We start from the raw sequence: 56770 nt of genomic DNA, 5'->3' as shown, positions 1-56770 counted from the left end.
GGGCGACACCCTGCACCACCGGACCGTGCCGGGCCTCGGGGTACTGGTGGCCTCGGAGCCCTCCGACGACCATCCGGGCTGGACCACCGTGCCGGACCGGTCGCTGCTGCTGGCCGGGCCGGACGGGGTGACCGTCAAGCCGCTCTGACGCTCTTGGCGCTCTTGGCGCTCTCAGCGCCTGGACGGCCCGAACGCCCTGAGCGCCTCGAGCGCCGCAACCCCGGCTACCGATACCTTCACTTCCTGAACAGAGGATCCGCCTGTCATGAGCACCTTTGATCTCACCCGACTGCTGCCCGCCGACCACTTCAGCACCGCACTGCGGCACGACGTCCGGTCCGGCCTCACCGCCGATCCCAAGACGCTGCCGCCCAAGTGGTTCTACGACGCGCGGGGCAGCGAGCTGTTCGAGGAGATCACCCGGCTCCCCGAGTACTACCCGACCCGCGCCGAGCGGGCCATCCTCACCGCCCGGGCCGGCGAGATCGCCGCCACCACCCGGGCCCGCACCCTGGTCGAGCTCGGCTCGGGCTCCTCCGAGAAGACCCGGCTGCTCCTGGACGCGCTGCGCGACCTGGGCACGCTGGAGACGTACGTGCCGGTGGACGTCAGCGAGAGCGCGCTGACCTCGGCCGGGGAGGCCCTCGCCGACGAGTACCCGGGCCTCGCGGTGCACGGCGTGCTGGCCGACTTCACCGCCCGGCTCGACCTGCCGCCGGCCGCCGGCCCCCGGCTGGTCGCCTTCCTCGGCGGCACCCTCGGCAACCTGCTGCCGCCCGAGCGGGCCGCCTTCCTGAGCGGACTGCGGGCCGCCCTCGACCCCGGCGACTTCCTGCTGCTCGGCACCGACCTGGTCAAGGACCCGGCGGTGCTGGTCGCCGCCTACGACGACGCGGCCGGGGTAACCGCGGAGTTCAACCGGAACGTGCTCAACGTGCTGAACCGCGAGCTGTCCGCCGACTTCGAACCGGCCTCGTTCGCGCACGTGGCGCTCTGGGACCCGGAGCGGGAGTGGATCGAGATGCGGCTGCGCTCGCTCGTCGACCAGACCGTGAAGATCCCGGCACTGGACCTGCCGGTGAGCTTCGCGCGGGGCGAGGAGCTGCGCACCGAGGTGTCGGCGAAGTTCCGCCGGGAGCGGGTGGCCGAGGAACTGGCCGCGGCCGGACTGCGGCTGTCGGCCTGGTGGACGGACGACCAGGAGCGGTTCGGCCTCTCGCTGGCCCACCCGGTCTGAGCCCACCCGGTCCGAGTCCCCCCGGTCCGAGTCCCCCCGGTCTGAGCCGACTCGCCAGGGGCTCTTATTTGATTGTTCACCTTACTAATCATAGAAGGCGCTTGGGGGCATCCCACGTACAACACTTGAACATTGAGGGGTTACGATCTCGGCTACCAAGCTCAGCGTTGAGTACCAGGAGTCAAGATCGTGAGCGTCACCCAGCAGTCCGCCGGGCCCTCGGGAACCCCGGAGGCGGAGACCGGGCCGGCACCGTCCGGCCGGCTCGGCTTCGTCGTCTTCATCACCGCCGCCGCGGCCCTCGGCGGCTTCCTGTTCGGCTACGACAGCTCCGTGATCAACGGCGCGGTCTCCGGCATCCAGGAGAAGTTCGGCGTCGGCGACGGCGTGACCGGCCTGATCGTCTCCTCCGCGCTGCTGGGCTCCGCCGTCGGCGCCGCCCTGGCCGGCCGGTTCGCCGACCGCTACGGCCGGATCACCGTGATGAAGGCCGGTGCGCTGCTCTTCGCGGTCAGCGCGATCGGCTCGATGCTGCCGTTCTCCGCCTGGGACCTCGCCTGCTGGCGGGTCCTCGGCGGAGCGGCCATCGGCATCGCCTCGGTCATCGCGCCGACCTACATCGCCGAGGTGGCGCCGACCAAGTACCGGGGCCGGCTCGCCTCCTTCCAGCAGGCCGCGATCGTGCTCGGCATCGCGATCTCGCAGCTGGTCAACTGGCTGCTGGCGGACGCCGCCGGGGGCGACACCCGCGGCCAGCTGCTCGGCCTGGAGGCCTGGCAGTGGATGCTCGGGATCTGTGTCGTGCCGGCCGCCGTCTACTTCGCGCTGGCCTCGACCATCCCCGAGTCGCCGCGCTTCCTGATCGCCGCCGACCGCCTCGACGAGGCCCGCGCCGTGCTCGCCGACATCGAGGGCCGGGACTCCGACACCGAGGCCCGGATCGCCGAGATCCGCGGCCTGATCGACTCCGACCACCGGCCGCGCTTCAGCGATCTGCTCGGCGGCCGGTTCGGCCTGCTGCCGATCGTCTGGGTCGGCATCGGCCTGTCGGTCTTCCAGCAGCTGGTCGGCATCAACGTGATCTTCTACTACTCGTCGATCCTCTGGCAGTCCGTCGGCATCGACCAGTCCGACTCACTGCTGATCAGCTTCATCGGCTCGGTCATCAACATCCTCGGCACCGTGATCGCGATCCTGCTGGTCGACCGGATCGGCCGCAAGCCGCTCGCCCTGATCGGCTCGGCCGGCATGGCCGTCGCCCTGGGCGCCTGCGCATGGGCGTTCTCCTCCGCCACCGGCAGCGGGAACGACGTCACCCTGCCCGACCTCCAGGGCACCGTGGCCCTGATCGCCGCCAACGCCTTCGTGCTGTTCTTCGCCCTCTCCTGGGGCGTGGTGGTCTGGGTGATGCTCGGCGAGATGTTCCCCAACCGGATCCGCGCCGCCGCGCTCTCGGTGGCCGCCTCCGCGCAGTGGATCGCCAACTGGGCGATCACCGTCTCGTTCCCGGCGCTCTCGCGCTGGAGCCTCTCCGCGACCTACCTGGCGTACGCGGTGTTCGCGGCGCTGTCGATCGTCTTCGTGGCGAAGTTCATGAAGGAGACCAAGGGCGTCCGGCTGGAGGACATGGGCTGAGCCCATGTCCTGAGGAGCCCTTCGGCCCCCGCACCCTAGCGCTTGGACGCAGGGGGCGGGGGCTGAATCGTTCACTCTCTGCGGCGGCCCGGGCACCTCCGGTTTCCTGTCCCGCAGGAGGGATGTCCTTGATCTTCGACCGGCTACGCACCCGCAGCAGTCGCGGTCCGCACCGCACCACCGCCGCACCCGTCGGCGCCTGCCCCTACTCGCACGGCCACGTCCACGGCCACCTGGTGCCGGAGGAACCCCCGGGCACCGCCGCCCCGGAACCGGCCGACGACGAGTACTTCACCGACCCCCGGCAGGCGGCCGGCTTCGTCCGGCAGTTCCACCGCGAGCAACCCGCCGCCGGCGACGCCGCCGCCCGGGTCCGCGCCGTGCTCGACGAGATCGACCGCACCGGCACCTATGAGCACACCCCCGCCGAACTCGCCCACGGCGCCCGGCTCGCCTGGCGCAACGCCGCCCGCTGCATCGGTCGGCTGTACTGGCGCAGCCTGGTGGTGCGCGACCTGCGCCACCTCTCCTCCGCCGACGACATCGCCGCCGAGTGCTTCGACCACCTGCGCACCGCCGCCAACGGCGGGCGGATCCGTCCCGTGGTCTCGGTGTTCGCCCCCGACCGGCCGGGCCGTCCGGCCGCCCGGATCGTCAACCAGCAGCTGATCCGCTACGCCGGGCACCCCGGCCCGGACGGCGGCTGGACCGGCGACCCGGCCGGCGCGCAGCTCACCGCCCGGGCCCGCGACCTCGGCTGGAAGTGCGGCGAGGAGCCCTTCGAGGTGCTGCCGCTGCTCGTCCAGGAGCGGCCCGGCGAGCGGCCCGAATGGTACGAACTGCCGGAGGACACCACCCTGGAGGTCCGGCTCTCGCACCCCGAGCACCCGTGGTTCGCCGAGCTGGGCCTGCGCTGGTACGCGGTGCCGGCGATCAGCGACATGACGCTCGAGATCGGCGGCGTCCGCTACCCGACCGCGCCGTTCAACGGCTGGTACATGGGCACCGAGATCGGCGCCCGCAACCTGGCCGACGCCGACCGCTACGCGATGCTGGCCACCGTCGCCGAACGGCTCGGCCTGGACACCTCCCACGAGCGCACGCTCTGGCGGGACCGCGCGCTGGTGGAGCTGAACGTCGCGGTGCTGCACTCCTTCCAGGAGGCCGGGGTGACCATGGCCGACCACCACACCGAGTCCGAGCGCTTCCTCAGGCACATCGCGCAGGAGAAGCGGCTCGGCCGGCCGACGCCCGCCGACTGGAGCTGGATCGTGCCACCGGTCTCCGGCGGGCTGACGCCCGTCTACCACCGGTACTACGACCCGGTGGACCCCGAGCTGCGACCGGCGTTCGTGGCCCGCGAGCCCTGGTGACCGGCGGAGGCCAGTCGTTCGAAGCGCAGCACCAGCCCGTCGAGCAGCGCCTCCAGCCCGGTCTCGAAGGCGCCCTCGTCCACGGCCGCCCGGTGCTCGGCCAGCCGGTGCGCCTCGCCGAGGTGGGGGTAGTCGGCCGCGTCGTACAGCCCGGCGTCCTCCGGGAAGCCGGCCGCGAAGGAGGCCAGGGCGGAGCCGGTGACGAAGTAGCGCATCAGCGCGCCGATCCTGGTCGCCTGCCCGCGCGGCCAGCCCGCCTCGACCAGGCAGCCGAAGACGGCGTCGGCCAGCCGCAGCGCGTTCGGCCGGCGCCCGGGGCCCTGGGCCAGCACCGGGACGATGTTGGGGTGGGCGGCGAGCGCGGCCCGGTAGGAGCGGGCCCAGTCCCGCAGCGCCTCCGGCCAGGGCGCGCCGGCGCCGAACATCGACAGGTCGACTTCCCCGATCACCCCGTCCACGACGGCGTCCAGCAGTTCGTCCTTGGTGGCGAAGTGGTTGTAGAGGGAGGGCCCGCTCACCGAGAGTTCGCCGGCCAGGCGGCGGGTGGAGAGCGCGGCCAGGCCCTCCTGGTCGACCAGCCGCAGCGCGGCGGCGACGATGCGCTCGCGGTTGAGCAGGGGGGTGCGCGGGCGGGGCATCGGCGCGGCTCCTCCGGTGGGTGTTCGCGGTCGGGTGGGTGTGTCGGGTCCGGCGGGTTCGTCCGGTCGGGTGGGCTCGGTGCGGGGTGGGCCCGATTCTGACAGGTCCCCCTTCCCAGGAGGCCCCGCCCGGGGCTACAGTCCCGGTAAAACTTGCAGCGCTAGTTTAACCGGATGGGTCGCTCGCCATGGATCTGGAGCTCTCCGAGGAACAGGCCGCCGTCCGCGAGCTCGCGGCCTCCTTCGCGGACCGCGAGATCGCCCCGCACGCCGCCGCCTGGGACCGCGCCGAGTCGGTGGACCGCGCGATCATCGGCCGGCTGGGCGAGCTCGGCTTCCTCGGGCTGACCATCCCCGAGGAGTACGGCGGCAGCGGCGGCGACCACCTCGCCTACTGCCTCGTCCTGGAGGAACTCGGCCGGGGCGACTCCGCCGTGCGCGGCATCGTCTCCGTCTCGCTCGGCCTGGTCGCCAAGTCCGTCAACGCCTTCGGCACCGAGGAGCAGAAGCGGCACTGGCTGCCCCGGCTCACCTCCGGCGAGGCGCTCGGCTGCTTCGCCCTCACCGAGCCCGGCACCGGGTCCGACGCCGCCAACCTCACCACCCGGGCCGTCCGCGACAGCGACCGGGACGGCGCCGGCCACTGGCTGCTCAGCGGCACCAAGACCTTCATCACCAACGGCACCTGGGCCGACGTCGCCCTCGTCTTCGCCCGCACCGGCGAGCCCGGCCACCGCGGCATCACCGCCTTCCTCGTCCCCACCGACCTGCCCGGCTTCACCCGCACCGAGATCCACGGCAAGCTCGGCCTGCGCGGCCAGGCCACCGCCGAACTCGCCTTCGACGCCGTCCGGGTGCCCGACAGCGCCCGGCTCGGCGAGATCGGCAAGGGCTTCACCGTCGCCATGGCCGCCCTCGCCAAGGGCCGGATGTCCGTCGCCGCCGGCTGCGTCGGCATCGCCCGGGCCTGCCTCGACGCCGCCGTCCGGTACGCGGGCGAGCGCGAGCAGTTCGGCGCGCCGATCGCCTCGCGCCAGTTGGTGCAGCAGCTGCTCGCCGCGATCGCCGTGGACGTCGAGGCCGCCCGGCTGCTCACCTGGAAGGTCGCCGACCACATCGAACGCGGCCTGCCGTTCGCCACCGAGTCCTCCGTCGCCAAGCTGTTCGCCAGTGAGGCGGCGGTGCGGGCCGCCAACAACGCGCTCCAGGTGTTCGGCGGCTACGGCTTCATCGACGAGTACCCCGTCGGCAAGTACCTGCGCGACGCACGGGTGATGACCCTCTACGAGGGCACCAGCCAGATCCACCAGCTGCTCATCGGGCGCGCGCTCACCGGCGTCAACGCCTTCTGACCTCCGTCCGCCCCGACCGGGGCGCCCCACCCTCACCCCTCCCAGAAGGAGATCCGCCGTCGTGCGTCCCGTCTACTTCGCCTCGGCCCGCCGCACACCCATCGGCCGGCTGCGCGGAGCGCTCGCCGCGGTCCGCCCGGACGACCTCTCGGCCACCGTGCTGCGCGCCCTGCTCACCGACCTGCCCACCCTCGACCCGGCCCGGATCGACGACGTCTACTGGGGCGCCGCCAACCAGGCCGGCGAGGACAACCGCAACGCGGCCCGGATGGCCGTCCTGCTCGCCGGACTGCCCGACAGCGTGCCCGGCGCCACCGTCAACCGGCTCTGCGCCTCCGGCCTGGAGGCGGTCACCATGGCCGCCCGGGCGATCGGCTCCGGCGAGGCGGACGTGGTGCTGGCCGGCGGCTGCGAGTCGATGACCCGTGCCCCCTTCGTCCTGCCGCGCCCCGACGAGGCGCTGCCGCACCGGATCGAGACCTTCGACACCCGGCTCGGCTGGCGGCTCACCAACCCCCGGATGGCCGAACTCCACGGCGTGCTCTCCATGGGCGAGACCGCCGAGGAGGTGGCCGGCCGGTACGGCATCACCCGGGAGCGGCAGGACGCCTTCGCGCTGCGCAGCCACCAGCGGGCCGCCGCCGCGCGCAAGGACGGCCACTTCGACGCCGAGCTGGTCCCGGTCGAGCGGACCGACGGCGTGACCGTCGACCAGGACGAGTCGATCCGCGAGGACACCAGCCTGGAGAAGCTCGCCCGGCTCAAGCCCGCCTTCCGCCCCGGCGGCACGGTGACGGCGGGCAACGCCTCGCCGATGAACGACGGCGCGGCCGGGCTCGTCCTGGTCAGCGAGGAGGCGCTCGGCGAGTTCGGGTTGGAGCCGCTCGGCCGGTACGTGGCCGGAGCCTCGGCGGGCGTGCACCCGGACGTGATGGGCATCGGTCCCGTCCCGGCCACCCGCAAGGTGCTCGCCCGGGCCGGCTGGACCTTGGCGGACGTCGCCGAGGCCGAGCTGAACGAGGCGTTCGCGGCGCAGGTGCTGGCCTCGGTCGACCAGTTGGGGATCGACCCCGAGCTGGTCAACCCGACCGGTGGCGCGATCGCGCTCGGCCACCCGCTCGGCGGCTCCGGCGCCCGGATCCTCACCACCCTGCTGCACCGGATGCGGCGTACCGGCGGCCGGCGCGGCCTCGCCACCATGTGCGTGGGCGTCGGCCAGGGCACGGCGGTGCTGGTCGAGTCCGCCTGACGGCCCGACTCCCCTCCCCCTTCTTTCCACTCTTGAGGAGCAGCAGCATGACGCGTTTCGCAGGCAAGGTCGCCGTCGTCACCGGCGGCGCGCAGGGCATCGGCGCCGCGACGGCGCGCCTGCTGGCCGAGGAGGGCGCGACGGTCGCCGTCGTCGACCTCTCGGCCGAACGGGCGGCCGGCACCGCCGAGGCGATCACCGCCAAGGGCGGCACCGCGCGGGCGTACGGCTGCGACGTGGCCGACTACGACGCCGTGGAGGCGGTGTTCGCCCGGATCGCCGAGGACCTCGGCGGTGTGCACATCCTGGTCAACAACGCGGGCATCACCCGGGACAACCTGTTCTTCAAGATGCCCAAGGCCGACTGGGACGCCGTCCTGACGGTCAACCTGACCAGTGCCTACAACTGCAGCCACGTGGCACAGAAGTACATGGTCGCGCAGAAGTGGGGCAAGATCGTCTCGCTCAGCTCGCGCTCCGCCCTGGGCAACCGGGGCCAGGCCAACTACGCCGCCGCCAAGGCCGGCATCCAGGGCCTGACCGCGACGCTCGCGATCGAGCTGGGCCCGTTCAACATCAATGTGAACGCCGTCGCCCCCGGCTACATCGCCACCCCGATGACCGCCGCGACGGCCGAGCGGGTCGGCGCCACCGCCGAGGACCACCAGGCCGAGGTGTCCGCCCGCACGCCGCTGCGGCGGGTCGGGCAGCCCGAGGAGGTCGCCTCGGTGGTCGCCTTCCTGGCGAGCGAGGAGGCTTCCTACGTCAGCGGCCAGACGCTCTACGTCAACGGCGGGGCGCGCTGACACGAAAAGCTGTCTGACGGATCATCAGAAGACCGTTCCGGGTGCTGGCTTACCTTCACCTGGGACGGTCTTGACCTTTTCCCGTGGCTGGAGACGACCATGCCGACAGTATGAAATGACTATGGCATGATCATGCGGCAGTCGATGGGATGGCCGAACCGACCCGACCGACCCCGGCCGGGCCCAGCGTCCCAAGGAGTCCCATGGGCAGCCCCCGCACCCTCCGCGCCCTGGCCCTGCTCGCCGTCGGGGCCACCGCCCTCACGACCGGCACCGTCTCCACCGGCTCCGTCGGCTCCACCGGCTCCGTCGCTTCCGTCGCCGCGGGCACCGCCACCGCGGGCGCGCCGACCGCCGCCGGCGTCCACGTCCGGCCCGCCTCCGCCGGCCACGTCAACGCCCTCGGCCGGACCGCGCCGCTGTCCACCTCGGACTGCGTCAGCCAGCTCGGCATCCACTGCTACTCGCCGCTCCAGTACCGCGAGGCCTACAACCTGAACTCCCTCTACCAGGAGGGCGTCACCGGCAAGGGCCGCACCATCGTCATCGTCGACTCCTTCGGCTCGCCGACCATCCAGCACGACCTGGAGGTCTTCGACAAGCAGTGGGGCATCCCGGACACCCAGGTCGAGATCATGAAGTGGGGCGACGTCCCGCCCTTCGACCCGGCCAACCCCGACCACACCGGCTGGGCCGGCGAAGCCACCCTGGACGTCGAGTACGCGCACGCCGTGGCCCCGGACGCCCACATCATCCTGGTCGAGACCGGCGTCGCCGAGACCGAGGGCACCACCGGCCTGCCCGAGATGATGGACGCCGAACGCGCGCTCATCCGCTCCGGCCGGGCCGACGTCATCTCGCAGAGCTTCGGCGCCACCGAGAACACCTTCCCCGGCTTCGACACGGGCGACTTCAAGTCGCTCACCGACCTGCGCTACGCCTTCAAGGAGGCCGCCGCGCACGACGTCACAGTGCTCGCCTCCTCGGGTGACAACGGCGCCACCGACGCCAAGGAGAACGGCTCCGACCTCTACCCGTACAAGGTCAACTCCTGGCCGTCCTCGGACCCGCTGGTCACCTCCATCGGCGGCACCCAGATGACCCTGGACGACACCGGCAAGCGCACCGCGCCGGACCAGGTCTGGCACGACGCCTACGGCGCGGGCGGCGGCGGCGTCTCCGGCGTGTTCGACCGGCCCCTCTACCAGGCCGGCGTCGCCAAGGTCACCGGCAGCCACCGCGGCACCCCGGACATCAGCATGAGCGCGGCCGTCGACGGCGGCGCGTGGACCTACGAGTCGTACGACCCGACCCGCGTCGGCTGGCACCTCACCGGCGGCACCAGCGAGGCCGCGCCGATCTTCTCCGGCGTCGTCGCCCTCGCCGACCAGCTCGCCGGCCACCGCCTCGGCCGGCTCAACTGGCGCCTCTACGGCCTCAACCTGCTCCCGAACCAGTGGAGCGGCATCACCGACGTGACCACCGGCGACAACTCCTGGGACACCGTCACCGGCTACCGGGCCACCAAGGGCTACGACCTCGCCAGCGGCCTCGGCACCATCGACGCCGGCCGCTTCGTCCACGCCCTCGCGGGGCGGTAGTAACGCAGAGGTGCGGCCGTCCGCCGGTCGGCGGACGGCCGCACCGTCGTGTCAGACCGACTGCGCGAACTCGACGAAGGAGCGCCAGGCGGTCGGGGAGAAGGCCAGGCGGGGACCGGACTTGTCCTTGGAGTCACGCACCAGGACCGCGTCCGCCATCTCGGCGACCTCGACGCAGTCGCCGCCCTCGTTGCCGCTGTAGCTGCTCTTGAACCACACCTCGACGCAGTCGCCGCCCTCGCCGCCGCTGTGGCTGCTCTTGAACCACACCGGTTCGCTGCTCATCGGACCGACTGTGCGAACTCGACGAAGGAGCGCCAAGCAGTCGGCGAAAAGGCCAGCTGCGGACCGGACTTGTCCTTCGAATCACGCACCAGGACCGACTTCGTGGTCTCGGCCACCTCGACGCAGTCGCCGCCCTCGTTGCTGCTGTAGCTGCTCTTGAACCACATCAGATCGCCGCTCATCGCTCTCCCAGCATCTTCTCGATCAAGGACAGGGAATCCTGCGGAGAGTGCGCCTGCGCCCTGAGGGTGCCGTATCGCGCATTCAGGAGACGGACCTCCTCCGCATCCGTGATGAGCCTACCGCTCGTCTGGATCTCGATATAGCCGGTCTGCGGACGTCCCTTGGGGGTGATCAGCTTGAACGAACCTGCAACGCTCGCGTTCTCGGCGCGGTCCATCGGCATGATCTGAAGCGTCATGCCTCGGGTATTGCCGATCTCCAGGAACCGTTCGAGCTGCCCACGGTGCACCTCCGGTCCGCCGAGTCGCCGGTGCAGTACGGCCTCGTCGATCACCCAGCTGAAGACCGCGCGGGGCCACCGGGCAAGGATCTCCTGTCGCGCCATCCGAGCTGCCACCCGGATCTCGACCGTTTCCTCCGCCAATACCGGCTGTCGCATCCGGAACAGCGCCCGGGCGTAGTCCTCCGTCTGAAGCAGTCCCGGAGCGAGGTAGGCACTCCAGTCGTGGAGTTCGATGGCCTCCGCCTCCAAGGCGGCATAGTTCCGGAACCACTCCGGGTGCCGCATCCGCGACTTCGCCTTCGCCTTCTCGATGTCGTCCGCGGCGGCGATCAGCAGCCCCCTGGCGTCCAACACCCGCTCCGACGACTCCAGCAGCTCCCGCTGCGGCGTCCGCTTCCCCTGCTCCACCGCGCCAATCAGGCTCTCGGTGTAGCCGACCTCCTTCGCGAACTGCTTCTGCGTCAACCCCGCCTGCTCACGCAGGAGCTTGATCTGCTGGCCGATCGCATGCAGGAAGTCCGACACCTCCGACAGGTCCTCGTCCAACTCCGGCCTCGCGTCGCCGCTCTCGCCGCCGCCCCGAACCTCGGCCATCTCGGCCTCCCCTGGTCTCCGGTCACACTCGCGTCACACTGTCCGCATCCGCACGGGCACGCACCGTGCGCGTCAGATGCATCGCCAGCGTAGGCCCGAGAAGGTCCGTCCACTCCCGAACTCCGCACTCCCCCTCGACCTTCCGCGCCCACCAACCACCACCCGGCCCGAGGGGCGCACCACCTCCCGCTCCTCGACAGACCGCCCAACTCCCCTGACACGAAAGAACATCGACACCACCACGAAGCAGCACCACCAGCAGGCGCACACCGGTGCGAAGCCCCGAGCCGCACCACTCCCCCACCCCCGCACGCCGGGCGCGCACCTCCCTGCTCCGCATCGGCCGGTGCAGTCGAAGTTCTCCTCGATCGGGGTCGGGAGAATATTCGAGAATCAGCGCCCACACCTAGCCGACCTCACGCCATCCTGAATCCGCCCGCCCGCCCGACCGTGATGGGAGCAGCTGTGAGCCGACGACTGCGGTACATCGGAAGCAATTCGGGGAACAACGGATGCCCGACGCTCTACGAGGACGTCGAGACCGGGGAGGTGCTGGTGCAGGGCGACGCCGTCACCGATCCCGACGAGGTGGATCAGCTCCGCAAGGTCAAGCCCGGCGAAGGGTTCGTGGTCGTTCCCCGCGTGCTGCTCGCCGACTTCGCACCGCGAGACGTGCACCGAGAGCCGGAGCTGATCGACTTCGAAGCGTTCGACGGCATGTTCGAGGACTTCGAGCACACGGCCTTCCGGCTGGAGACCCGTCGCAGGTACCGGTCCGACGAACACACCGAGACCTACCGCCGGTTCGCTGCCGGGAAGGCGCCCGGATGGGACCTGGAGGACCCGTGGTGCCTCTCGCGCCGCGAGCAGGCGGCTCGCGGCAAGCGGTTCGAGCGAGTGCGGATCATGGACAACCCGCCCACTCCGGGACAGCGGTACCTGCTCGACAACGCCGAGCGGAACTGTGCCGTGGGCGAGGACATTCGCTACCTCTGGCGCGCCGACGCCGCTCGTCTCGGCCTTCCCGACGAAGACACCTGGCTGTTCGACTCGCGGGTGATCGCCCTGTTGCACTTCGACTCCGACGACGATCTGACCGGCGTGGAGCTGATCACCGACCCGGTCCAAGTGGCTCGTGCCTGCCAGGTACGCGACGCTGCCTGGCACTTCGCCACCACGTACCGGGCGTTCCTCACCGAGGTACCGTCCGACGTGTGAGCACCGACTTCCAACAAGCGCGAATCGCCCTCGGTCTGCGGCTCCGCGAGCTGCGCACCGAGGGAGGTCTCACCGGTCGGCAACTGGCCGAGCGCCTGGGGTGGGCGCAGTCCAAGGTCAGCAAGCTGGAGACCGGCCGACAGACCGCCACCCACGACGACCTCAAGGCGTGGGCAACGGGCGTCGGCCGGCCTGGCGCGGCGTCCGAATTGACCGCCAGGTTGAGGGCGTTCGAATCGCAGTCCCGGTCGTGGCGTCGGCAACTCGCCGCCGGCCACCGGCCGGTGCAGGACGCGCTGACCGTCGAGTACGAGCGGTCGACGGTCATGCGTGCCTGGGAAGGCTCGATGATCGTCGGCATGCTCCAGACGGCCGACTACGCCCGGCACGTCTTCAACGCCTACGTCGACCTCCACCGGTCGCCGCGTGATGTCGAGGAGGCCGTGCGGGCCCGTGTCCGACGACAGGAGGGCCTCTACCGGTCGGGCAAGCAGTACCGCATCGTCATGTGGGAGGCCGCGCTGCGCGCCCGGCTCTGCCCACCGGCCGTCATGGCCGCCCAGCTCGACCGGCTCAGCGGCGTGATCGGCCTCGACACCGTCACCCTGGGCATCGTGCCGTTCGAGGCCCAGCTCATGCTGCCGCCCGCCAACGGCTTCTGGATCTACGACGAACGGCTTGTCATCGTCGAGGACTGGCACGCCGAACTGTGGCTGGAGCAGGCGGAGAACGTGGGCCTGTACACGCGAGTCTGGGAAACGATGGCCGAGGCGGCCGTCTTCGGCTCGGATGCCCACAGGGTTCTTGCGCGGTGCCGCAGGGCGCTGGGAGCCGTCTGAGGAATCCTCGCCGATACGGCCCGCGAGCCCTGGAATATTCGAGAATCACAGGCCCTTCGGTGGTTCCCGCACGCATAGCGTCCTGGCCGAGAGCCGTACCTCGGAGCCAGGGGAGCACACATGCTGTCGACCAGCACGGAGAAGATCACAGGCCGGTCCCTCATCGACCCGGCCCTGTTCGAGCGGATGATCACCCGAATCGCCAGGGGGGAGGGGATGGATCTCGCGCTCGCCGCGCGCATCGTGGACCAGGCTCTCGCCTTCCTCGGAGCGTGCGCGGTCAACCCGGGTGCCGGCCTCGCCCCGTCGCGGCTGGTGGACGTCGGATGGCACACGTTCATCCTCCACACCACCGAATACGCCGAGTTCTGCCAGTCGGTGTCCGGCCAGTTCCTCCACCACGTGCCGACCGGCGGCCCGGGCGAGTCCACCAAGGGCATCGGCATCGCCGCCACGGTCGCCGTCATCGAAGCGAGCGGGTACGCCGTGGACGCCGAACTGTGGAGCATGTCCGCCGACTGCTCCGAAGGCAGCGGAGGAGACGGAAGCGACACCAGCGGCAGCGGCAACTGCGCGCAGTGCCACCGCGGTTGCCACAACAGCTAGGAACCGATCAGATCGCCCGCCCGGCCCCGCGATCGGGGGCCGGACGGGCCCGACCCGAGGCACCCCGATGACAGAGACTTGGAAGAAACTACCGCGTCCCGTGCGCATCAGCATCGAGGCCCGGACCGGCGCGGTGACCGCCGCTCTCCCCCCGACTGCGGGAACGGTCTCCGACTTCGCCGCCACGCTGGAGACGGCCGGCGGGCCGGTGTTCTGCAAGGCCGTGCGCGAGGACAACCCGGGGGCATGGATGCACCGCCTGGAGTCCGTCGTGAACGCCGTACTCCCGCCGGACATCGCTCCCCGCATGCTCTGGAGGGTCGAGGCCGACGGGTGGCTCGCCCTGGGCTTCGAGCACGTTCCCGGCAGGCACGCGGACCTGTCTCCGGGGTCCGCCGACCTGCCATTGGTCGCCGCGACGCTGGAGACGCTCGCCGGGACGCTCACCCCGGCGCCGCCGCTGCGTGCCTTCAGCCTCGCCGATCGATGGTCGGGACAGGACTTCTGGCACAACCTCGGCAGCCGTCACCGGGACCGGCTCGACCCGTGGACCGTGGCACGGCTGGACACGCTGATCCTGGCCGAACACGAAGCGCCCGATCTGATCGACGGCAAGACCCTGGTCCACACCGACCTGACCGGCCCCAACCTCCTGGTGAACGGCGCAGCGGTGCACGTCGTCGACTGGGCTTTCCCCGCTCCCGGCGCCGCATGGGCCGACACGGCATACATGATCGTCCGGCTGATCGAGGCCGGACACACGCCTGAGCAGGCGGAGCGCTGGGCCAACGGCGTGCCCTTGTGGCGCACCGCGCCCGCTCGGTCCGTCACGGCCTTCGGCGCGATCCTCACCGGCCTGTGGACCCTCCGCGCCGCCGAGACCCCCGGCCCCCGGTGGGACGCGCTCAGCGCCCACGGACTCGCCTGGCTCCGCCACCGGCTCGGGTAGCCCTCCACCACTGGCCCGCCTCACCCCGCCGGATCGCTCGGATTCCTCGGGCCAGGCGCCAGAGGACTCGGACTCGGTGGGCAGCGCGTCCGCCCGACCGGTGCGGTGGCGTCACCGCACCACCGCACCGGAGTGGGACGTCGGGTGGTCCGACTTCCCACTCCGACGGCTCGTGAGTCGGTCGTCGTTGCCGCCAGGACGGCCAGGAGCCGGTCCGGAGAGACGGCCGGCACGCCCAGGTCCCGGACGCCGGCTCGGACGCGGGCCTCCACCTTGCTCGCCGGGGCGGCCCCGGCGGCGCCCCGGCGAGTGCGGCCGGCGAGCGCCAGGCGTGGGGCCGTCGACAGGCGCCGTAGCAACCGGGGGCGTACCCGCCACCGGTGGGGCTCCGTGAGGGCGAGAGTCCACGCCTCGACGCGGCCTTCCGGCTCCTCCGGGTGGTCGGCCCAGTTCGCCACCACAGGCGTCCGTATCGCTCTCCCTCTTGCACGTCAGCCCGGCAGCCAGTGCAGCTCGTGCGCCAGAGCTTTGGCGACAGCGAGGACGCGGCGGTGCAGCGGCGACTGCTCGCATGGGAGGACCAGGTGGATCGTCAGGCCGGGCGCGCCCCGCAGTGGTCGCCAGGTGAGACCGGCCGGTTGTGCCGTGGCCGCGGCTTCTCCGGCCGGGGCGAGGGTGACCCCGTCGCGCAGGTCGCGCTGGGACATGTCGAAGGAGACCGCGGGCGTGTGGAACCGGGGGTGCGGTCGGGTGTCCCGGAACAGTGCGGACAGTTGATCGTGAACCACGGGGTTGGCCGCACGGTCCGGGAGGCGCAGCGGATACGCGGCCGCGTCGGCGATCTCGATCTCCGGGTGTTCGGCCAGCGGATGGTGCTGCGCCAGCTGGACCCCGACGCGCAAACGCCGCAGCGGGAACCGGCGCACGCCGCGGCCCGGTTGTTCACCGCGGGTGATCCCGGCATCGATGCGGCCGTCGGCGACCGCGGGGGAGATCTCCGGCGTCGCCATCGGGACCGCGCCGACCTGGAGTCCGCTGTGGTCGCGAATCAGCCTGTCCACCAGGGCCGGTGTCGTCCCGGCCCCGGTGCTGAGGCTGTATCCGAGGCGCAGCGTGCCCAGTTCGCCGGCCGCCGCGCTCCGGGCGGTGTCCCAGGCCCGGTCCAGCGCCGCCAGCGCGGACGGCGCGGACTCCGCCAGCGCCGCACCGGCCGTGGTCAGCACGACGGTGCGCGTGTTGCGGACCAGCAGGGCCGTACCGAGTTCCGACTCCAACCGGCGCATCCGGGCGCTGAGTGCGGGCTGTGCGACACCGATCCGTGCGGCCGCACGGGTGAAGTTCAACTCCTGGGCCAGCACCAGGAAGTAGCGCAGGCTCACCGTGTCCGGCGGCACGTGCCCCTCCCTGCCGATTGATAACGATCCGTTCTGAGTCTATTGCGTACCGGTCTTTCCCTCGGCCGCATATCAGGCCCTAGCCTGCGGATACGACGAGTCGGACGTGTCCGGCCGAACACAGGAGGCTTTTATGGCCAAGGGCTACTGGGTCAGTGTCTACCCCGCCATTTCCGACCCCGAGGGGCTGACCGCCTACGACGCGCTGGCCCGTCCGGCCGTCCGGGCCGGGGGTGGGCGCGTCCTGTCCCGTGGCAGCCGAGTGGTCGCCCACGAGGCCGGAATCACGCAGCGCGCCGTTCTGGTCGAGTTCGACAGCTTCGACCAGGCCGTCGCGGCATACGAGAGCGAGGCGTACCAGAAGGCGCTGGGGGCCCTCCCCGACGGCTACGAGCGCGACTTCCGCATCATCGAAGGCACCGACTGACCGACGGGGCGGCCGACGCATCATTGGGAAGTCGGCCGGTCCGACTTCCCACTCCAAGAGCCCATGAGTCGGTCGGCCTCGCTGGGAGGACCGCCAGGCGGCGGCCGTCCGGGAAGACGGCCAGTACGTCGGCCCGCGCTCGACGAGAACGTGCACCGCCGCCCCCTTGCGAGCTGGGACGAACCACCCTGGTTGGATACGGCCATGGACAGCCACCAGGAATCAGGTCTCTCGAAGAGCGTCTGGAGCGATGCCGACTTCGAGGAGATGGGCTGGCACGACGCCACTGTCCACGGTCTGTACGTGCAGCAGACGAATGACATCCTGCCGAGGCTCCTGCTCGACCTCGACTACATCGTGCGCTGGGTCCACCCGGTCAAGCCGGCGAAGAGCTTCTCCTTCTGGACCGCCCCTGCGACGCTCGTCTTCGAGGAGGTCTGGGACCTTGAGGGCGGCCTCGGGTTCAAGGGCATGCACCCGGAGCTGGAGATCTCCGATGTGCACCGGCTGGTGCCGGACGACGGCAAGCAGGACTGGCCGCAATGGCACATCGAAGGCCACGCGTTCGACCTGAAGTTCCGCGCGTCGGGCTTCCGCCAGTACTTCCGCCAGGCCCCTCGGCTCACCCCGGGCCCGGTCCTGCCCGCCGCCGAGCGCGGCGGTTGCTGCTTCACCGAGGTCGGCTTCGGCTGAGCAGGTTCGTACCACGCGCTCATGGGGTGTGAGCCGAGGGAGGCACGGGCCGGTACCTCGGGAATACCCGGGCCTGCACGCACCGATCGTCGCTCATCTCGGCTCGTACGAAGCAGGGGCCGGGCAATGCGGTATCCCCTTTCAGACGGCCGCTCCCGCGCCGGGATCATCACCGATCCCGGACCTGCCGCCTCCAGCGCCACGTCAGGCAACGTTTGCCCGGTAGCAAGAGGTTGCACTGACGACCAGCTGCCTCGGGAATCGTCGCGGCCCCCGACGCTCGCGCGCTGCGAGTGTCCCGAAGTAACCGCCGGGATCTCCTCCTCGGCGACGTGCCGGAGTGGGAAGTCGGGCGGTCCGACTTCCCACTCCGATGCCGCGTCAGTCGGTGGTCGTCGCTGCCAGGACGGCCAGGCGGCGGTCCGGGGAGACGGCCAGCACGCCCAGGTCCCAGACCACCCGGTGGAACCACGGGGTGTCCGCACTGAACCGGTACCACGCGCAGGCCCGGACGTAGTCCTCCCCCGCACTCGCCGGGGCATCCGGCGGCGCCCCGGCGAGTGCGGCCAGCGAGCGCCAGGCGTGGAGCCGTCCGTAGGCGCCGTGGCAGCCCGAGTCGTACGCGCCGCCGGTGGAGGCGGCGGCGAACAGCAGCTGCCAGACCTCGGCCGCTTCGACGGGGACCACCCCGAACGCGGTCTCCTCCCCGGGCTTCGGCAGGTCGCCCAGGTCCGTCAGGCAGTCCAGGCCCAACGTGACGAGTACGCCGGAGAGGGCGTCGGGATCCAGGGGCTCCGCGAGGGCGAAGGTCCGCGCCTCGGCACGGCCCTCCGGCTCCTCCGGGTGGTCGGCCCAGTTCGCCACCGCCGACGCCATGGCGCGGGCGGTGGCGGCGGACGTCGTCTCCACCGCCTCCGCCACCTGCGCGGCAGCCGGCCTGGGTGCCGGGTAGCGCTCCTCCGGATCCGGGTAGGGGAACCCGCAGCTGCTGCCTTCGACCGAGTAGGCCGGAAGGTCCGGCTCCCGTTCCGGCTCCGCCAGAACCAGCGGCAGCGCGGCCAACGGGTGGTCGCGCCAGTGCGGGGAGGTCGCCCACGAGGCGATGCCCGGGTCCTCCGCCACCGGGACTCCCCTGAGCACCAGTTCGTGGAGCAGGCAGGCCCGCAACTCCTCCGAGACAGCAACCCCCTCCTCGTACACCGCGCCGAGGTCGGCGGGCCGTTGGCAGGAGGCCAGCAGCGAGGCCACGTAGCGGTCGTACTCCGGATCCTCCGGCCTGCCCGCGGCGAGCAGCCGCAGCAGCTCGTCGACGTGCCCGGGGCCGCGGGTCGCCGCCAGCAGGCGCACCAGGCTGTCGAAGAGGTCGTCGAAGGCCGTCGGCTCGGCCGGGACGGCCGACGTCGAGCGGTGCCGGCGGGCCGTCCCGATGCCGAGGTCCGCGACGAAGGCCGCCCCACCGCGCTTGAGACGACGGCGGGCCAGCCGTTCCAGCATCCGGGCGTTCCGGCCGGTCATCGGCATCGTCAGGAGCTTCGGCAGGTCGTCGTCCACGGCGGTCGAGCCTAGACGGCCGCCGATCCGTGGTCGCCGGGTTTCCCTCGGTCCCTCGCCGGTCGGAGCGGCCTGGTCGACGCCCCTCCACGAACGTCCGCCGAACAGCACAACCGGGACCAGCCAGAATGGAGGGATGGACGGACTGGGCGGGGCGCTGGAGCGGGCAGCGGCGGACGGCGATGTGGTGGACGGCTGGCTCCGGGGGCTGGCGGGCAATCCGGTGCTGCCGGTGGAGGCGCTGGCCCGGCTGCTGGAGTTCGACGAGCTGCCGATGCCGGGCTCCTGGCTCCGGTACCGGACCTTGGATGCCGCAGCGACGGAGCTGCTGGTGGCTTCGCCGCAGCTCCAGCACCGATTGGACGTGGCGGAGAACCCGACGGCGGACGTCGACGTTCTGGCCCGGCTCGCGCGGGATCCGGAACCCCGGGTCCGGTTCGTGTACGCGGTGATGCTCTTCGAGCACAAGCGCCGGATCCCCGCCGGGGTGCTGGAGATCCTGGCGGAGGACCCGGAACCGAAGATCCGGCGGATCGCCGGCGGCACTGGAGAGCCGCCGGTCGCGGCGCAGGAGCCGGCACCGGCACCGGTGCTGACGGCGGAGCAGCGGGTGGCGCACCCGGACCGGGCGGTCCGGCTGGAGGCCGCCGCCGATCCCGAGGTGCCGACCGCACTGGCCCTGCGACTGGCGGCGGATCCCGAGAACGACGTCCGGCTCGCGGTGTCGATGCGGGAGGAGCTGACAGAGGCTCAGCGCACCGTGATCCCGTGCACGGTGTGGCGGCAGTTCTGGTCGCCGCCGTCCTGGATCGCACGGCGGGCGACCGATCCGGATGCGGCCCGCCGGATCGCGAGGTCGGCGCACGTCGGGCTGCGGCGGGTGCTCGCGGCGCAGCCGCACCTGGCGCCCGACGTGGTGGCCCTGCTGGCGGCGGACGAGGACGAGTGGGTGCGGCGCACGCTGGCCGAGCGGTGCGAGGACGCGCCGCACGAGCTGTTGGTGGAGCTGTACGCGACGGTGCAGGACCGGTACTGGTCGGGGTTCCGCCACCACCGCAACTTCGCCCGGCCCGGGTTGGCCCGGTTCGCCGACGATCCCGATCCGCGTCTGCGGCACGCCGCGCTGGACGACCCGGAGGCCGGGCCGGAGCTGGTGCTGCGGCTCGCCGACGACCCCGAGGTGGGCGGCTGGGCGGTCGCCGACCCCAGGCTGCCCGCCGAAGAACTGCTCCGGCGGCTCACCCTGCCGGCCCGGGCCGCGGCTGCCGCAAGCAATCCGGCACTGCCGGTGGCGGTCATGCACCGCCTGCTGGACCTCGCCCGGGAGCGCTGACCTGCCGGGCGGCCGCCCTGTACCCGACTGCGGAGAGCTACTTCTCGCTCGGTTCGCCATGCGTCGACGGCGCGCCGTTGGCCGCGAGGAGGGCGCGGGAGCGGCGCAGGAGTGCCTCCCGTACGTCGTCCGGGGACAGGACGCGCAGGGGTACGGCCAGGCCGAGCAGGTATCCGGCGAGCCCGTCCGCGTCGGGGCCGCCGATGTCGACGACGGTGGCGTCGGGGCCGTCCGGGCGGTGGGTGCCGACCGTCGGTGGGACCAGCCGCAGTGCTTGCTCCAGGGGCAACGGGAGACGGACGGTCGTATAGAGCGGGTAGGTGCCGGTCGCGATGGATCGGGAGACGAGCAGTACCGGGTCGGGCGGGTCGAGGAGTTCCACCGCTTGCCCGGTCGGCTGTATGCGAGCCACCCGGTCCGCCCGGAACGTCCGCCACTCGCCGCGCGTCACGTCCCGGGCGACGAAGTACCAGCGGCGTCCTGTGTGCACGAGGCGGTAGGGGTCGACGTCCCGGGTGGTGGCTTTCCCTTCCCGGTCGCGGTACGACAGTTGGACGCGCTCGCCCCGGCGGCACGCGGTCGCCAGCTCCAGCAGCATGCCGGGCGAGATCTGCGGCTCGTCGGGCCCGGGGGTCTGCACAAATGCGGCGTCCATCTCACCGAGTCGGCCGGCGATCCGCGGTGGCAGGACCTGGCGCAGTTTCAGGAGTGCCGACAGTGCGGCCTGGTCGCCGCCGAGAACGCCGCTGAGTGCTGCCGCGCGCAGCCCGACGGCCACGGCGAGGGCCTCTTCGTCGTCGAGGACCAGCGGCGGCACCCGGCTTCCGGCCCCGAGGCGGTAACCGCCCCAGGGCCCGGGGTCGGACTCGACTCCGTAGCCGAGTTCCCGGAGGCTGGCGATGTCCCGGCGCACCGTGCGCTCGGTGACCGCCATCCGGTCGGCCAACTCACCGCAGGTCCACGAGGGTCGCGCGGAGAGCAGTGACACCAGTCGCAGCAGGCGGGCCGAAGTGCTGATCACATCGGGAAGTATCCCGCACGACCAGGACCGAACCTGTCCTGGTCCCGTCATAACGTCTGCCGTATGAGCACTGGAAAGACATCCGCACCTGCGGCCCGCTTCGCGGCCGTCACCTTCGACTGCCAGGACCCCGCCGAACTGGCCCGCTTCTACGGCGACGCCCTTGGACTGCCCGTCGTCCACTCCACCGACGACTTCGTCCTGCTCGGCCAGGAGGGCTCGGCCGGACTGGGGTTCAACCGCCTGACCGACTACCGACGTCCCACCTGGCCGGACCCGGCCCAGGAGAAGCAGGCCCACATCGAACTGGGGGTCGACGACCTGGACACCGCCCAGGCTCGGCTGCTCGCCCTGGGGGCGGTCGAGCCCGCCGTCCAGCCGAACCCCGACCGGTGGCGGGTCCTGCTGGACCCCGCGGGGCATCCGTTCTGCATCACCACCCTGGTCTGAGGGCGGTCGGCAGACTGACGACCGGACAGCGCGCACTGTGCTCCGGCAGGACGCGCGTCCCCGGTCAGGCCGGGTCGGGGCGGGGGCCGGCGAGGGTGGCGAGGTGGCGTTCGGCGGCGCGGAGCTTGCGGCCGTCGGGACCGGGGAGGTGGGCGCGCAGTTCGATGATCTCCGGGGCGATCCGCAGGGCCTCCGCGCGGTCCGGGATCGCCCGCCAGCAGGCCTCCGCGTTGGTCGCCGCGCGCTGGGTCTCCGGATGCTCGGGGCCCTCGCTGCGGAGCAGGGTCAGGGCGACCTCGCGGTAGATGCCGGCGGCCTCGGCCGTCCGGCCGGCGAGCCGGGACACGTGGGCACGGACCTGCCGGACCTGGAGGACCGGGGCCGAGACCGGGCCGTGCTCGGCGATCGCCTCCAGCTCCAGGGCGAAGGCCAGGTCGGTGGCGGCCGCATGGTCACCCGCGTCGGCGCTGCGGACGATCCGGCCGATCACCTCGAGGTAGTCGGCGCGGGGCTGGGAGCGGTCCGGCGCGGGGGCGGGGGCGGCATCCGCCGGGGCGGGGTCGGCAGGGGCGGAGTCGGCCGGGGCCGCCTCGGGCTCCGGCGAGGACTCGGGCTCGGGCTCGGGCTCCTCGGTGACGTCCTCAGCCTCCACGTCGGTGGGCGGCACATCGGCCGGGGTGGCGTCGGTCGGCTCCGGTTCCTCCACCGGCTCAAGCTCGGCCACGACCTCGGGCGCGGGCTCGGCCACAACCTCGGGCTCCGCCGCCGGCGGCTGCCAGGCACCGGCCTTCCGCAGGTCGACCGGGTGCGGCGGGAGCGGCGGGGTGGGCGGTACGCCGGGCTTGAGCAGGTTCACCGGCCCGTCGGACGGCCACGCCGGGGCGGCATCGGCAGGGGCTCCGGCAGTCGGCTTGTCCAGGGTGACGGCCGGCCGGGGGCCCGGCACCGCGTCCTGCGGGACGGCGGCGTCCCGGGGCGACTCACCCCAGGGCCGGTCGTCCCAGGTGACCTCGTCCGGCGCGGCCGGGCGGGGCAGGACGGCGGCCGGGCTCGGGGCCTCGTACGGGGCGTACTCGGTCGGCGCTCCCTCGCCGCGCCGCGCGGTGTTGCGGAAGAACGGGCGGTCCGGGGCGTGCGTGCTGACCACGATCACGTCCGGGCGGAGCACCGAGTAGACCTGGTGGCGCAGCTGTTCCGGCGCGAGGACGGCCTCGCCGCCGGGGCGCCCGCCGTGCAGGGCCTCGATCAGGGCGCGGGTGAAGGTGCCGATCTGGTCCGGGTCGGGGCTGACCACCGCCCACAGCGGCAGCCCCTCACTGAGCGGCGCGAGGTCTCCCTGGAGCAGCGACCAGGCGTTCTGGTCGGCGCTCAGGTCGGCGACGACCAGCGTCTGCCACTCGGCCGGGCGGTGCCGCAGCTCGCCGGCGATCGACTGCCAGGCGAGGCCGTCCTGACGGATGCTGCCGGGCTTGGAGTCGCGCAGGGTCAGGTGGAGCTGGCCGCCGCGCTTGTCGGCGAGCAGGTGGCCGCCGAAGTGGACGAGCAGCGGTCCGGGGTGGCGGGCGGCGGCGCGCAGGTGGGCGAGCACGGTGTGCGGGTCGCTGGCGCCGGGGAGGTGCACGGCGTCGACGGTGTCGGCGGCCAGCAGCACCTGCGGGGAGACGGCGGCGAGCATCGCGGACAGCACCGGGGCCTGGGCGGGGCCGCCGCGGCCCCAGGTGCGTCGGCCGGAGGTGCCGTAGCCGCCCTCGACGACCAGGATCCGGCCGCGCGGGCCGCCGCCCAGGCCGCCGCCGATGCCGGGCAGGCCGTGCGCCGGGGTGGCGCCGGGGAGGGTGAACGGCAGCGGCGTCGCGCCGGCCGGGGCCGGGACGACGGGCGCGCCGCCCATGGCGGGCATGCCGGTGACGGTCCATCCGGTGGACGGCGCGGGCGGTCCTGGCACCGGGCCCGGGGCGGGCTGTGAGGCCGGTTGCGGGGCCGGGGGCTCGTAGAGCGCGGCCGGGCCGGGCGGGTGCTCCTCGTAGGCGTTGCGCGCTGACCTCGGCGGCACGGCGTCCTGGGGGCCGGGGCCGGCGTCCGTCACGGGGTCGGGACCTCCGGGGACCGCCGTAGTCTCCGCCATTTCCAGGTCACCGCCCCGCCCCGCCGCTGAGCGGCGTTCTGCTGCCTCGTACCCCGTGTGGCGCCTGTCACCACACACGGGCGCCACCCTACGAGATCGGGTGACGCCGGAGCCAGGCCGGGTGGGTGAACAGGGCCCCGCGCGGAGATCCCGCAGGCCGGAGCGGCTGCCCGAGCGGCGGCCGGAGCGGGAGGTCGACCGGGCCGACTTCCTGCTCCGCGCCCGGCCTTTGCTGCGGCAGCGTCAACGTCAGCGTCGGCGGCAACGTCAGCAGGGATCGCCCACTTGGTCGGCCACGGCGAAGTCCGTTCCGCAGTCCGTGCAGTGCGCGTGTCCGAAGAGGTGGGTCAGCGCGGTGGCGACATCCCTCCGGCCGTCGCCGAGCGCGAGTGTGTGGAGACGTTGGCCGATGCCGCGCAGGTCACCGGGGTCCGCGGGTCGCAAGGGGGCCTTCTCGACGTCGTCGTGCAGGGCGTAATCGCCGCTCGTGGAGAAGCAGCCGTAGTCACCGATGGCGATGAACAGGTCGGTTTCGCAGTGGGGGCAGGAGATCTGGTACTCCCCGTTCACGAGCCCCCAGGCCAGCTCCTCGCCCCAGACCGGGACGCCTTCGAAGGCCAGGAGGGCTTCGAGCAGGTAGATGTAGTCGGTGCGGTCGGAAGCCGTCCGGAGGTGCTCGTTCGCCATCCGCAGCAGGACCGCGATGTCCTGCGCGTTCTTCACCCGGACGTCGCCGGCCTCGTTCAGCTGGTCCGCCCCCGCCACGATCGCGGCCGCCAGGTGCAGTGCGTTCAGTTGCTCCGCCGTGTCGGCAGCGGCGGCGATCGCCGTCAGCCGGGGAAGCGCCGCGACGCTGGCCGAGTAGACGCTGCCCTGGTGGCAGAGGGCCGACCACAGCTCGCTCCAGCGCTCGGCACTCGGATCCGTTTCGATCCGGTCCAGCAGGGCGGGTATGTCTTCCGCGGAGCCGTAGGCATGGCTGAGTCGCGACCAGTCCGTCATGCCGGTATTCCATCAGGCCGGTGTGACAGTCGGCCGTTCCCGCCCCCCGGGGCGACCGGGCAGGACGCACCGCGCCCCGCTCGGCACGCGGTGTGCGGGCCGGGCGGGGCGGGGAGTGCTGACGGTTCGCCGGGTCAGGAGCCGGCGAGGAGGTCGCGGAGGAGGGCGATCGTGTCGGCGTCGAGTTCGCGACCGGTCCGGCGGCTGAGTGCGTCGAGGCGGTTGACGGCGCGCAGGAGTTGGTCCCGGGCGCCGGCCGAGGCGTAGGCGTAGAACAGGTCGCGGTGCAGCAGTTCGACGTCCGGGGCGACGGCGAGGCCGCGGAAGACGGCGGCCTCGGCGCTGCGGTGGTCGCCGTACTGGAGGCGGCGGGCGGCGAGTTCGTGGGAGGTGTCGACGATCGCGGCGATCATGTCCTGCCGCTCGGCCTCGGCCCAGCCGAACGAGGCGGGCGGGGCCTCCGCGAACGGGGCGCCCCGGACCAGGGCGAGGGCGTGGGCGAGGGCCGCGTCGGCGGTGGCGCTGGTGCTGCGCATACCGCGCCGGTAGAGGCTGCGGAACTCGTCCCAGTCGCAGGTGACGGCCGGGGCGAAGGTGCAGCCCTCGGCCTGGCCGGTGACCAGCAGGGGCCGGCCGTCCGAGGCGGTGCCCAGCCAGGCCGCCAGGTCGGCGAGCTTCTCGGACAGCGGGTTCCGGGCGTCGGCGGCGGTGGGGTGCGGGTCCAGGTGGGCCGCACCGGGGTGCAGGTCGTGGTCGAGGGCGGCATGGTCGGCGCCGGGGCGCAGGGCCAGGTAGGCGGCGAGCTCGGTGAGCCGGCCGATCGCGCCGGGTTCGGCGGTGCCACCGGTGCCGGCGACGTCGACCGGGCCGAGCAGGCGGATCCGGGGGGCGTTGCGGACGGCGTGCGCCTCCGGCGAGCGGAGGATGGCGAGCAGGTCGTCGCTGTCGCTGCGCCCGGAGGTGGTGGTCCGGGCGGGCGCGGTGGCGGCCGGGCCGGGCTCGGGCCTGGTCGGGACGCGCGGGTCGGCGCCGGTGGGTGCGGGGGCCGGGTCGTGCGTCGGTACGGGCTCGGGGGCGGGTTCGAGGGCGGGCACGGGCGCTGGGGCGGGGACAGCGGGCTCGGGGACGGCGGGTACGGGGGTGGGCGCGGGGGTGGCGGGCGCGGCGGACGGGCCCGCGAGCACCGGACCCACCGGGCCCATCGGTGGCACCGGTGCCACCGGCTGGACGGGCGCGACAGCCGTCGGCAGTCCGAGGTTCTGGGTCGTCTCGTCGCCCTCGTAACCCTCGGCCCCCTCAGGGCCGTCGGATCCGGCACCGCCGTCGGTCTCCGGCCCGGCGGGCGGCGCGACCGGGAAGGCGGCGGCCGGTCCGGTGGGGACCACGGCGGGAACCACGGCGACCGCCGGTGCCACCGGAACCGGTCCGGTGGCGGCGCCGGCCTGTCGGCCGAGCCCGTTGACGAAGTGCCGCGGCGCCGGCAGCGCGGCCGGTCCGACGGACCCCGGCACCGGCGCCGCCGGGTCGGTGCCCGCGAACGGGCTGGCCCCGGTGCCGATCACCCGCGCCAGCAGCCGAGGTCCGGCCGCCGCCCGGCCGCCGCCGGTGTCGCCGTCCGCGTCGTCCCCGGAGTCCGGGTCGCCCAGGGCGGCGTCCAGCGCGGCGAGCGAGAAGCCGCCCGCCGGACCGTCCGACCCGGGGCCCGACGCCGCGCCGACGGCCGCGAGGACCGGCACGGCGGCCAGGAGGTCGGCGGGCTCCAGCTCGTCGCCGTCCAGGGTCCACGCGGGGGCGGGGTGCTGGGTGCTGTCGTCGGCGGCCCGGAGCAGCTCGGTGACCTGCTCGTACTGGCCGGTGGTCAGGCGCTGGAGTTCCAGGGTGAGGTGCAGGCCGGGGACGGTGGCCTGGCCGGTGGCCGGGAGGGTCCAGCGGGCGACCGGGCCGGTGCCGCGCTCGGGGGCGCGGGTGACCACGGCGACGCAGGTCCGGGGCCGGGCGTCGAGCAGCCGGCCGAGTTCGGCCGGGACGCCGCCGCCGGGCTGGTGGCCGCAGAGCACGATCTCGGGGACCCAGGACTCGTCGGCCAGGCCCCGGCTGCGGGCGTCCCGGGGGCTGGCGGCCTCGGCCGAGACCAGGGTGGCCCGGGCCTTGGCGGTGCGCGGGCCGAGTGCGGCGAGCGCGGCGTCGAGGGTGGTGTGGCGGTGGATCCGCTCGGCGGCCGGTCCGCTGATCGGCATCTCCTCGGCGAGGTCCACCAGGTGCAGGTGGAGCCGGTCCGCGAGCGGGCTGTGGGCGAGTTCGAGGGCCAGGGTGCGCAGCACGTCGCGGGCGTCGTCCGGGTGTCCGGAGAGATGGAGCAGCCGGACCGTCTCCAGGTCGGCGAGGACGATCGAGCCGTCCGCGGCCGAACCCAGGGTGACCAGGGCCGGGTAGGGGGCGGCGGTCTTGCGGGCCTGGGCCGGCGAGAGCAGGCCCTCGGAGTCGGCGGCGCACCACCAGATGTCGGGCGTGTGGGCGGCGCGGAACGGCGCGATGGGCGCGGCGGGGCCGGAGAGGTGGAGTTCGATCGTGCGGCCGGGGGTGATCCTGGCGGCGACGATCGCGGGCAGCCGCTTGCCGCCGCGGACGGTGTTGCGGGCCATGCTGCGCAGGGCGCGGTCGAGCAGGTGCAGGCCGGCGTCGTCCTGGCGGGCCTTCAGTTCGGCCTCGAAGGCGGCGGCCGGGGCGCTGGGCATGGCGATGCGGTGCCGGGGGCGGCGGGCGCGCAGCTGGCCGCCGCGCTTGCGGGCGACGGTCCCGACCATGATCGCGGCGAGCAGCACGCCGACGGTGGAGGCGGCGAGGGCGACGCCGTAGTCGTCGTTCGCCTTCTCGGCGTGGGCGGCCGGGGCCTGGGCCTCGATCTTGGGAGCGGGCGTTCCCGCTGGGGCCTGCGCGGAGGGCTGGGCCTGCGCGGGCGGCTGCGCCGGGGCGGGCGGCTGCGCGGCGGGTGCCGAGGGCGGCTGCGCGGCGGGTGCCGAGGGCGGCTGGGTGTTCGGCGCGGGCGGCGGCGGGGCCGGCGCGGGAGCGGGCGCCTGCTCAGCCTCAGGAGCGGGGGCGGGAGCAGGAACGGGAGCGGGAGCCGGGGCACCGGGCAGGCTGAGCACCATGCCCGGCACCACCACGTCCGGGTCGGTGAGCCGCTCGCCGTCGGGCGCCTGGACGCCCTGGTTCGCCTCGAACAGCTTCGGCCAGGCCTCCGCGTCGCCCAGCTCCCGTTCGGCGATCGCCGACAGGCTCTCGCCGGGCTTCACGGTGACGGTGCCGCCGTGGGCCTCGCCGCCGGCCGGGCCGGTCTGCGGCGTACCGGCCGGAGCAGGTGCGGGGGTGGCGGGCGCGGGCGCCGCCTGGTCGGGCTTGGCGTCGGCCGGCATGGCGAGCTTCCAGCCGGGCTGGATCGGCCGGTCCGCGTCGAAGCGGATCCCCGAATCGTCCATCACCCGGCCGTCGTTGAGCTTGGCGATCTCCACCCAGCGTTCGCCGGAGCCGAGTTGGCGCTCGGCGATGGACCACAGGCTGTCGGCCGGGCGGCTGTCCCGCACGGTGTAGCCGGCCTGCGGGTCGGCGGCCGGGGCGACGGCCGGCGCGGCCTGCGCGGCGGCCTGCTGCGCGCCCGCGGCCACCTGCGCGGTGGCGGCGGCCGGGGCGTGCTCGGCGGTGGCGGCGAAGGCCGAACCGGCCACCGGCACCAGGGCGATGACGGCGCCGACCAGTCCGGCCGCGGCCCGCTGGCTCCAGCCGAAGGCCGGGATCCGCCGGGCCACCCGGCCGCGCAACTGCGCCGGGACCTCCAGCAGGACGGAGAGCGCGAAGCACGCCCAGCCGACCCAGCCGACCACCACCAGCAGCCAGAGGAACAGCCGCCCGTCGTCGGGGCTGGTCAGCATCGCACCGATGCCGTCGGGCGCGAGTTCGCCCATGTCGGCCACCGCCCGGGTGCCGTACAGCAGCAGGGCGGGCACGCCGACCATCAGGACGAGCAGGGTGATCAGGGCCGCGATCGCGGCGAGTACGGCGCCGCCCCGGCCGCGCCGACGGCCGCCGCGCGCCCGATGGGACGGCAGCGGCGCCGGCCGTCGGCCGGACGCGGGGGTGGTGTTCGCTCCCCGGGCCGGACGCCCGGCACGGGTCTGGTCCTTGGCGCGTGGCGCGGCCATCAGGCGGTCTCCGCTTCCTTGACTCCGTGGACGAGGGTGGCGCTCCCCTTGCCCGTGACCTTCCGTTTGCCGAGTTCGCCCAGCAGGACGGGGCGGAACTCGGCCCGCACCGTGATCGTGACGGTGGCGCCGTCCGGCGAGAACTCCACGTCGGCCGCTGACAGCCCGTACAGCGCGAGGTAGCTGTCGGCCGCCGTCTCGACGTAGCTCCGTGCCCTCAGTTTGTACCCTTCGCCCCTCAACAGCGCTGCCTCGTCCAGCTGTTGGCCGGCCATCCGGGCGGCCTCCTGGGCGTAGGCGTCGACCCGCTCGGCGAGCCGCAGCTTGCCGCCGGCGTCGATGACCAGTGCGATGACCAGCACCACGTAGGCCGCACAGATGGCGACGAAGATCGACAGCGCGCCCCGGTCCGAACGGCCGCCGAGCGGACCGCCCAGCCGGGCCCGCGACGACCGGGCCCGCGACGACCGGGCCCGCAATGACCCGGCACCGAGCAGCCGGACACCGAGCAGCCGGGCACCGAGCAGCCGGGCACGGGGCAGCCGCACCGCGCGCGTGCGTGCGCGTGCCATGGCGTTCCCTCCCCACCTGCTCCTCCGCCCTCCCCCGGGCGCCCTCCGCTTGCGTCTCCCCCGCCCGACGGCTCCCCAATCCCCGTCCGGCCGCCTCGTCGTCACAGCCCTGTCACCGCCCACGCCACGACCCGACACAATCTCCACCCACTCGCCGCGCTCGACCCACTCGACCCCCTCGACCCGCGTGCCGCACTCGACCCCCCACGGGCCGCTCGCGGCATCCGGGCCGCGCGCCCCACCGGCCGACACCCCGGGCCTCACTGGCCCCGGTACCGGTCGATCACCGAGGCGAACCAGCCGGTGAGCGTCTTCGGGAAGAGGTCCGGCCCGCCGATCAGGTCCCCCAGGTAGACCTCGCACTTCACCGTCACCTCGACCGTCTCCCAGGTGACGCCCTGACTGGTCCGTTTCTTCTTCTCGACGGTGACCTTGCTGGTCCGGCAGTGCACTCCCTGCTGCCGCATCGAGTCCGCGGCGGAGGCCTTCGCCGCGGCGTCCATGTCGCCCGTGCGGGCCATCGACGCCGCGCGGGCCGCCGAGCGGGCCGCCGCCTCGACGGTGCCGCCGGCGGTCTGCATCCGCCCCGCCGCGACCGCGACCAGGATCAGCGCGACCACGGCGGGTGCGACGATCGCCGCCTCGATCGCCGTGCTGCCGCCGTCCCGCCCCCGCCCCGACCGGGCGCGGCGGCGGGCGGCGAGGCCCCGCGGCCACCCGCCCGACCGCCTGCCCGGCCGCGCTCCCGGCCGACCTCCCGGACTCACGGCCGCACCACCGGGGGCACGAACCGTTCGCGCGGGGCCTCGGCGAACTGGGTGACGGTCGGCGGCGTGATGAACGGGATGATGACCGGGGGCGTCACCTCGACGGTGACCTTGATCAGCACCGGCGAGCTGCCGTCGGTGACGACCCGGTGGTCCGTGTCGCCCTGCCGGTTCAGGAAGTCGTCGGCCTGCCGCCGCGCGGCCTCGTTCTTCTGCTCGTCGGTCCCGCTCCCCTGGCCCCGCCCCGCGTCGACGCCCTCGCGGGCAGCACTCAGCGCGAGTTGGCGGTGGTACCACCACATCCCGGTCTGGGCGACGGTCATGACCAGGATCAGGACGATCGGGAAGACGATGGCCAGACTCAGGGTCATCGCCCCCCGGTCGGAGCGGCGGGGACGACGGCGGCGGAGGCGACGACGGTGGGTCACGAGCCGGCCGGAGCCCCGGCGCCGCCGGTGTACTTCGGGTCCTGGTTGACCTTGGTGACGACCTTGTCCTTCAGAGCGACCAGGGCGAACACCACCAGGCCCGCGATGAACACCAGCGCGATGACGGCGAGCGCGAGTTCGATGCTGATGGCACCCTTGTCGCCGCGCGCCCGGGCCGCCTTGGCCCGGCCCATCCGGAAGTGGAAGAGCGTGGTGGCGAACTGGAGCGGCAGCAGGGCCGCGCCGACGAGTAGGAAGACCAGTGGCTTGAGTCGGTCCTTCATGAACTGCTCCCAGGGTGAGGTGCGGTGACGGAGGCGCTGACCTCCGCGACGGGGTGACTCGTCGGACGGGGTGGTTCAGCTGAGCATCTTGAACAGCGCCGGGAAGACGACCAGAAAGGTCATCAGCATGGTCAGCGCGGACCCGGGCGCCACCATCCGCTCACTGTCGGCGTTGGCCCGGGCGAGGTCCTCCGCCAGCAGTTCGCCCCGCAGGCCCTTGGACCGGGCCCGCAGGGTGTCGTAGACGGCGGCCCCGTCGGTGCCGGAGATCCGCATGATGTCGGCCAGGTCCTGGAGCGGCGTCAGGCCCAACTCCTCGGCCAGCGCGTCCAGTCCGGCCCACGGCGGCAGCCGGTCGGTGGCCGCCCGGTCCAGCGCGTCCCGGATCCGGAGGAACACCGCGCCGCGTCCGACGGCGGCGGCCCGGCGCAGCGCCTCGGCCGGGCCGAGGTCGGCGGCCCGTTCCATCGCCACCAACTCCAGGTAGGCGGCGATTCCGTGCAGGTACTCGACCCGCGCCTCCTTGGCCTCACCGCGCACGATCCCGTCCGGGACGAACCAGAGCAGCCCGGCCAGCAGCGGCCCGACCACCAGCGGCAGGGCGAACGGCAGGTCCAGGTCGAGCAGCAGCGCCGCCACCGCCAGGTACGGCGGCAGCACCAGTCCGAGCAGGGCGAAGAGCAGCTTGTGCGCCATGAACCGCGCCGGGGTGCGGCCGATCAGGGCGAGTTCGCGCTTCGGGACGCGGACCCCGCGCAGATGGACCGAGCGCTCGCCGATCCGGTCGAACCAGCGCGGCCGCTCGTCCGGACCGGGGGTGCGGTCGGCCGGGGTGCGGTGCAGCCGGTCCAGCGCCTGGCCCAGATCGGGCGGCGAGGGCCGGAGTTCGGCGATCAGCATGGCGAGGCCGCCCGCCGCGACGGCACCGGCCAGCACGGACCACGGGGAGATCATCGGGCCTCCCCGAGCAGTCGCGCGGTGCCCTCGGCCCCGTCGGGGCCGTCGGCCGGGGCCGTCCCGTCGGCGCCGTCCGGGGCCTGTCCGTCGGCGCGCCGGAGCAGCGCGCGGCCGGTCCGGCTGCGGCGGTCCGGCTCCAGCAGCCGCGGCACCGGCGGGTACGAGGCCAGCGCGCGCATCCAGGCGATCACGCCCACGAACAGCGCGCAGATCACGCCGAGCACGATCTGGCCGAGCGCCGTGCTGTAGGGGGCGGTGTACTCGGTGTTGAACGAGCCCACGGTGACGACCAGCAGGATGATGCCCACCAGCCAGCGGATGGTGGTGCGGTGCTTGGCCCGGTCGGCCTCGATGGTGCGCCGCTGCCGGACCTCCTCCCGGACCGACTCGGCCATGTCGGACAGGGCCCGGGCCAGGCCGGGGCCGCTGTCGGCGGCGCGCAGCACCAGCGCGGCGAGCACCTTGTCGGCGGTGGCGTCGGCCATGCCGTCGGCGAACAGCCGCAGCGCCTCCTCCGGACGCCAGCGGGCCTGCAGCCGGGCGGCCAGTTCGCCGACCTCGGCCTCGATCGCGGCGGGCGCGGTGCGGCGGCTGGTGATGATGGCCTGGTTGAGGCCGACGCCGAGCAGCAGCACGTCGGCGATCCGCTGGGTCCACTCCGAGAGCGCCTCCAGCCGTTCGATCCGGTCGGTGTCCGAGCGGGTGGTGTCGAACAGCCAGGGCAGGCCGAACACCGCCAGCGGCACCAGCAGCACCGTCAGCGGGATGCCGGTGAACAGCCAGCCGAGCGGCGCCCCGATCAGCGTGAGCGGCAGCTGGATCCGGCGCAGCCGCGCCATCCGGTCGGAGGCGGTGCCGGGCGCGCCGTACCAGAACACGTGCAGCCGGGAGGCGAGCGGGTTGAGCGGCCGGGGCTCGGCCTGCTCCCGCGCCGGGTCGCTGCCGCGCGCCCAGGCCACCAGGGCGACCAGGCCCGCCGTGACGGCGAGGCCGCAGAGCACGAAGAGCGGCATCACCGGGCACCACCGCCGATCCGCAGTTGGAGCGGCTCGGCCCAGCTGCCGTAGCGGGAACCGAGCAGCGCGGCGTCGAAACCGGCCCGGCGCAGGTCGTCCAGGCACTGCGGCGGGGTGTGCGGGACGGCGCGCGGCTCGCCCAGCTCGGGGCGCGGACCGAACACGGTGTTCAGCGCCGGCCGGCCGCTCTCGCCGAGGCCGGCGACCTCCAGGACGTGCGAGACGAAGCGGTGCCGACGGCCGCCGACGTGCGTCTCGTCGACCATCGACACGTGCACGATGAAGTCCACGGCGTTGGCGGTGAGCCGGTAGGCGAGCGCGTCGGTCATGTGCGAGCCGTACTCCAGGCAGAGTTCGGCGATGCGGTCCACGACCATGTGCGGGCCGCGCGCGTGCAGGGTGCACATCGAGCCGCCCTCGCCGTTGGTCATGACGCGCAGCATCGGGACGACCTCGCCGGAGCGGACCTCGCCGACGATGATCCGGGAGAGGGTCATCCGCAGCGCCGCCGGGATGAGGTCGCCGATGGTCAGCTCGCCGGCCGACCGGCCCTCCACCCGCTCGCCGTTGCCCTCCCGGGCCTCCATCGGGACGACCTGGCGCAGGTGGCCGAGGGTGTGCAGCCAGAGCTCGAACTCCGACTCCAGGGTGCCGACCCGCTCGTCCGGCGGGATCTCGGCGGCCATCGCCCGCAGCAGGCTGGTCTTGCCGACGCCCTGGGTGCCGGTGATCATCACGTTCTTCCGGGCCCGGATGGCCGAGGCCAGGAAGGCCGCGAGGGTGCCGTCCACGGCACCGAGCCGGACCATCTCGGGCAGGGTCGCCGAGGCCACCCGGTGCCGGCGGATCGCGACGTACGGGCGCGGGGTGACCTCGGTGAGCGCCTGGAGGCGCATGCCGCCCTCCAGGCGCAGGGCGAGCGTCGGGCTGGCGGTGGACAGCGAGCGTTCGCCGCCGCCGTGCTGGCGGGCCAGGTCCTGGAGCAGTTCGACGAGTTCGGCGTCGCTGTCGGCCACCGGTGGGACCTGGCGCAGCGGCTGGTGCACCCGGGAGACCCAGACGTCGTCGCAGCCGTTGACGAGGATGTTCTCGATGTCCGGGTCGTCCAGGTAGGGCTGGAGCCGGCCGGCCCGGAACAGCAGGTCGAAGACGGCCTCGGCGAGGGCGCGGTCCTGCTCGCGGGTCGGCGGGATGCCGTGGGTCTGCGCGTAGGCGTCGGACCAGCGGGCGACGGCCTCCTCGATCAGCGCGCGGCCGCGCTGGCGGCGGGTGGCCCGGTCCGGCTCGGCGCCGGAGCCCGAGGTCAACCGGCTGATCTGCTGGTGCAGTTCGGCGGCGACCTGGCGCTTCAGCTCGCGTGCCACCGCGGGGTCGACGGCGGGCCGGGTGCCGGCGCCGCGCCGGTCGAGCGAGGGCAGCGCGGAGGGGACGGCGGTGGGCGTCGCGGCGGCGGCGGGAACGGCGGCCGTCGGCGCTCCCGCCGCCTGGCCCGGGGGCACCGGGCCGGGAGCTGCCGGGCCAGGAGCTGCCGGGCCGGGAGCTGCCGGGCCGGGGACGACCCGGCCGGTGGTCATCGGCCCGACCGGGCCGGGCAGTGGCGTCGACCAGGGCAGCGCGGCCGGGTCGGTCGCGGGCTGCTGGTGCAGCGGACTACCGCGCACGGAGCACCTCCCCGTCGACGGGCTGGTCCCGGACCTCGGGAGCGGGGGCGGACGGCCCGGGCTCCGGGTACGGCTGGACTCCCGGGTACGGGCCGCCGGGGTGGGGACTGGCGGAGTGGGGGGCACCGGGGTACGGGCTGCCGGGGTACGGGCTGCCGGGGTACGGGCTGCCGGGGTAGGCCCGGTCCTCGAACGGTCGGCCGACCTGCCCGTGTCCCGGGAACGGCGCGGGGGCGGCCGGCTGCGGCGCGAGCCCGGCGAGCGGCGCCACCGGGCCGGTGGTGATCACGGGCGACACCGGTCCGTACGGCTGCTGCTCGTACGGCTGTTGTTCGTGCGGCTGTTGCGCGTACACCTGCTGCCCGTACGCCTGCTGGTACGGCTGTTGGTAGGGCTGCTGGTACGTCGGCGCGGGCTGCGGGGCCGAGGCCGCCGCTGCTGCGGGCCTGGCGTACCCGTACCCGGCCGCGTCGGGCTGCTGGGGCCCGGCCGGTGCGGCCGTCCCGGCGACGGGCACCGCCGTCAGCCCGACAGCGTCCGCCGCCGGCCCGGCGCCCGTCCCCGGCTCGAGCTGCGCGGGTCCCGCCGCCACCGGGGCGAGCCGCTGGCGCCGCCGGCGGACCGTCAACTGGATCTCGTCCGCCGCCGACCGCGCCGTGCGCATCAGCTCCGAGCGGACGAACCGCCGGTCGGTGACGTCCCCGCCGTCCGACAGCACCTGCGCGGTGCGCCGCGCGTGCGGCAGCACGCCCAGCACGGGCAGCCCGAACTCCTTGGACACCTCGGCCCCCGAGTACGGCCCCTCCGCGATCAGCAGCAGGCCCAGCGCGTCGGCTCCGGTACCGGCCGAGGCGAGGTCCTCGGCCAGCGTGGCCAGCCGGGGCCGGGCCGCGCTCAGCCCGCGCAGGGTGGTCCGCACGGCCGCCGCCACCACGTCGGCCCGGCGGGCCAGCACCGCGCTGGCGCCGGTGGCGCCGGAGCGGCCGAGGTCGAGGATGACGTCGTAGCCCTGCGGCTCCAGCCCGTGCAGCACCTCCATCAGCGGCTCCCAGGTATAGGCGAGGCCGGGCGCCTGGGTCGGGTCGGTCAGGCCGGGCAGCAGAAGGCGTTCGGCGTTGCCGGCCGGGGAGAGGTCGATCAGCTGCTCCCAGAGGGCCTGGGAGAGGAGCCCCCGCCGGTCGGCGACGGCAAGGTTGCGCAGTCCGTAGACCGCCTCGACCCGGCCCTCCAGGGCGCCGGCCAGGACGGCGCCGCCGTCCGGGTCGCACTCGACCAGCAGGATGCGGCGGCCGGGCTGCAGCGGCCAGGCCAGCAGCAGCGCCAGCGCCGTCGTGGTGGCGCCGGGTGCCCCCGGGGCACCGACGACCGCGATCACGGCCATCTCAGTTCCCACCCGCCCCGGTCGGCGCGCCCGAGGCCGCGGGGCGTCCGGCGGCCGGGGCTCCAGTGGCCGGCGCTCCGGCGGGCGCGCCCGAGGCGGCGGCCGGGGCCGCCGGGGCCGCCGGGGCCGCCGCGCCGCTCGTCGGCGCTCCGGCGGCCGGGGTGCCCGTGGCGCCGGGCGCCGGCGTGCCCGGGACGGTCGCGCCGGGCGAGGCGGCGGAGGGGCGCGGAGCCAGCACCACCTGGATCCGCCCGGTGGCCACCCACCCCGCCAGCCGGGCGGCGTCCGCCTCGTTGACGACGACGTCGAACACCTGGCTGCCGTCGGCGTCCACCCGGCCGGCGTTGTAGACGGTGGCGGCGAGCGTCTCGGACCGCGCCCCGTCCGAGGTGTACACCACGATCACGGGCAGGCCCGGCTGGAGCCGGGTGGCCGGCAGCTGGGTGCGCCGGGCCGCGACACCCACCAGCAGCTGACCCGGGTTCAGGACCAGCGACTGCGCGAGGTCCGACTTGGTGAGCAGCCCGCCCCGGTGGAGGTCCGTGGTGGCCCGCATGCCGATCGCCCTGGTCCGGTCGGCGGCGTCCAGCGGCTTGAGCGCCGGGTCGCTCGCGATCCGGACGGTCACCAGGTCGCCCTCGGTCAGCGTCTGCCCCCACGGCACGTCACGGGCCAGCGCCAGCACGGTGATCCGCTGGCCGGTGCTGTTGTAGAGCACCGCGCCGCCCAGCCCGCCGGCGGCTATCAGGGCCACCGCCATGGCCAGCACGGCGGGCCGCCTGCGCCGGGCGCCGAGCGCCCGCCCGGGGGTGCGCGGGGCGCCACGGCCCTGCTCCGGCACGGCCACGGGCGCGGGCGCGGTGCTGCTCGCGGTCGCCGTGGCGGATGTGCCGGAGCCGGGTGCGGCAAAGGTACGGTTCTCCACCGGGCTTCGGCCTTCCTCGCGTCGTTCGTCGGTCGGTGCTGTGCTTGCGGCGGCGCTCTGCCGCCTGGTTGAGGACCTGCTAGTTGAGGACCTGCACCTCGGCCACCGGGAACTGGAGCCGCACGCTGGTCTCCAGGTCGATCGGGGGAACCGTCTGGGTGCCGCCGGTGATGGTGACCTCGCCGACCCAGTGGACGGTGAGGGTGCCGTAGAAGAGGCCCGCCTTACGGGTGCCGGAGCCGGTGGTGAAGACGTGGCCGCAGGTCGGGGACGGGGTGGCGCCGTACTTCGGCTCGTACGGGGTACCGGCGCCCACGCACGTCTTGACCGTCTCCTTCTTCGGGTCCAACTGGTCGCCCAGGCTCCACTCCAGGCTCTTCAACCGGGGGGTGACGGTGACCGAGATGACGTTGCCGCGGGCGGTCTTCGTCGCCGGGGGCTGCGAGTTGGCGAGCCAGAACCAGACCGGTACGCCCACCACCGAGGTGCCCTCGGGGGCGATGCCGGGCACGGGGTCCGGGAAGACGATCTCCTCCGCCGCGCTGCGGGCCAGCTCGACCGGGTTGTCCGGCGGCGGGCCGGCGGGCGGCTGGGCGAAGAACTCGACCTGGCCTGCGCCGATATTGCCGTCGCCGTCGATGCAGGTCGCGTTGTAGATCTTGCCCTCGTCCGGTGTGTGGCCCTTCCAAACCGGATCGTCCGCCGGGGGCTGCGGGTTGGGGGCCCGGTAGTAGCAGCCGGCCGCGGCACTGAACCAGCCCTTGTCCGGGTCGCTGCAGGCGTACTCCCGGCCGTTGTAACTGCACACCTGCGGTCCACCGCCGGTCCCGCCGCCCCCACCACCGCCACCGCCCTTGGGCGGCTTGGTGGCGGTCTCGCTCGTCCCGGCGCAGACCACGTTCACATGGCAGCGGGTGGCACCCCCGGTGGGGGTGGAGTCCGCCGCGGCGGTGCCCGTCGGGGCCATCAGTAAGCCGGCGAACAGCGGCGCGCCGATCACCAATCGCCGTACCGGTTTCAGCATGTGCGTCCCACCTCCCGCTTGAACTCGTGGATCAGCCAACGCGTTCGGAACTGTCGTAGCGAAACGGTCGCCACATACCGGGTGAGCCGGTCGGGCGGGTCCGTCACCGCGTGGTTCGTGGCATCCGCCTGGTGCCACCCGGACACGTCCAGGCAGTCCTCGATCACGGCGGTGTTCGGATCGGCCGTGATGTCGACGGACTTCACCACCGGTGAATTCCTCGGACCACCCGTCATCACCATTTTGGCTTCGTGCAGTTGCTTGAGGTTGACCAGCGCGTCGGTCAGCACCTGTCCGGACGCGAAGGTGCCGAAGTTCGAACCGTCGGAGTCCGGCTGCCCGTAGGCCTCGGCCTGGGCAGTCCACCAGTCCTGATAGGCCCTCACCGCATCGCGTGCGGCGGCGCCCTCGACCCCGTCGGTCGGCGCGTTCCCGACGTTTGCCGAACCACCCGAAGGAGTTACCGGAGTCACCCCCGCAACCGTGGGCGCGTTCGCCCCCAGCCGATCGGCGGACCCCCCGGCCCCGCTGCTGGAACAGCTGCTCAGCAGCAACGCCAGAATCACCCCACCGACCCCAACCGCCCCAGGGCGCAACACAATTCCGCGCTGCCGCATCGCCCCACCTCGTCGCAGCCGGCCCCGGGTGTGGTCCGGGGCCGCCAGAAGAATTCCGCAGTCCCGCCGGTGTTGCCTCGCGAGCATCGATTCTTCGCCAAACCGAGCCTTCACGGCAACACCTGGGGCCTCCTGACCTTACGCGGAAGGAGGATCCGTCGGGGCACTTTCCCGCCACAGAAGAGCCAACAGTTCTTCGGAAAGCGACAATCCGGCCAATGCGCCCCGAATCGCGGCCCGATTGCGCATCAGCAGGCGCCCGCCCTCCGGCGGTACGAGCAGGCGCACACCCGGCGCCTCGCCCTGCCGCGGGGGCGCGCCGGCTCCGTCCCCCTCGTGCGGGGCGCCGCCGTCGAGCAGCGCGCCGACGGCCGGCTGGAGGTCGTGCGGACCGACGGCGGCGGGCGCTCCCGGGACTCCCTGCCGGAGCACGGTGGTGAGCGACCGGCTGAACGACCCGGGGCCGCCCGGGAGGACGGCCTCCCGGCCGCGTCTGCCCGGGGTGTAGCGGGCGGGCGCGTGCCGGCCGATCCGGCCCCAGAGCGGTACCCGCGGGTAGCTGAGCAGTTCGCCGGCGCCGTCGTCGCCGCCGCCGCGCTCCAGCGCCGCCCAGGTGTCCTTGTCGACCACCGCGTCGACCAGCAGCAGCGCCTCCTCCTGGTCGCCGTGCACCATCGCGCTGACCACCCAGTCCCAGGCCAGCCCGCGCCGGTAGGCGTTGTCGGCGGTGGAGCCCGCGGTGACCAGGGCGAGCCGGCGGCCTCGCGGGTCGGCCACCAACTGGCCCACCAGGCAGACCAGCAGCCACCGGCCCGGGCGGGCGGCCGCCTCCCGGACGGCGGTGAGCATGGCGTTGGCGTCCGCGCCCGGCTCCACCACGGTGACCCTACTGTCGGCCGCGCCGGCGTCGAAGCACATCCCCGGCAGCACCTCGGCCAGGTCCCGGGCGCCCTCGGCCGCCCGGGACGAACCGCCGAAGGCGCGGTCCGGCCCGCCGTCCGCGCCGATCACCACGAGATCGATCCCGCTTGCCACCCGCACCGCCCCCTCCTGCCCGGCCCCGGTCACCCGAGGCCGCCGAACCGCTCCGCCGCCCGCTCCGGGCCCCGCGGCACACCCGGTACGCCCCGGTGCCACCGCCAGGCAGGCTATCGCCCCGCGCCGTCGGCGTCGGGCCTCCGGGCGCCGCCTTCTCGGCGGGGGTCCGGGCCCGCCCGTGGTCCGACCGGCCGTCGTCCGCGCTCCGTCCACCCGCCGTCCACCCGCCGTCCGCGCCCCGTCCGCGCCCCGTCCGCGCTCCGTCCGTGCCCCGTACGCGTCCGGACGACGGCCCCAAAGCCCTGCCCGTTCAGGGACCATGGGCCCTGTCCGCCCGCGCCCTGCGGAGGGACGATCGGACCCATGGACCGTGATGACGAACTGGGCGACGAACCGGAGGAACTCGGCGCCGAGGCTTGCCTTCGACTGCTCAGCACCGTGCCCGTCGGACGCGTGGTGTACACCGAACACGCGCTCCCGGCCGTGCTGCCGGTCTCCTTCGAGGTCGTCCCGGACGGGCGCCTGCTGCTCGCCGTGCGCCGGGACAGTGCTACCGCGCGCGGGCTCGACGGCACCGTCGTCGCCTTCCAGGCCGACCGGCTGGACCCGCTCACCCGGAGCGGCTGGAACGTGCTGGTCCACGGCCGGGCGGACATCCTGCGCGACCCGGAGCAGATCCTGCGCGCGCTGCGCTCGGGGCTGCGGCCCTGGACCGACGAGACCGACCCGATGTTCGTCGCGGTGGTACCCGAACTGATCAGCGGCCGTCGGCTGTCCGCATCCGGCCACCCCGTGCCGCACGCCTGAGACGGCCGGAGGCCCCAGGCACCGGCACGCCCCGGGCACCGGTCCGGTGTTTCCGGCTGCCCGGAAGTGCCTGGGTGCCCCGGGCGGGCGCTTCCGGCGGACCCCTGACAGGTGACCGGCGAGTAGGCATACTCTGCGGAGTTCGCACCACCGCACCGCGACCGCTGTCGCACCGCCCGCCCTCAGGAGCGCTCCGTGACGATCTTCCCCTCCCTCGCCGAGCTGACCGCCGCCGTCGGCACCGAGCTGGGGACCAGCCAGTGGCACACCGTCGACCAGGCGCGGATCGACCTGTTCGCCGAGGCCACCGGCGACCACCAGTGGATCCACGTCGACCCGGAGCGGGCGAAGGAGAGCCGGTTCGGCTCGACCATCGCGCACGGCTACCTCACGATGTCGATGATCCCGGTGCTGGCCAAGGAGTGCTACGGCGTCGAGGGCGTCCGGATGGCGCTGAACTACGGCTCGGAGAAGGTCCGCTTCCCCGCCCCGGTACCGGTCGGAACGGCGATCCGGGCCACCGCCGAACTCGTCTCGGCCACCGAGGTGTCCGGCGGGGTGCAGGCCGTGGTCCGGTTCACCATCACCAGCGCGGAGAGCGCCAAGCCGCACTGCGTCGCCGAGACGATCACCCGTTTCTACTCCTGATCAGCGGGGAAGGCCCCTGGTCGGCGGACGGCGGCCGCCGCTCGCCGGGTCCGGAGGGCCGAGCACGAGTAACCTCCGACGAGATGGCTGTCGTACCGAAGCGGTGCCCCCGCCGACGGTGCGCGCCCCGGCATGCCAGGTAACCGTCGCCGTCCTTGGAGGTGCCGTGCCCCGCCCAGCCGCCCCGTGGTACTCCCGCGTCCCCGGCCTGTCCTCGGCCCTCACCGCGCCCCCCGGCCGGGCCGGGCTGTCCAGCCTGGCCGCGCTGCCCCGGGCGGCCTGGCACCGGGTCCGGACGGACGCCTTCGGCGCCGAGCCGCGGGGCGAACGGCTGGCCCGGATCCACCGCTCCCCGCAGTTCGCCGACGGCGCCTTCCGCAACCCGGTACCGACCCGCCGCCTGGTCTACGAGCGCAGCCCGCTGGAGATCACCCGCGCCCAGCTGGCGGCCGACCGTGTCCGGCGGGTCCCGTCCGCCGCCGTGCCGCTGCACCGGCTGCTCCCGGTCGACCTCGCCGAACCGCCCGCCTCGGGCCTGCGGCTCACCTGGCTCGGCCACGCCACCGTGCTCGCCGAGATCGGCGGCCGCCGGGTGCTGTTCGACCCGGTCTGGGGCGAACGCTGCTCCCCCTTCGCCTGGACCGGCCCCAAACGGCTCCACCCGGTGCCGCTGCCGCTCTCCGAACTCGACGGGGTGGACGTCGTGGTCGTCTCGCACGACCACTACGACCACCTCGACATGGGGACCGTCCGGGCGCTGATCGGCACCGGCGCGACCTTCGCCGTGCCGCTCGGGGTCGGGGCGCACCTGGAGTACTGGGGCGTGCCGGCCGAGCGGATCGTCGAGCTCGACTGGTGGGAGTCGGCGGAGGTGGCCGGACTGACGCTGACCGCCACCCCCGCCCGGCACTACTGCAGCCGCGGCCCGCGCACCAGCCCGCTGTTCCTGTGGGCGTCCTGGGTGGTGGCGGGCGGCGGGCGCACCGTGTTCCACAGCGGGGACACCGGGTACTTCGCCGGCTTCGCCGAGATCGGCCGCCGGCTGGGCCCGTTCGACGCGACGATGGTGCAGGTCGGCGCCTACAGCGACTTCTGGCCGGAGGTGCACATGACCCCCGAGGAGGGCGTCCGGGCGCACCTCGACCTCGGCGGCGAGGTGCTGCTGCCGATCCACTGGTGCACCTTCAACCTCGCCCCGCACCCGTGGGACGAGCCCGCGGAGCGGGTGGTGGCCGCCGCGCGGACGCAGGGCGCCCGGCTGGTGGTGCCGCGACCCGGCAAGCCCTTCGAACCGGTCGACCCGCCCGCGCTGCGGCGCTGGTGGCGGGCGGTGGCCGCGCCGCCCGGGGACGGCACACCGCTGGTGGTCCCGGACGGGTCGGCGGACACGGTGGCCGGGCCGGGCACGGGAGCGGGCACGGGCACACAGGCTCCCGGTGCCGCCGGTGCGACGAGTACCGCCGGTACCTCCGGGGCGCGTCCCAAGGTGACGGCCGAGGACGACGGCGTCCCGGTCTGAGCCCGCCCGCACCACTCCACACCACACCGCACCGCCCAGCGGCCGGCCTCAGGCGGGGGTGCGCCCCTCGCGGGCCTGGCGGCGGATCCACCGCCAGGCACCCTGCTGCACCAGCAGGGTGAGCACTCCGGCCAGGACGATCCCGGCCATGTTGAGCAGCAGTTGCGCGCTGGAGCCCCAGAACTGCCGGAAGTCGCCGTACCCGAGCGCCACCGCCGCGTTGGCGGCGGCCGGCACGGTGGTCACCGAGATCGCCACACCGACCAGCATCCCGGCCTTGGACGAGGTCAGCGAGAGCAGGCCGGCGATGCCCGCCAGGAAGGCCACCACGAACGAGGTCGCGTCCGGCTGCCAGATGAACGAGGTGTTGGGCCGTACCGCGTCGAACTTCTCCAGGGTGAACAGGCCCAGGCCGTCCAGCAGCAGCGTGAAGAGAACGGTCAGCGCCATCGCCACCGCGAAGCCCGCCACCAGGGCGTTCAGCGAACGCAGCGCGGGCCGCGCCCGGCGCTGCACCAACGCGACGCAGAACCCGGCCAGCGGCCCGAACTCCGGTCCCACCGCCATCGCGCCGACCACCAGGATCGCGCTGTCCAGCACCGCCCCGCAGGCCGCCAGCATCGTCGCCACGGTGAGAAAGGCGAGGTAGACCCCGGTGAGGGTGGACTCCTCGTGGGTGATCTCGGAGACCGCCTCCCACACCAGCGCGTCCGCGCCCTCGCCGGGGGCGAGTCGCTCGGCCTCGTCGGCGGCCGCCGAGAGCGTCAGCCCGACCTCCTCCACGTCGATCGCCCCGCGCTCGGGCAGACCGGTCGCGCGCAGGGCCGCCAGCACCTCGTCCGCCGACTCCCGGGCGACGTCGCACAGCACCACGTCCCCCGCCGGGCGGACGGCGGCGTCGGGGAGCAGGACCACATGGGTCACCCCCACACAGTCGTCCAGACAGCCGAGCACAGGATCGCGCAGGTCGACGGGGACGATCAGACGCAGGTGCAGCACGGATGCTCCGGACGGGTGCGGGGGCGGTCCCGCCCACCCTAGATGACTGGTTCCAGGGCGCAGCCGGGGAGCCGGTGCGAGGGTTCGCGCTCGGTCTGTGGCGACCGGGCGCGTGAACTCTCTCGCGACCGCACTCCGCGTTCTCGTTCATCCGCCCCGCCAAGCGGCGCCCGCGACGGGCGATCGGCTGGGCCGGCAGGTCGTCCGGGCCTCTGGCCCGCGTTCTGCGACCGGCTCAGGCCGGGAGGAAGAAGCCGGTGATGTCGGCGAGGCGGCCGTCCTCGTCGTGGCGGGCGCTGCTGATGCCGGTCGACGCGGTCCGGCCCTGTGCGTCGAGCTGGGTCCAGCGGGCGAGGGAGCGGTCGTGGTGCTCCAGTACCTCGTCGATGCGGAACCGGTGGCCGGGGAAGGCTCCGGCGAAGCCGGCCATGTAGGCGGCGAGTTCGGTCAGGTTGCCGACCTCGGTCCCGGGGTCGCGGTAGGCGACCTCGTCCACCGCGACCGCGCCGAGGGCGGCGGTCCGGTCGGCGGGGTCGGCCGACCAGCAGGCGGCGTAGTCGGTCCAGAGCCGCTGGGTGTCACTCATGGTCGTCCTGCTTTCGTGAGGTCCTCAGGGAGCCGATCGACGCCATCGCGCCGTCGGTGACGCTGTGCAGCGTGGTGCGGGGCAGGCCGGCCCGGACGAGGACCAGCAGGCCCTGGTACAGCGCGAGCAGGTGGGCGGCCGTGGCCCTGACGTCGAGGTCCGGCGGTGTGTCGCCGCGGTGCCGGGCACGGGTCAGCACGTCGGCGAAGCCGCTTTCGATCACTGCCAGGCCGTGGTGCACCCCGGCGGCAGCCTGCGGGAGGGTGAAGGACTCGACGGCGGTGTTGGTGAGCAGGCAACCCGGGTCGGGCTCGGTGCCGGTCTCGATCGCCGAGGTGAAGAACGAGCGGATGCCGGCCAGGGGATCCGCCGCCTCCAGCAGGTGGATCCGGACCCGGTCCCGCACCACCCGCTCGTTGTAGGCGGCGAGGGCGGCGTGGAACAGGCCGTCCTTGCTCCGGAAGGTCCGGTACAGGCTTCCCGGGTGCACCCCGGTGGCCTCCTCGATGTCCCGCAGTGAGGCGCCGGCGTACCCCCGGTGGCGGAACAGCCGCATGGCCGAGGCCAGCACCTCGTCCCGGTCCCAGAGTTGTCTGCGCCCCATCCCGGCCTCCGTAGTTGAACGATTGCTCACAAAAAATAGCACGGCCGGGAGCACCGGTGCGCCGGCGCTGTTCCACGAGCCGGTGACCAGGTGGGGCCCTTGGTGGTGTCTCCGCAGCTGTCCCTCGGCATCAACGTCCGGCCGGGCGGCGCGCCGGTCGGCCCCCGGCCGAACCGCGCGGCGCCCGAGTCCGGCGGCCCGGCCCCGCCCCGCCGGGAGGGACGGGCCGGGGCCGGGGCCGGGCCGCCGGGCTCAGGTGCCCGCCAGGACGTCGCGCAGCGCTCGGGCCTCCTTCACCAGACGGGCGGCCCCGGGGCGGGCCGCGGTGGCGGTCACCTCCGCGACCGGGCCGCGGGCGCCCGAGCGGCGGGCGGCGGCGGTCGCGACCGCGAGCACATCGCCGGTGCCCCGCGGGGCCTCGCCGCCGAGCAGCGCGGGCAGGGCGGGGGCCAGCACCGACCAGACGGTGGCGTAGGCCCCGGTGTCGGCGGCGGTGCCCAGCGCGTGCGCGAGCCGGTTGGGCTTCACCGTCCCGAGCGTGACGAGCTCGCCCAGTTCGCGGCCGAGCAGCGCGGCGTCCAGGTCGCCCCGGGCGGCCAGCACCAGCAGCGCGTCCACGGCGGCGGTGCGGTCCTCGGGGAACCGGGCACCGAGGCAGTAGGCCAGCGCCAGGTGCAGGGCCGGACCGGCCGGGCCGCCGGCCTCGGCGAGCACGACCAGCATCCGGGCGGCGCCGCGCCGATCCCGGTCGGCGCAGTCGGCGAACCGGTCCAGCCAGCGGGCCGCCAGCTCCTCCCGGTGGTGCGGAAGCATCGCGGCCCAGTGCTCGGTGGGCTCCCAGAGCCACTCCTCGCGCTCGCGGACCCGGGCCACGCCGGGCTCGGTGCCCGCCAGCAGCGCCCGGAAGTCCGGTCCCAGCCGCTCGCCCGCGGGACCGGCCGGTCCGGCGCTGCCGGGCTGGGCGACCGCGAGCCGCTTGAGGTCCTCCCACCAGCGGTCCCAGTACCGCAGCGGGCCCAGTGACGCCGGGGCCGGGGCGAACAGCACCCGCTCCGAGGGCTGGCCCGGCAGACCGCCCCCGCGCAGCCACGCCGCCAGCCACCGCCCGGTGGGCGAGGCCAGCCGGTCGGCGGCGGCCAGCACCTCCGGGTCCGCCGTCGGGGCGACCCTCAGCAGCGCGGCGTTCAGGTCGGCCGGAGCGGCCGCCGTGCCCGCGGCCTCGTAGCCGGCGATCCGCCCGACCAGGGCGGCCGCGGCGATCGCGCCGGTGGCGTCGGTCGGCGTGGCGAGCAGCAGCGGCAGCGGATCGGTGGCGACCCGCTCGGCCGCCTCGGCGATCCGGGCGGCCAGCACCGTGCCGTACACGGTGTTGTGCTCGCCGCGCAGCGGGTGCCGGCCCTTCTTCCGGAAGACGTGACCGGGCCGGTGCGGGTCCACCTGGCCGGCGGCCACGGCCGCGAGGTAGAGCGCGTCGGCCGGGCCGCAGTCCTGCCACCGGCCGACGTCCTGCCAGGGGTGGGCCCGCAGGACCGGCTCCAGTGCCCCGGCCAGCGCCGGGCGGTCGCGGTGGGCGTGCCGGACCAGGCCGTCCAGGACCCGTTCGAACAGGGCGACGCCGGGCCGGGCGGCGGCCAGCAGCGCGGCCAGCTCCTCGGCGACCTCCGCCGGGGTGGCGAGCGGCTCGCCGAGCGGGGCGGGCTCGGGGACCGGCGGCAGCAGTTCGTCCCAGGCGGTGTCGTCCTCCCCCGAGCCACCGAGGACGGCGCCGAACAGCACCCCGGCCCTGGGGTGGTGGACGGGGTCGAGCGCCTCGGCGGCGAGGCGCAGCTCCGGCAGGACCGCCTCGCCGGCGGCCTTCAAACGGCGGGCGACCAGGTTGAGCGCCCGCTCCTGGAGGGCGCTGTCGGGGTGGCCGAAGGCCTCGGCGGCGGCGAGCGCGACCGGCCCGGATCGCTCCGGAGCGCTCCTCGCGGCCTGCTCCAGCCAGGCGAGCTGGGCGCGCACCAGCTTCTTCTCGGCCCGGAACAGCACCACCGCCGAGGCCTCGGCGACCACCTCCGGCTCGACCAGCCCGGCCTCGTCCAGCCCGGCGAGCACCTGCTGGGCGTGCCCGGCGACCGCCGCGAGCCCGTCGAGCAGTGCCATCAGGTCGCGGACCCGGGCCGTGTACTCCTGCGGTGTGGGCGCGAGCGCGGCCAGGACGGCCAGGAACGCCCGCTGGTCGGCGGTCCTGCCGCCGCGCACCAGCCGGCCCAGGCAGAGGTCGATCAGCTCCGCGCGCCCGACCGGGCCGTCCTCGGCCAGCCCGGCGATCGCCTCCGGCCAGCTGTCCCCGGGCGTGGTGCCGCCGGCGGTGTCCAGTGACCAGGCGACGTCGTCCAGCTCGAACACCCGGGGCAGCAGGACCGGGGTGAAGGTGTCCACCCGCAGCCGCTCCAGCAGGGTGGTGGCGCTGCCGCGCCGGCCGTCCTCCCGCCCGGCCCCCGAGCGCAGCCACTCGGCGACGAACTCGTCGGAGGCCGGCACCGCGCAGCCGGTGCGCCGCACCACCCGCTCGATCAGCGGGAAGAGGTCCCAGTTGAAGCCGGAGCCGCGCTTGGCTGCGAGCCGGCCCGCCACCTCGGTCTGCCACTCCTCCGGCTGCGCCTCGACGACGGCGGCCAGGGCGGGGTGGCGGGCCCAGGAACGGCCGTCGAAGTCCCGGGCGCCGATCCAGGCCGCCGCACCAGCCGGGCCGGGGTGGCAGCCGGCACCGGCCACCAGCAATGCCTCCATCCGCCGGTTGGCCGGCTTCGACCACTCGCCGCGGTTCGCCTCGCGCAGTTCCTTGAGCACCGGGACGCAGGAGCGCCGCTCGGCGGGACCGAGCGCGGCGAGCAGCCCGGGCAGCAGGCTCGCCCGGCCCTCGCGGACCGCCGTCAGCAGCGCCTCCACGGCGTCGGCCGCGCCCTCGGCGCCCGTCGTGGCCGGCGCACCCGTCGTCCCCGTGCCCGTGCCCGTGCCCGCAACGGTCCCCGTGCCCGTAGTGGTCCCCGTGCCCGTAGTGGTACCCGTACCCGTCATCGTCCCCGTGCCCGCCGTACTCATCGCGCCCCCTCCTGGTGTCCGCTGTCCTGGGCCCGCGCCTCGCGGACCATGCCGACCGCCAGCACGTGCTTGCACGGCCCGCGCCCGCCCCGGTACTTCGCCCACCAGAGGCAGGTGCAGCCGACGGCCCCTGCCGCCTCCGTCCGCACCCGCTGGATGTGGTCGTCCACCGTGACGACGGCCGTCGCGCCGCCCTCCTCCAGCCGGACGGCGCCGGCGGCGACCAGCGCGCGGGCGGCCTTCAACCGTGGGTTGGCCGATTCCGCCCGCCCCGCGTCGTACGGGAGCCGGCGGTGGAAGTACGCGGCCTCGGCCACGTCGTAGCCGATCTGCCCGGCGGTGCCGAGCCGGGCGAGCGCGGCCCGCACCCGGGCCGGGGTGAGGCCGGCCTGCTCGGCGAGTTCGGCGACCTCGATCCTCGGCTCCCAGGCGAGCAGCGCCGCGACCAGGTCGGCGTCCGGCTCGGCGGCGTCGCCGGCCAGCGCCCCGAGGACGCCGCCCTCGCCGCTGAACCCCCGGGAGGCGTCCGGCGAGAGGGTGAGGGTGAGCCGCATCCCGGGCAGCTCGACCTCCCACGCGGAGGCCGTCGGGCCGTCGCCGACGACCGGCGGGCCGTAGATCCGCAGCGCCCGGGCGTGCCGCAGCACCCGCTGCAGGGCGGCCAGCCGCTCCGGCCCCGGCAGGCAGACCGCGCCGGCCACCGGCCTGGTGGTCGGCCGCAGCGTCCGCCCGGCCAGGACCACCCACTGGACCGTCCTGGCCCCGGCCCGGCCGCCGCGGGGCAGCGAGCGGAGGAAGCGGACCGCCTCGGCGGCCGGCAGCTCGGCCCGCAGGTCGAAGCCGGCGGCGGTCACCTGGGTCTCGGCGAAGCCGCGCAGCCAGCGCTCGGGCAGCGGGACCTTCTTCTCGACGACCGGTCCGTCGAAGGTGGTGACCTCCAGGGCGTCCGGGCCGACGGCGAGGTGCAGCGGCTCGGCCGGAGCGATCCGGGTGAGTGCTTCTCGCAACGGATTGTTGACGTCGACATTGGTGGTGCCGTGGCCGATCGCGTCGCCGTCCAGGCCGGCGGCGAGCACGTCCAGGCGGGCGTAGACGCCGCAGCAGCCGGAGAACGACTCGAACCGGAGCCGGTCGCCGTTGGCGGTGACCACCGGGTCGAGCGAGGCGCGCAGCTGCGGCTGGTAGTAACGGGCGGCGGCGACGTCGGCCACGGCGAGCAGCGCGGCGGCGGCCGGGGCCGGCTCGGCCAGGAAACCCGCGAAGAACCGCGGGTGGGCGGCGTCCCCCAGCGGGGTGGCGCCGCCGGACGTCTCCAGGGCGAGGCTCCGGCCGGCCGCGCCGTCGAGGACGGCGGACGGGCGCAGATAGGCGTACGCGTGTGCGGATTGCGACATGCCCGTAACGCTAGGTCAGGGCACTGACAATCGGCCGCCCCGGCCTCCGCCGCCGCCCGCCGGACCCTCGGCCGCCCTCCGCCGCAATCCAGGTAATGGAACACGTTCTAGCAAGAGTGTTCGCCGGACGGGTTACCCACGTCACATCGGCGGGGCGCCCCGGTCTGCCACTATGGGCCTGTGACAGAGCTGACCGAACAGGACAGACGGGCGATCGACACGGTCGGACCGTTCGCCGAGCTGCTGCGGATCGAGGCCCTCGACGAGAACACGTTCCGCGGCCGCTGCCACGCCGGCGCGCCGATGCGCGCGTTCGGCGGCCAGGTCGCCGCGCAGGCCCTGGTGGCGGCCGGGCGGACGATCGGGGCGGACCGCTCGGTGCACTCGCTGCACGGCTACTTCCTGATGCCCGGCGACCCGGGCCGCCCGATCGAGTACCGGGTCGACCGGGTCCGCCAGGGCACCTCCTACGCCACCCGGCGGGTGACGGCGGTCCAGCGGGGAGAGACCGTCTTCACCCTCTCCGCGTCCTTCAAGCGCCCCGAGCCGGCCGCCGACCGGCACCGCGAGATCCCCACGCTGCCCGGCCCCGAGGAGCTGCCGGACGCCTTCTCGCTCTGGGACGAGGAGGCCCGGAGGGCGCTGGCCGCCAGCGGCTTCGGCGCCCTGGAGCTGCGCTTCGTCCCGCCGGACGCGCCGGGCGTGCCGCCGGCCGTGCCCGGCATGACGCAGCAGTTCGTCTGGCTGCGCGCCGGCTCCCCGCTGCCCGCCGACGACCCGCTGCTGCACGTCTGCGCCCTCACCTACCTCTCGGACCTCACCCTGGCCTCCACCGCCGGGCTGCACGTCCAGCCGAACTTCTTCCAGCGCACCGAGCCGCCCCGGCTGGTGATGGCCTCGCTGGACCACGCGATGTGGTTCCACCGGCCGTTCCGGGCCGACGAGTGGCTGCTGTTCGCCCAGCGCAGCCCGTCCTCCTCGGACGGCCGGGGGCTGGCCCTGGGCGAGTTCTACGACCGAGGGGGCCGACTGGTGGCCTCCGCCGTCCAGGAGGCGCTGATCCGCGAACGCCTCGTCGCACCCCGCTGACCACCCGGTCCGCCCACTCGGTCCGCCCGGCCGGCCCCGCCACCGCCGCCGGCCGCCGGCCGTTCACCGCCCCGCCCGCACCCGGTGACCGAGGGGCGAACGGCGGGCGGCCGGTCGGCGTCATATTCCTGAGCGCCCCCGGCCCGTATCATGGTGCGGGTGACCAAGGTTGACCTGTCACCACGGCCGGTGGAGGCGATGTCTCCGCGTCAGCTCGAACGCCGCGAAAGCCTGATCGCGGCGGCGCTCGCCCTGGTGAACGAGATCGGCGTCGAGCGGCTGCAGATGAAGCAGGTCTGCGAGCGGTCCGGAGTCGCCCTGGGGACGGCGTACCGCTACTTCTCCTCCAAGGACCACCTACTGGCGGCGGCGATCGCCGACTGGCACCGGCTGCTGCTGGCCGACCTGGTGGCGGAGCTGCGCGGACCGCGCGCCGGCCTGGGCGCCACGGACCGGGTGGCGCGGTTCGTCCGCGGCGGCATGCGCGCCTACCAGCGGCAGCCCGAGCTGGCCCGGCTGCGGGTGGCCGTCGCCGCCTCCACCGACCCCTTCGCCAGCGAGGCCCTCCAGGGCATGGCCCGGGCCGACAGCACGGCGCTCCAGGCGGTGATGGCCGACGAGGTGCCGGCCGCGGCCAGCGACCTGGTGCGGCACATCGTCGGCCATGCCTGGCAGGGCGAGCTGACCGCCTGGGTGACCGGCCGCACCACGCTGGGCGACGCCCGGCGGCGGCTGGAGGACGTGGTGCGGCTGGTGCTGACCCCGTACGAGGCGCCCCGCCCGGCCTCGTACGAGGTGACGTCCACGGCCTGAGACCGGGCCCGACGCGGGCCGGGCAGGACGGGTCCGGGCAGGTCCGGGCAGGTCCGGCCGGGCTGCGCCCCGTCGCGCCCGCGCCCTCGGGCGGCCCGAGCCCGCTGACGGCCCCTCAGGTCCGTGCCGCCCGGCGCGCCGTCCCGACTCTCCCGACGGGGACTGGACATAGTACGACATGTATCCCTTTTAGATCATGTCGCCGACGCATGCCGTCGGCCCGCCAGTACGCCGCGAGAGGTACCCCATGACCAGTCAGCCCGCCGGGCCGCCGGACGAACCCGCCGCCACCCTCCCCGTCGACCGGGTGGTCTTCGGGATCGGCGCGGTCGCGGTGCTCGGGGTCGTCGCCTGGGGCATCTTCGCCGAGGACTCCCTCGGCCGGACCTCCAGCACCGCCCTCGACTGGGTCCTGCACAACTTCGGCTGGCTCTTCGTCGTCGCCGCCGACATCTTCCTCGCCCTCACCGTGCTGCTCGCGTTCAGCCGCTTCGGACGGATCCGGCTCGGCCGGGACGACGACGAACCGGAGTTCTCCACCCTCGCCTGGGTGGCCATGATGTTCAGCGCGGGCATGGGCATCGGCCTGATGTTCTACGGCGTCGGCGAACCGCTCCAGCTCTTCGCCGCACCCCAGCCCGGCTCCGGACTCGAACCGCAGTCCCCGGCCGCCGCCCAGCAGGCGCTGGAGTTCTCCCTCTTCCACTGGACCCTGCACCCGTGGGCGATCTACGCGATCGGTGGCCTCGCGCTCGCCTACACCACCTTCCGCAAGGGGCGGGGCAACCGGATCTCCGCCGCCTTCGTGCCCCTGATCGGCGAGCGCGGCGCCGACGGCTGGCCGGGCCGGGCGATCGACCTGCTCGCCGTCTTCGCGACCGTCTTCGGCTCGGCCACCAGCCTCGGCCTCGGCGCCCTCCAGGTGGCCGACGGCCTCGGCTACATCTCCGACGTCGGCAACACCGAGCGCACCCAGCTGGTGATCATCGCCTCGCTGAGCGCCGCCTTCGTCCTCTCCGCCTTCTCCGGCGTGCACAAGGGCGTGAAGTGGCTCTCCACCGCCAACGTGGTGCTGGCCTCGCTGATCATGCTCTTCGTCTTCGTGGTCGGCCCGACCGTCTTCGTCCTGGACGCCATCCCCTCCACCGTCGGCGGCTACCTCTCCGACCTGCTCGCGATGTCCACCCAGACCGGTGCCTTCACGGACGAGGACTGGCTCGGCAGCTGGACCATCTTCTACTGGGCCTGGTGGCTGTCCTGGGCCCCCTTCGTCGGCACCTTCATCGCCCGCATCTCGCGCGGGCGCACCGTGCGGCAGTTCCTGATCGGCGTCCTGCTGGTGCCCAGCGGGGCCACCGTGATCTGGTTCTGCGTCATGGGCGGCACCGCGATCCGCCTCGACAGCACCGGCGCCGCCGACCTCGTCGAGACCATCCCCAAGGGCGCCGAGGCCTCGCTCTTCGAAATGCTGCGCTCGCTCCCCGGCGGCACGGTGACCAGCGTGATCGCGGTGCTGCTGGTGATGACCTTCTTCATCACCAGCGCCGACTCCGCCTCGCTCGTCCTCGGCTCGCTCTCCAGCCGCGGCTCGCTCCACCCGCGCACCTGGCTGGTGGTGGTGTGGGGCGTGCTGATGGGCGGGGTCGCGGCCGCGCTGCTGCTGGCCGGCGGGCTCACCGCGCTGCAGAACGCCACCATCCTGGTCGCGCTGCCGTTCGTCGGGGTGATGCTGCTGCTGTGCGTCGCGCTGGTGAAGGAGCTGCGCACCGACCCCGCCGCCGGACCTTCCCGCTTCCATCCCGCGCACGGCCTGCGGGACGCCGTCCGGGTGGCCGTCGGCGAGGCCATGGCGGACGCCCGACACGGGAACCGGCGTCCCCCGACCGGGTGAACCGGCCGTCCCCGGGGCGGGTCGCCGCCCGCCCCGGGGCCCTGGCGTGACCTGCGGCGTTGCAGCTGTCGCCCAAGCCGACGCCCGCCACCCATCCGGACTTCACCCGCACGTAGCGACCGTTAACACCACCCTGGGAATCTCCCTGGCATGAACGCCATCCCTCCGGCGGCCTCCCAGGACCCGCGCTTCCCCATGCCCAAGCGCCACCGCCGCGTCCTGGCCGGCTCCGCCGTCCTCGCTTCCGTCGCCCTGGGCATACTCGGCGTCGGCGCCACCCTCGAGACCGTCCAGGACGGCACCGTCGCCACCGCCACGGCGACCGTCCGGAAGTAGCCCCACCGCACACCTGTCCCACGGCACACCGCACCACGGCACACCGACACCAGTGCACACCCGCACCGCAACACCGGCGCACATTCGCACCACGGTCCGCCACCACCCGCCCGCCCCGCTGCGGCGCGGGCTTCCCCATGTCCGCCCCAGACCGGGGACCGGTGAGGTCAGACCGGTTGGCCGGCCCGGGAAATGGCGGGGGCGGGGATCGTGGGCCCGGGATCGGGCCGGGAGTGGCGGCCGGTGCCGGGGACGGGGAGGAGGTCGGGGGCCGGCGCATAGCGGGCGGCGGGGGCCCGGAGGAGCCAGCCCGGGGGGCGGGTGCCGCGCGGGGCGGGGGTGATCAGACCCATCCGGTGGAGCAGGTCCAGCGCGTCGCGGCGCAGCGCGGTGCGGTCAGCGAGGTAGTCGCGGCGCCAGCCGGCCGGCAGGCCGTACTCGTCGGCGATGTCGCCGAGCACACCGTCTATCAGCGCGTCGGGGACCGGCACATCGGTGCCGGCGGTCTCGCCCGGGAGCGGCCGCACCTCCTCGACCAGGCGTTCGACCAGCAGCAGGGCCGCCTGGGCGGCCGTGTCGGCACCGGGCAGGGCGAGGTCGGTGAGCTCCTCCGCCGGGTCGAGCAGGGCGACGCCCTCGGCCCGCTGCTCCGCCTCCAGGCCGAGGAAGTCGGCGAGCGCGGCCGGGCCGGTGCGGCCGTGGTCGCGCAGCCAGGCGCGCTGGTCCTCGGGCAGGTCGGCGGCGAGCACGGCCGGGGTCTCGGCGAGGCGGCGGCGGACGGCGGTGCCCGGCTCGGCCTCGGCGGCGCGGCGGATGAGGTCGGTGGCGTCGTCGGCGAGCGCGGGCGGGCCGACCGGGACGGCGCGGGCGAGTTCCCGGTCGACCGTCAGCACGGTGGGACCGGCGGCGGCCGGGTCGGCGAGGGCGGCGGCCGGGAGGTCGGTGAGCACCTGCCAGTCGGCGAGCACGGCGAGTGCCATCGCGAGCTCGGCCCGGTCCGCCGGCCGCGCCGCCGGGCCGGGGCCGACGGCGTCCATCGCGGCGAGCAGGCCGTCCAGCGGGAGCCGCTCGGGGGCGTCGACCAGCAGGGCCAGCGCGAGGGCGAGCTGCGCGTAGCCGCCGGGGGTGAACGGCGCGCCGGTGACGGGGTGTTCGAGGCGACGGGTGGCGCCGGGGCCGAGTCCGGCCTTGTGCAGACGGGCGTGCCAGGGGCCGACCACCAGGCGGTAGCCGAGCAGGGTGTCGAAACGCTCGGCGAGCCAGTCGCGGTGACGGCGGATCAGCGGGAAGCCGTCGGCGTGCGGCCCGGAGGCGGTCACCAGCGGGTGGGCGAGGAGCAGCCGGGCGGCGATCCGGCGTTCGGCGGCGGTGGTCGCGGCGGAACGATCCTGCGGGACGGTGGCGGTGACCCGGGAGCGTTCGGGCTTGCGGTGGCGGCCGGGCTTGCCCGGCTTGGCGCCTGAGAGGACGACGGGCAGCGCGGCGGCGTCCCGGCGGGCGCGGCGCAGGCCGCCGGCCGGGCGCGGTTCGCGGGCGCGCAGCGGCGCGGGGGTGTGCGCGGTGGGGCCGTGCCACCAGCTGACCTCGGTGGTGAGCGGCGCGGCGGCGGACGGGTCGGCGGCCCCCGGTCCGGCAGTGGCGGGGCCGGTGGCCGGTGCGGCGGCGGGGCCGGCCGGGGCCCCGAAGTGGCGGGCCGGGTAGAGGCCGAGGGAGGCGGCGCAGAGGTCGTCGGCGGTGCCGGGCTCGGCCTCGGCGAACCAGCGCGCGAGCCGCAGCAGCCCGGGGTCGGGCGAGAGCCCGGCGGTGGAGGGGGAGCCGGAGCCGTGGACCGGCGCGGCGCCCTTCGGGGCGTCAGCTCCGGTGCCGGGGGCGACCCGATGGCCGGGGCCGGATCCGCGTACGACGACGACGGCGGTGGTGGTGCCCCGCCCCGCCCCGCCCGTGCGCCCGTCCGACGTGCCACCGGCCGTCCGCGCGGCGCCGGTCGCGTACTCCTGCTGCTCCATGTCGGGGACCAGACTAGACGGTGGGCGCGGCCCTCGCTGGCAGCCGCCCGGCTCCCGGCGACATCCGGCCGAACGGTGGCCGAACGGCGGCCGGGCCGCGACGGGAGGACCGCCGGCGGCCGGACGGACAGCCGACGGGCGACATGTCACCCCGGTTGCGCGGCCGGACCTACGCACCGGTAACAATCTCTTCCAGGCCCCTGCCGGTCGCCCGAGGTGCCCGGCAGGATGGTGCCCGGCACGGGCGCGTCCGCTCCCCTGGCCGCTCCCCCACTGCCCGCTCCCGCATTGCCCGCCCCGCCCGCCTTTGCCCGGAGGACACCGCCGCATGAGCATCCGTACGACCACCCGCGCTGTTATCGGCGGCCGGCTGCGCTCCGCCGGCGGCCTGCTCACCGGCTACGCCACCACCTCGGCGGCCCACCTGGGGGCGCTGCTGACCGGTACGCCCGCGCTGCGCCACGCCACCAAGCCCGCGCTGATGCCACTGCTCGCCGCGCACAGCGTCACCCGGGCCACCGAGGCGGGCCGGCGCGCGCCGAAGCTGCTCGCGCCGGCGCTGCTGCTGAGCGCGGGCGGGGACGTGCTGCTCCAGCTCGGCAACGACACCGCGTTCCTGGCCGGAATGGGATCGTTCGCGGCGGCGCACGTCTGTTACGTGACGATGTTCGTCGGCCAGGGCGCGCTGACCGACCGGCGGCGGACGATGGTGGTCGCGGCGGCGTACGCGACGGCCTGGGTGACGATGGTGGGCCGGCTCTGGCCCGACCTCGGGGACCTGCGGGCACCGGTGGCCGGCTACAGCCTGCTGCTGGCCTCGACGGCGGTCGCCTCGGCCGGGCTCGGGGCGCGGGGCGGGCTGGGCGGGGCGCTGTTCCTGCTCTCGGACACGCTGATCGCCACCAAGCTGGCGAAGTGGCGGGAGCTGCCGGGGCACGATTTCTGGATCATGGCGACGTACCTCCTGGCGCAGTACCTGCTGGCGAGCGGTGCGCTGCGGGCCGCCGAGGAGCGCGAGGCCGGGGCCGACGGTTCGGCGGCCGACGGCTCGGCGGCGGGAGCGCCGACGGCCGCCGGGCCGGGCGCGGCACCGGCCTGGGCGTGACCGCGACCGTGACTGCGACTACGGCTACGGCTATGGCCTGACAACGGCCGGGGCGAACGCGCGAGGGTGCCGTCGGACTCTCCGTCCGACGGCACCCCGGCACTGCAAAGTGTGCGGGGCCCGAGCCAAGTGCACAGAGACCAGACCGCCCACACCATGGCACCGGCACCGCCCCC

The 56770-nt window shown here is 74.5% G+C and carries 52 protein-coding genes (1 of these 52 cut by a window edge); 24 read left to right on the top strand and 28 right to left on the bottom strand.

All coding sequences use genetic code 11. From position 1 onward, the window contains the following. The 4 genes from egtC to SM793_RS01480 form a co-directional block, all read left to right on the top strand. Window positions 1-148: the 3' portion of an ergothioneine biosynthesis protein EgtC gene (gene egtC, locus SM793_RS01495; protein WP_320436127.1), read on the top strand. Its footprint begins 590 nt before the window's first position; 148 of the gene's 738 nt are visible here — the last part of the coding sequence; its start codon lies beyond the left edge, outside the window; it ends in the stop codon at window positions 146-148. A gap of 117 nt (window positions 149-265) precedes the next feature. Then, entirely contained in the window at window positions 266-1237 is a 972-nt protein-coding gene (gene egtD / locus SM793_RS01490; protein ID WP_320436126.1) for an L-histidine N(alpha)-methyltransferase, read from the top strand. 186 nt (window positions 1238-1423) lie between these two features. After that, a complete protein-coding gene (locus tag SM793_RS01485; protein ID WP_413815853.1) occupies window positions 1424-2872 on the top strand; it encodes a sugar porter family MFS transporter in 1449 nt (482 codons plus the stop codon). A 122-nt stretch (window positions 2873-2994) separates the two neighbouring features. Continuing rightward, the gene (locus SM793_RS01480) at window positions 2995-4245 is read left to right on the top strand and encodes a nitric oxide synthase oxygenase (RefSeq protein WP_320436124.1); all 1251 of its coding nucleotides are present in this window, start codon (window positions 2995-2997) and stop codon (window positions 4243-4245) included. Here SM793_RS01480 and SM793_RS01475 read toward each other — a convergent pair. Next, on the bottom strand, window positions 4188-4883 hold the full coding sequence (locus SM793_RS01475) for a TetR/AcrR family transcriptional regulator (RefSeq protein WP_320436123.1): 696 nt from the start codon (window positions 4881-4883) through the stop codon (window positions 4188-4190). The genes SM793_RS01480 and SM793_RS01475 overlap by 58 nt on opposite strands. Before the next feature lie 188 nt (window positions 4884-5071). Here SM793_RS01475 and SM793_RS01470 point away from each other — a divergent pair, with 188 nt between their 5' ends. The 4 genes from SM793_RS01470 (at window position 5072) to SM793_RS01455 (ending at window position 9891) form a co-directional block, all read left to right on the top strand. Next, on the top strand, window positions 5072-6235 hold the full coding sequence (locus SM793_RS01470; protein ID WP_320436122.1) for an acyl-CoA dehydrogenase family protein: 1164 nt from the start codon (window positions 5072-5074) through the stop codon (window positions 6233-6235). A 61-nt stretch (window positions 6236-6296) separates the two neighbouring features. After that, a complete protein-coding gene (locus tag SM793_RS01465; protein ID WP_320436121.1) occupies window positions 6297-7484 on the top strand; it encodes an acetyl-CoA C-acyltransferase in 1188 nt (395 codons plus the stop codon). Window positions 7485-7531: 47 nt separating this feature from the next. Then, window positions 7532-8290 carry a beta-ketoacyl-ACP reductase gene (locus SM793_RS01460; protein WP_320436120.1) on the top strand — a complete coding sequence of 253 codons (759 nt, stop codon included), beginning with the start codon at window positions 7532-7534 and terminating at the stop codon, window positions 8288-8290. Window positions 8291-8493: 203 nt separating this feature from the next. After that, a complete protein-coding gene (locus SM793_RS01455) occupies window positions 8494-9891 on the top strand; it encodes a S53 family peptidase (RefSeq protein WP_320436119.1) in 1398 nt (465 codons plus the stop codon). A 51-nt stretch (window positions 9892-9942) separates the two neighbouring features. Here SM793_RS01455 and SM793_RS01450 read toward each other — a convergent pair whose 3' ends face one another. From SM793_RS01450 to SM793_RS01440, 3 genes are read right to left on the bottom strand one after another with little or no spacing between them, the layout of a single operon-like run. After that, entirely contained in the window at window positions 9943-10176 is a 234-nt protein-coding gene (locus SM793_RS01450) for a DUF397 domain-containing protein (protein ID WP_320436118.1), read from the bottom strand. Next, on the bottom strand, window positions 10173-10343 hold the full coding sequence (locus tag SM793_RS01445; RefSeq protein WP_320436117.1) for a DUF397 domain-containing protein: 171 nt from the start codon (window positions 10341-10343) through the stop codon (window positions 10173-10175). Before SM793_RS01445 ends, SM793_RS01450 begins: the two co-directional genes overlap by 4 nt. Window positions 10344-10354: 11 nt before the next feature. After that, complete coding sequence (locus tag SM793_RS01440; protein ID WP_320436116.1) at window positions 10355-11236, bottom strand: helix-turn-helix domain-containing protein; 882 nt, start codon at window positions 11234-11236, stop codon at window positions 10355-10357. A gap of 465 nt (window positions 11237-11701) precedes the next feature. Between SM793_RS01440 and SM793_RS01435 the strand changes: the two genes are divergently transcribed. The 4 genes from SM793_RS01435 (at window position 11702) to SM793_RS01420 (ending at window position 14848) form a co-directional block, all read left to right on the top strand. Next, window positions 11702-12454: a DUF6879 family protein gene (locus tag SM793_RS01435; protein ID WP_320436115.1), complete on the top strand. Its 753-nt coding sequence runs from the start codon at window positions 11702-11704 to the stop codon at window positions 12452-12454. Continuing rightward, entirely contained in the window at window positions 12451-13293 is an 843-nt protein-coding gene (locus tag SM793_RS01430) for a helix-turn-helix transcriptional regulator (protein WP_320436114.1), read from the top strand. The genes SM793_RS01435 and SM793_RS01430 overlap by 4 nt, the downstream gene beginning before the upstream one ends. A gap of 120 nt (window positions 13294-13413) precedes the next feature. After that, the gene (locus tag SM793_RS01425; protein ID WP_320436113.1) at window positions 13414-13899 is read left to right on the top strand and encodes a hypothetical protein; all 486 of its coding nucleotides are present in this window, start codon (window positions 13414-13416) and stop codon (window positions 13897-13899) included. Between the two features lie 100 nt (window positions 13900-13999). Then, window positions 14000-14848 (top strand): phosphotransferase, encoded by an 849-nt coding sequence (locus SM793_RS01420; protein ID WP_320436112.1) that lies wholly within the window; start codon window positions 14000-14002, stop codon window positions 14846-14848. Window positions 14849-15339: 491 nt separating this feature from the next. Here SM793_RS01420 and SM793_RS01415 read toward each other — a convergent pair whose 3' ends face one another. Then, window positions 15340-16242, bottom strand: coding sequence for a LysR family transcriptional regulator (locus tag SM793_RS01415; protein WP_320436111.1), 903 nt, complete (start codon window positions 16240-16242; stop codon window positions 15340-15342). 133 nt (window positions 16243-16375) lie between these two features. Between SM793_RS01415 and SM793_RS01410 the strand changes: the two genes are divergently transcribed. Both SM793_RS01410 and SM793_RS01405 read left to right on the top strand, forming a co-directional pair. Next, window positions 16376-16669 (top strand): DUF1330 domain-containing protein, encoded by a 294-nt coding sequence (locus SM793_RS01410; protein WP_320436110.1) that lies wholly within the window; start codon window positions 16376-16378, stop codon window positions 16667-16669. 204 nt (window positions 16670-16873) lie between these two features. Further along, window positions 16874-17362: a hypothetical protein gene (locus tag SM793_RS01405; protein ID WP_320436109.1), complete on the top strand. Its 489-nt coding sequence runs from the start codon at window positions 16874-16876 to the stop codon at window positions 17360-17362. A gap of 381 nt (window positions 17363-17743) precedes the next feature. Here SM793_RS01405 and SM793_RS01400 read toward each other — a convergent pair whose 3' ends face one another. After that, the gene (locus tag SM793_RS01400) at window positions 17744-18913 is read right to left on the bottom strand and encodes a DUF6183 family protein (RefSeq protein WP_320436108.1); all 1170 of its coding nucleotides are present in this window, start codon (window positions 18911-18913) and stop codon (window positions 17744-17746) included. Between the two features lie 136 nt (window positions 18914-19049). On the opposite strand from SM793_RS01400, the gene SM793_RS01395 reads away from it, so the two are divergent. Then, window positions 19050-20246 (top strand): hypothetical protein, encoded by a 1197-nt coding sequence (locus SM793_RS01395; RefSeq protein WP_320436107.1) that lies wholly within the window; start codon window positions 19050-19052, stop codon window positions 20244-20246. 37 nt (window positions 20247-20283) lie between these two features. On the opposite strand, the gene SM793_RS01390 is transcribed toward SM793_RS01395, so the two are convergent. Continuing rightward, complete coding sequence (locus SM793_RS01390; protein WP_320436106.1) at window positions 20284-21267, bottom strand: YafY family protein; 984 nt, start codon at window positions 21265-21267, stop codon at window positions 20284-20286. A gap of 63 nt (window positions 21268-21330) precedes the next feature. On the opposite strand from SM793_RS01390, the gene SM793_RS01385 reads away from it, so the two are divergent. Next, window positions 21331-21717 carry a VOC family protein gene (locus SM793_RS01385; RefSeq protein ID WP_320436105.1) on the top strand — a complete coding sequence of 129 codons (387 nt, stop codon included), beginning with the start codon at window positions 21331-21333 and terminating at the stop codon, window positions 21715-21717. Between the two features lie 64 nt (window positions 21718-21781). Here the strand turns inward: SM793_RS01385 and SM793_RS01380 are convergent, their stop codons facing one another. The 15 genes from SM793_RS01380 to SM793_RS01310 form a co-directional block, all read right to left on the bottom strand. Further along, the gene (locus SM793_RS01380; RefSeq protein WP_320436104.1) at window positions 21782-23803 is read right to left on the bottom strand and encodes a hypothetical protein; all 2022 of its coding nucleotides are present in this window, start codon (window positions 23801-23803) and stop codon (window positions 21782-21784) included. 306 nt (window positions 23804-24109) lie between these two features. After that, a complete protein-coding gene (locus SM793_RS01375; protein ID WP_320436103.1) occupies window positions 24110-24844 on the bottom strand; it encodes a hypothetical protein in 735 nt (244 codons plus the stop codon). Window positions 24845-24978: 134 nt separating this feature from the next. Next, entirely contained in the window at window positions 24979-29040 is a 4062-nt protein-coding gene (locus SM793_RS01370) for a LysM peptidoglycan-binding domain-containing protein (RefSeq protein WP_320436102.1), read from the bottom strand. Continuing rightward, window positions 29040-29612 (bottom strand): hypothetical protein, encoded by a 573-nt coding sequence (locus SM793_RS01365; RefSeq protein ID WP_320436101.1) that lies wholly within the window; start codon window positions 29610-29612, stop codon window positions 29040-29042. The genes SM793_RS01370 and SM793_RS01365 overlap by 1 nt, the downstream gene beginning before the upstream one ends. A gap of 260 nt (window positions 29613-29872) precedes the next feature. Beyond that, a complete protein-coding gene (locus tag SM793_RS01360) occupies window positions 29873-30379 on the bottom strand; it encodes a TadE/TadG family type IV pilus assembly protein (RefSeq protein ID WP_320436100.1) in 507 nt (168 codons plus the stop codon). Continuing rightward, window positions 30376-30750 carry a TadE family protein gene (locus SM793_RS01355; RefSeq protein WP_320436099.1) on the bottom strand — a complete coding sequence of 125 codons (375 nt, stop codon included), beginning with the start codon at window positions 30748-30750 and terminating at the stop codon, window positions 30376-30378. The genes SM793_RS01360 and SM793_RS01355 overlap by 4 nt, the downstream gene beginning before the upstream one ends. Window positions 30751-30803: 53 nt before the next feature. Continuing rightward, window positions 30804-31091 (bottom strand): hypothetical protein, encoded by a 288-nt coding sequence (locus tag SM793_RS01350; RefSeq protein WP_320436098.1) that lies wholly within the window; start codon window positions 31089-31091, stop codon window positions 30804-30806. 75 nt (window positions 31092-31166) lie between these two features. Beyond that, the gene (locus tag SM793_RS01345) at window positions 31167-32045 is read right to left on the bottom strand and encodes a hypothetical protein (RefSeq protein ID WP_320436097.1); all 879 of its coding nucleotides are present in this window, start codon (window positions 32043-32045) and stop codon (window positions 31167-31169) included. Continuing rightward, a complete protein-coding gene (locus SM793_RS01340; protein ID WP_320436096.1) occupies window positions 32042-33061 on the bottom strand; it encodes a type II secretion system F family protein in 1020 nt (339 codons plus the stop codon). Before SM793_RS01340 ends, SM793_RS01345 begins: the two co-directional genes overlap by 4 nt. Further along, complete coding sequence (locus tag SM793_RS01335; RefSeq protein WP_413815852.1) at window positions 33061-34638, bottom strand: CpaF family protein; 1578 nt, start codon at window positions 34636-34638, stop codon at window positions 33061-33063. The genes SM793_RS01340 and SM793_RS01335 overlap by 1 nt, the downstream gene beginning before the upstream one ends. A gap of 76 nt (window positions 34639-34714) precedes the next feature. Then, entirely contained in the window at window positions 34715-36106 is a 1392-nt protein-coding gene (locus tag SM793_RS01330; RefSeq protein ID WP_320436094.1) for a hypothetical protein, read from the bottom strand. A 1-nt stretch (window position 36107) separates the two neighbouring features. Continuing rightward, a complete protein-coding gene (locus SM793_RS01325; protein WP_320436093.1) occupies window positions 36108-37031 on the bottom strand; it encodes an SAF domain-containing protein in 924 nt (307 codons plus the stop codon). A 79-nt stretch (window positions 37032-37110) separates the two neighbouring features. After that, window positions 37111-38055: a hypothetical protein gene (locus SM793_RS01320; RefSeq protein WP_320436092.1), complete on the bottom strand. Its 945-nt coding sequence runs from the start codon at window positions 38053-38055 to the stop codon at window positions 37111-37113. Next, window positions 38049-38621, bottom strand: a complete 573-nt coding sequence (locus SM793_RS01315) for a hypothetical protein (RefSeq protein WP_320436091.1) — start codon at window positions 38619-38621, stop codon at window positions 38049-38051. The genes SM793_RS01320 and SM793_RS01315 overlap by 7 nt, the downstream gene beginning before the upstream one ends. Window positions 38622-38810: 189 nt before the next feature. Continuing rightward, on the bottom strand, window positions 38811-39713 hold the full coding sequence (locus SM793_RS01310) for a hypothetical protein (protein ID WP_320436090.1): 903 nt from the start codon (window positions 39711-39713) through the stop codon (window positions 38811-38813). 360 nt (window positions 39714-40073) lie between these two features. On the opposite strand from SM793_RS01310, the gene SM793_RS01305 reads away from it, so the two are divergent. The 3 genes from SM793_RS01305 (at window position 40074) to SM793_RS01295 (ending at window position 42684) form a co-directional block, all read left to right on the top strand. Beyond that, the gene (locus SM793_RS01305) at window positions 40074-40517 is read left to right on the top strand and encodes a pyridoxamine 5'-phosphate oxidase family protein (protein WP_320436089.1); all 444 of its coding nucleotides are present in this window, start codon (window positions 40074-40076) and stop codon (window positions 40515-40517) included. A 195-nt stretch (window positions 40518-40712) separates the two neighbouring features. Next, window positions 40713-41165, top strand: coding sequence for a MaoC family dehydratase (locus tag SM793_RS01300; protein WP_320436088.1), 453 nt, complete (start codon window positions 40713-40715; stop codon window positions 41163-41165). Window positions 41166-41421: 256 nt separating this feature from the next. Further along, the gene (locus SM793_RS01295; RefSeq protein ID WP_320436238.1) at window positions 41422-42684 is read left to right on the top strand and encodes an MBL fold metallo-hydrolase; all 1263 of its coding nucleotides are present in this window, start codon (window positions 41422-41424) and stop codon (window positions 42682-42684) included. Window positions 42685-42732: 48 nt separating this feature from the next. Here SM793_RS01295 and SM793_RS01290 read toward each other — a convergent pair whose 3' ends face one another. The 5 genes from SM793_RS01290 to SM793_RS01270 all read right to left on the bottom strand — a co-directional run bounded on the left by SM793_RS01290 (window position 42733) and on the right by SM793_RS01270 (window position 49354). Further along, entirely contained in the window at window positions 42733-43683 is a 951-nt protein-coding gene (locus tag SM793_RS01290) for a DUF389 domain-containing protein (protein ID WP_320436087.1), read from the bottom strand. Window positions 43684-43918: 235 nt separating this feature from the next. Next, window positions 43919-44269, bottom strand: a complete 351-nt coding sequence (locus SM793_RS01285) for a nuclear transport factor 2 family protein (protein ID WP_320436086.1) — start codon at window positions 44267-44269, stop codon at window positions 43919-43921. Further along, window positions 44262-44873, bottom strand: a complete 612-nt coding sequence (locus tag SM793_RS01280) for a TetR/AcrR family transcriptional regulator (protein ID WP_320436085.1) — start codon at window positions 44871-44873, stop codon at window positions 44262-44264. Before SM793_RS01280 ends, SM793_RS01285 begins: the two co-directional genes overlap by 8 nt. 252 nt (window positions 44874-45125) lie before the next feature. Beyond that, a complete protein-coding gene (locus tag SM793_RS01275; protein ID WP_320436084.1) occupies window positions 45126-47960 on the bottom strand; it encodes a DUF6493 family protein in 2835 nt (944 codons plus the stop codon). After that, window positions 47957-49354: an SWIM zinc finger family protein gene (locus SM793_RS01270; RefSeq protein ID WP_320436083.1), complete on the bottom strand. Its 1398-nt coding sequence runs from the start codon at window positions 49352-49354 to the stop codon at window positions 47957-47959. The genes SM793_RS01275 and SM793_RS01270 overlap by 4 nt, the downstream gene beginning before the upstream one ends. A gap of 180 nt (window positions 49355-49534) precedes the next feature. Between SM793_RS01270 and SM793_RS01265 the strand changes: the two genes are divergently transcribed. The 4 genes from SM793_RS01265 (at window position 49535) to SM793_RS01250 (ending at window position 53483) form a co-directional block, all read left to right on the top strand. After that, window positions 49535-50443, top strand: coding sequence for an acyl-CoA thioesterase (locus tag SM793_RS01265; protein ID WP_320436082.1), 909 nt, complete (start codon window positions 49535-49537; stop codon window positions 50441-50443). A gap of 159 nt (window positions 50444-50602) precedes the next feature. Next, window positions 50603-51256, top strand: a complete 654-nt coding sequence (locus SM793_RS01260; RefSeq protein WP_320436081.1) for a TetR/AcrR family transcriptional regulator — start codon at window positions 50603-50605, stop codon at window positions 51254-51256. A 247-nt stretch (window positions 51257-51503) separates the two neighbouring features. Next, window positions 51504-53147, top strand: a complete 1644-nt coding sequence (locus tag SM793_RS01255; protein ID WP_320436080.1) for a BCCT family transporter — start codon at window positions 51504-51506, stop codon at window positions 53145-53147. A 150-nt stretch (window positions 53148-53297) separates the two neighbouring features. Then, window positions 53298-53483, top strand: coding sequence for a hypothetical protein (locus SM793_RS01250; RefSeq protein WP_320436079.1), 186 nt, complete (start codon window positions 53298-53300; stop codon window positions 53481-53483). A gap of 167 nt (window positions 53484-53650) precedes the next feature. On the opposite strand, the gene SM793_RS01245 is transcribed toward SM793_RS01250, so the two are convergent. Further along, on the bottom strand, window positions 53651-55489 hold the full coding sequence (locus SM793_RS01245) for a DUF2398 family protein (protein WP_320436078.1): 1839 nt from the start codon (window positions 55487-55489) through the stop codon (window positions 53651-53653). A 328-nt stretch (window positions 55490-55817) separates the two neighbouring features. On the opposite strand from SM793_RS01245, the gene SM793_RS01240 reads away from it, so the two are divergent. Further along, the gene (locus SM793_RS01240) at window positions 55818-56594 is read left to right on the top strand and encodes a lysoplasmalogenase (RefSeq protein ID WP_320436077.1); all 777 of its coding nucleotides are present in this window, start codon (window positions 55818-55820) and stop codon (window positions 56592-56594) included. Window positions 56595-56770 lie beyond the last annotated feature (176 nt).

Origin of the sequence: Kitasatospora purpeofusca (genome assembly GCF_034043715.1) — a bacterium.
Lineage (GTDB): Bacteria > Actinomycetota > Actinomycetes > Streptomycetales > Streptomycetaceae > Kitasatospora > Kitasatospora purpeofusca_A.
The sequence above is the reverse complement of the archived record's forward strand: the minus strand, read 5'-3'. Positions and strand labels throughout refer to the sequence as shown.

Bases quoted from the DNA above. Each gene is read 5' to 3' on its own strand.
- SM793_RS01395 (WP_320436107.1), top strand. From the start codon at position 19,050: ATGGACGGACTGGGCGGGGCGCTGGAGCGGGCAGCGGCGGACGGCGAT.
- SM793_RS01320 (WP_320436092.1), bottom strand. From the start codon at position 38,055: ATGCTGAAACCGGTACGGCGATTGGTGATCGGCGCGCCGCTGTTCGCC.
- SM793_RS01370 (WP_320436102.1), bottom strand. From the start codon at position 29,040: ATGGCCGCGCCACGCGCCAAGGACCAGACCCGTGCCGGGCGTCCGGCC.
- SM793_RS01270 (WP_320436083.1), bottom strand. From the start codon at position 49,354: ATGTCGCAATCCGCACACGCGTACGCCTATCTGCGCCCGTCCGCCGTC.
- SM793_RS01335 (WP_413815852.1), bottom strand. From the start codon at position 34,638: ATGACCACCGGCCGGGTCGTCCCCGGCCCGGCAGCTCCCGGCCCGGCA.
- SM793_RS01365 (WP_320436101.1), bottom strand. From the start codon at position 29,612: ATGGCACGCGCACGCACGCGCGCGGTGCGGCTGCCCCGTGCCCGGCTG.
- SM793_RS01240 (WP_320436077.1), top strand. From the start codon at position 55,818: ATGAGCATCCGTACGACCACCCGCGCTGTTATCGGCGGCCGGCTGCGC.
- SM793_RS01350 (WP_320436098.1), bottom strand. From the start codon at position 31,091: ATGAAGGACCGACTCAAGCCACTGGTCTTCCTACTCGTCGGCGCGGCC.
- SM793_RS01245 (WP_320436078.1), bottom strand. From the start codon at position 55,489: ATGGAGCAGCAGGAGTACGCGACCGGCGCCGCGCGGACGGCCGGTGGC.
- SM793_RS01340 (WP_320436096.1), bottom strand. From the start codon at position 33,061: ATGCCGCTCTTCGTGCTCTGCGGCCTCGCCGTCACGGCGGGCCTGGTC.
- SM793_RS01250 (WP_320436079.1), top strand. From the start codon at position 53,298: ATGAACGCCATCCCTCCGGCGGCCTCCCAGGACCCGCGCTTCCCCATG.
- SM793_RS01410 (WP_320436110.1), top strand. From the start codon at position 16,376: ATGGCCAAGGGCTACTGGGTCAGTGTCTACCCCGCCATTTCCGACCCC.
- SM793_RS01330 (WP_320436094.1), bottom strand. From the start codon at position 36,106: ATGGCCGTGATCGCGGTCGTCGGTGCCCCGGGGGCACCCGGCGCCACC.
- SM793_RS01345 (WP_320436097.1), bottom strand. From the start codon at position 32,045: ATGATCTCCCCGTGGTCCGTGCTGGCCGGTGCCGTCGCGGCGGGCGGC.
- SM793_RS01455 (WP_320436119.1), top strand. From the start codon at position 8,494: ATGGGCAGCCCCCGCACCCTCCGCGCCCTGGCCCTGCTCGCCGTCGGG.
- SM793_RS01305 (WP_320436089.1), top strand. From the start codon at position 40,074: ATGGACCGTGATGACGAACTGGGCGACGAACCGGAGGAACTCGGCGCC.
- SM793_RS01425 (WP_320436113.1), top strand. From the start codon at position 13,414: ATGCTGTCGACCAGCACGGAGAAGATCACAGGCCGGTCCCTCATCGAC.
- SM793_RS01275 (WP_320436084.1), bottom strand. From the start codon at position 47,960: ATGAGTACGGCGGGCACGGGGACGATGACGGGTACGGGTACCACTACG.
- SM793_RS01445 (WP_320436117.1), bottom strand. From the start codon at position 10,343: ATGTGGTTCAAGAGCAGCTACAGCAGCAACGAGGGCGGCGACTGCGTC.
- SM793_RS01405 (WP_320436109.1), top strand. From the start codon at position 16,874: ATGGACAGCCACCAGGAATCAGGTCTCTCGAAGAGCGTCTGGAGCGAT.
- SM793_RS01475 (WP_320436123.1), bottom strand. From the start codon at position 4,883: ATGCCCCGCCCGCGCACCCCCCTGCTCAACCGCGAGCGCATCGTCGCC.
- egtD (WP_320436126.1), top strand. From the start codon at position 266: ATGAGCACCTTTGATCTCACCCGACTGCTGCCCGCCGACCACTTCAGC.
- SM793_RS01285 (WP_320436086.1), bottom strand. From the start codon at position 44,269: ATGAGTGACACCCAGCGGCTCTGGACCGACTACGCCGCCTGCTGGTCG.
- SM793_RS01355 (WP_320436099.1), bottom strand. From the start codon at position 30,750: ATGACCCTGAGTCTGGCCATCGTCTTCCCGATCGTCCTGATCCTGGTC.
- SM793_RS01470 (WP_320436122.1), top strand. From the start codon at position 5,072: ATGGATCTGGAGCTCTCCGAGGAACAGGCCGCCGTCCGCGAGCTCGCG.
- SM793_RS01480 (WP_320436124.1), top strand. From the start codon at position 2,995: ATGTCCTTGATCTTCGACCGGCTACGCACCCGCAGCAGTCGCGGTCCG.
- SM793_RS01460 (WP_320436120.1), top strand. From the start codon at position 7,532: ATGACGCGTTTCGCAGGCAAGGTCGCCGTCGTCACCGGCGGCGCGCAG.
- SM793_RS01280 (WP_320436085.1), bottom strand. From the start codon at position 44,873: ATGGGGCGCAGACAACTCTGGGACCGGGACGAGGTGCTGGCCTCGGCC.
- SM793_RS01450 (WP_320436118.1), bottom strand. From the start codon at position 10,176: ATGAGCAGCGAACCGGTGTGGTTCAAGAGCAGCCACAGCGGCGGCGAG.
- SM793_RS01255 (WP_320436080.1), top strand. From the start codon at position 51,504: ATGACCAGTCAGCCCGCCGGGCCGCCGGACGAACCCGCCGCCACCCTC.
- SM793_RS01375 (WP_320436103.1), bottom strand. From the start codon at position 24,844: ATGACGGACTGGTCGCGACTCAGCCATGCCTACGGCTCCGCGGAAGAC.
- SM793_RS01385 (WP_320436105.1), top strand. From the start codon at position 21,331: ATGAGCACTGGAAAGACATCCGCACCTGCGGCCCGCTTCGCGGCCGTC.
- SM793_RS01440 (WP_320436116.1), bottom strand. From the start codon at position 11,236: ATGGCCGAGGTTCGGGGCGGCGGCGAGAGCGGCGACGCGAGGCCGGAG.